Annotated in this window: 53 protein-coding genes (1 of these 53 running past the window's edge); 31 read left to right on the top strand and 22 right to left on the bottom strand. The window is 62.1% G+C overall.

What is annotated here, in order from left to right; all coding sequences use genetic code 11:
• Both lipA and ABFY71_RS00260 read left to right on the top strand, forming a co-directional pair.
• Positions 1-270, top strand: partial view of a lipoyl synthase gene (lipA, locus tag ABFY71_RS00265; protein ID WP_305579764.1) — the final stretch only. 684 nt of this gene lie to the left of the window's left edge; only the last 270 of its 954 coding nucleotides appear in the window; its start codon lies off the left edge, out of view; its stop codon occupies positions 268-270.
• Positions 270-713, top strand: coding sequence for a type II toxin-antitoxin system RatA family toxin (locus tag ABFY71_RS00260; protein ID WP_347944181.1), 444 nt, complete (start codon positions 270-272; stop codon positions 711-713). Before lipA ends, ABFY71_RS00260 begins: the two co-directional genes overlap by 1 nt.
• Before the next feature lie 6 nt (positions 714-719).
• On the opposite strand, the gene ABFY71_RS00255 is transcribed toward ABFY71_RS00260, so the two are convergent.
• On the bottom strand, positions 720-1,238 hold the full coding sequence (locus tag ABFY71_RS00255; protein ID WP_347944180.1) for a CinA family protein: 519 nt from the start codon (positions 1,236-1,238) through the stop codon (positions 720-722).
• Positions 1,238-2,449: a bifunctional 2-C-methyl-D-erythritol 4-phosphate cytidylyltransferase/2-C-methyl-D-erythritol 2,4-cyclodiphosphate synthase gene (locus ABFY71_RS00250; RefSeq protein ID WP_347944179.1), complete on the bottom strand. Its 1,212-nt coding sequence runs from the start codon at positions 2,447-2,449 to the stop codon at positions 1,238-1,240. The genes ABFY71_RS00255 and ABFY71_RS00250 overlap by 1 nt, the downstream gene beginning before the upstream one ends.
• 154 nt (positions 2,450-2,603) lie before the next feature.
• On the opposite strand from ABFY71_RS00250, the gene dusB reads away from it, so the two are divergent.
• The 7 genes from dusB to hflX all read left to right on the top strand — a co-directional run bounded on the left by dusB (position 2,604) and on the right by hflX (position 11,948).
• Positions 2,604-3,602: a tRNA dihydrouridine synthase DusB gene (dusB, locus tag ABFY71_RS00245; protein WP_347944178.1), complete on the top strand. Its 999-nt coding sequence runs from the start codon at positions 2,604-2,606 to the stop codon at positions 3,600-3,602.
• Complete coding sequence (locus ABFY71_RS00240; protein ID WP_305579775.1) at positions 3,602-4,735, top strand: two-component system sensor histidine kinase NtrB; 1,134 nt, start codon at positions 3,602-3,604, stop codon at positions 4,733-4,735. The genes dusB and ABFY71_RS00240 overlap by 1 nt, the downstream gene beginning before the upstream one ends.
• Entirely contained in the window at positions 4,732-6,180 is a 1,449-nt protein-coding gene (gene ntrC / locus ABFY71_RS00235) for a nitrogen regulation protein NR(I) (protein ID WP_305579769.1), read from the top strand. The genes ABFY71_RS00240 and ntrC overlap by 4 nt, the downstream gene beginning before the upstream one ends.
• A 229-nt stretch (positions 6,181-6,409) precedes the next feature.
• Positions 6,410-8,746, top strand: coding sequence for a sensor histidine kinase NtrY-like (locus ABFY71_RS00230; protein ID WP_347944177.1), 2,337 nt, complete (start codon positions 6,410-6,412; stop codon positions 8,744-8,746).
• Positions 8,746-10,128, top strand: a complete 1,383-nt coding sequence (gene ntrX / locus ABFY71_RS00225; protein ID WP_305579771.1) for a nitrogen assimilation response regulator NtrX — start codon at positions 8,746-8,748, stop codon at positions 10,126-10,128. The genes ABFY71_RS00230 and ntrX overlap by 1 nt, the downstream gene beginning before the upstream one ends.
• A gap of 182 nt (positions 10,129-10,310) precedes the next feature.
• Complete coding sequence (hfq, locus tag ABFY71_RS00220) at positions 10,311-10,562, top strand: RNA chaperone Hfq (protein ID WP_305579772.1); 252 nt, start codon at positions 10,311-10,313, stop codon at positions 10,560-10,562.
• 9 nt (positions 10,563-10,571) lie between these two features.
• Positions 10,572-11,948 (top strand): GTPase HflX, encoded by a 1,377-nt coding sequence (gene hflX, locus ABFY71_RS00215; protein ID WP_347944176.1) that lies wholly within the window; start codon positions 10,572-10,574, stop codon positions 11,946-11,948.
• 98 nt (positions 11,949-12,046) lie between these two features.
• On the opposite strand, the gene mazG is transcribed toward hflX, so the two are convergent.
• Positions 12,047-12,856, bottom strand: coding sequence for a nucleoside triphosphate pyrophosphohydrolase (gene mazG, locus ABFY71_RS00210; protein WP_347944175.1), 810 nt, complete (start codon positions 12,854-12,856; stop codon positions 12,047-12,049).
• Positions 12,857-13,068: 212 nt separating this feature from the next.
• Here mazG and ABFY71_RS00205 point away from each other — a divergent pair, with 212 nt between their 5' ends.
• The 7 genes from ABFY71_RS00205 (at position 13,069) to ABFY71_RS00175 (ending at position 19,791) form a co-directional block, all read left to right on the top strand.
• Positions 13,069-13,842, top strand: coding sequence for a hypothetical protein (locus tag ABFY71_RS00205; protein ID WP_347944174.1), 774 nt, complete (start codon positions 13,069-13,071; stop codon positions 13,840-13,842).
• Between the two features lie 222 nt (positions 13,843-14,064).
• On the top strand, positions 14,065-15,075 hold the full coding sequence (gene fgd / locus ABFY71_RS00200; protein ID WP_347944173.1) for a glucose-6-phosphate dehydrogenase (coenzyme-F420): 1,011 nt from the start codon (positions 14,065-14,067) through the stop codon (positions 15,073-15,075).
• A 29-nt stretch (positions 15,076-15,104) separates the two neighbouring features.
• Positions 15,105-15,941, top strand: a complete 837-nt coding sequence (gene cofE / locus ABFY71_RS00195) for a coenzyme F420-0:L-glutamate ligase (RefSeq protein WP_347944172.1) — start codon at positions 15,105-15,107, stop codon at positions 15,939-15,941.
• Between the two features lie 3 nt (positions 15,942-15,944).
• The gene (locus tag ABFY71_RS00190) at positions 15,945-16,892 is read left to right on the top strand and encodes a putative F420-0 ABC transporter substrate-binding protein (protein WP_347944171.1); all 948 of its coding nucleotides are present in this window, start codon (positions 15,945-15,947) and stop codon (positions 16,890-16,892) included.
• Complete coding sequence (locus tag ABFY71_RS00185; protein WP_347944170.1) at positions 16,889-17,908, top strand: putative F420-0 ABC transporter permease subunit; 1,020 nt, start codon at positions 16,889-16,891, stop codon at positions 17,906-17,908. Before ABFY71_RS00190 ends, ABFY71_RS00185 begins: the two co-directional genes overlap by 4 nt.
• A complete protein-coding gene (locus ABFY71_RS00180; RefSeq protein ID WP_347944169.1) occupies positions 17,905-18,693 on the top strand; it encodes an ABC transporter ATP-binding protein in 789 nt (262 codons plus the stop codon). Before ABFY71_RS00185 ends, ABFY71_RS00180 begins: the two co-directional genes overlap by 4 nt.
• A 96-nt stretch (positions 18,694-18,789) precedes the next feature.
• A complete protein-coding gene (locus tag ABFY71_RS00175; RefSeq protein WP_347944168.1) occupies positions 18,790-19,791 on the top strand; it encodes a TIGR03842 family LLM class F420-dependent oxidoreductase in 1,002 nt (333 codons plus the stop codon).
• A 12-nt stretch (positions 19,792-19,803) separates the two neighbouring features.
• Here the strand turns inward: ABFY71_RS00175 and ABFY71_RS00170 are convergent, their stop codons facing one another.
• From ABFY71_RS00170 to ABFY71_RS00140, 7 genes are read right to left on the bottom strand one after another with little or no spacing between them, the layout of a single operon-like run.
• The gene (locus tag ABFY71_RS00170) at positions 19,804-20,640 is read right to left on the bottom strand and encodes an MBL fold metallo-hydrolase (RefSeq protein ID WP_347944167.1); all 837 of its coding nucleotides are present in this window, start codon (positions 20,638-20,640) and stop codon (positions 19,804-19,806) included.
• Positions 20,641-20,643: 3 nt separating this feature from the next.
• Positions 20,644-21,423: a TatD family hydrolase gene (locus ABFY71_RS00165; RefSeq protein ID WP_347944166.1), complete on the bottom strand. Its 780-nt coding sequence runs from the start codon at positions 21,421-21,423 to the stop codon at positions 20,644-20,646.
• Between the two features lie 3 nt (positions 21,424-21,426).
• A complete protein-coding gene (metG, locus tag ABFY71_RS00160; protein ID WP_347944165.1) occupies positions 21,427-22,977 on the bottom strand; it encodes a methionine--tRNA ligase in 1,551 nt (516 codons plus the stop codon).
• The gene (locus tag ABFY71_RS00155) at positions 22,974-24,002 is read right to left on the bottom strand and encodes an AAA family ATPase (protein ID WP_347944164.1); all 1,029 of its coding nucleotides are present in this window, start codon (positions 24,000-24,002) and stop codon (positions 22,974-22,976) included. Before ABFY71_RS00155 ends, metG begins: the two co-directional genes overlap by 4 nt.
• Positions 23,999-24,685 carry a dTMP kinase gene (tmk, locus tag ABFY71_RS00150; protein WP_305580957.1) on the bottom strand — a complete coding sequence of 229 codons (687 nt, stop codon included), beginning with the start codon at positions 24,683-24,685 and terminating at the stop codon, positions 23,999-24,001. Before tmk ends, ABFY71_RS00155 begins: the two co-directional genes overlap by 4 nt.
• Before the next feature lie 21 nt (positions 24,686-24,706).
• Complete coding sequence (locus ABFY71_RS00145) at positions 24,707-25,852, bottom strand: D-alanyl-D-alanine carboxypeptidase family protein (protein ID WP_347944163.1); 1,146 nt, start codon at positions 25,850-25,852, stop codon at positions 24,707-24,709.
• A gap of 44 nt (positions 25,853-25,896) precedes the next feature.
• A complete protein-coding gene (locus ABFY71_RS00140) occupies positions 25,897-26,958 on the bottom strand; it encodes a septal ring lytic transglycosylase RlpA family protein (RefSeq protein WP_347944162.1) in 1,062 nt (353 codons plus the stop codon).
• Positions 26,959-27,199: 241 nt separating this feature from the next.
• Between ABFY71_RS00140 and metH the strand changes: the two genes are divergently transcribed.
• The 3 genes from metH (at position 27,200) to ABFY71_RS00125 (ending at position 32,317) form a co-directional block, all read left to right on the top strand.
• The gene (metH, locus tag ABFY71_RS00135) at positions 27,200-30,955 is read left to right on the top strand and encodes a methionine synthase (RefSeq protein ID WP_347944161.1); all 3,756 of its coding nucleotides are present in this window, start codon (positions 27,200-27,202) and stop codon (positions 30,953-30,955) included.
• Positions 30,956-30,958: 3 nt separating this feature from the next.
• Complete coding sequence (locus ABFY71_RS00130) at positions 30,959-31,309, top strand: hypothetical protein (RefSeq protein WP_347944160.1); 351 nt, start codon at positions 30,959-30,961, stop codon at positions 31,307-31,309.
• A 63-nt stretch (positions 31,310-31,372) separates the two neighbouring features.
• On the top strand, positions 31,373-32,317 hold the full coding sequence (locus ABFY71_RS00125) for a patatin-like phospholipase family protein (RefSeq protein ID WP_347944159.1): 945 nt from the start codon (positions 31,373-31,375) through the stop codon (positions 32,315-32,317).
• A 98-nt stretch (positions 32,318-32,415) separates the two neighbouring features.
• Here ABFY71_RS00125 and ABFY71_RS00120 read toward each other — a convergent pair whose 3' ends face one another.
• The gene (locus tag ABFY71_RS00120) at positions 32,416-32,979 is read right to left on the bottom strand and encodes a DUF1643 domain-containing protein (protein WP_347944158.1); all 564 of its coding nucleotides are present in this window, start codon (positions 32,977-32,979) and stop codon (positions 32,416-32,418) included.
• Positions 32,976-33,878 (bottom strand): bifunctional methylenetetrahydrofolate dehydrogenase/methenyltetrahydrofolate cyclohydrolase FolD, encoded by a 903-nt coding sequence (gene folD / locus ABFY71_RS00115; RefSeq protein ID WP_347944157.1) that lies wholly within the window; start codon positions 33,876-33,878, stop codon positions 32,976-32,978. The genes ABFY71_RS00120 and folD overlap by 4 nt, the downstream gene beginning before the upstream one ends.
• 489 nt (positions 33,879-34,367) lie before the next feature.
• Here folD and ABFY71_RS00110 point away from each other — a divergent pair, with 489 nt between their 5' ends.
• Positions 34,368-35,843, top strand: a complete 1,476-nt coding sequence (locus ABFY71_RS00110) for an AMP nucleosidase (protein ID WP_305580942.1) — start codon at positions 34,368-34,370, stop codon at positions 35,841-35,843.
• A 139-nt stretch (positions 35,844-35,982) separates the two neighbouring features.
• On the opposite strand, the gene eno is transcribed toward ABFY71_RS00110, so the two are convergent.
• Entirely contained in the window at positions 35,983-37,260 is a 1,278-nt protein-coding gene (gene eno, locus ABFY71_RS00105; protein ID WP_347944156.1) for a phosphopyruvate hydratase, read from the bottom strand.
• A gap of 188 nt (positions 37,261-37,448) precedes the next feature.
• Here eno and ABFY71_RS00100 point away from each other — a divergent pair, with 188 nt between their 5' ends.
• The gene (locus ABFY71_RS00100; protein ID WP_347944155.1) at positions 37,449-37,880 is read left to right on the top strand and encodes a VOC family protein; all 432 of its coding nucleotides are present in this window, start codon (positions 37,449-37,451) and stop codon (positions 37,878-37,880) included.
• 24 nt (positions 37,881-37,904) lie between these two features.
• On the opposite strand, the gene ABFY71_RS00095 is transcribed toward ABFY71_RS00100, so the two are convergent.
• From ABFY71_RS00095 to tpiA, 5 genes are all read right to left on the bottom strand, one after another.
• Positions 37,905-38,081, bottom strand: a complete 177-nt coding sequence (locus ABFY71_RS00095) for a DUF4169 family protein (protein ID WP_347944154.1) — start codon at positions 38,079-38,081, stop codon at positions 37,905-37,907.
• Between the two features lie 62 nt (positions 38,082-38,143).
• Positions 38,144-38,638, bottom strand: a complete 495-nt coding sequence (locus ABFY71_RS00090; RefSeq protein ID WP_347944153.1) for a GNAT family N-acetyltransferase — start codon at positions 38,636-38,638, stop codon at positions 38,144-38,146.
• Positions 38,638-40,266, bottom strand: coding sequence for a CTP synthase (gene pyrG / locus ABFY71_RS00085; RefSeq protein WP_305580932.1), 1,629 nt, complete (start codon positions 40,264-40,266; stop codon positions 38,638-38,640). The genes ABFY71_RS00090 and pyrG overlap by 1 nt, the downstream gene beginning before the upstream one ends.
• A 111-nt stretch (positions 40,267-40,377) precedes the next feature.
• The gene (gene secG, locus ABFY71_RS00080) at positions 40,378-40,833 is read right to left on the bottom strand and encodes a preprotein translocase subunit SecG (protein ID WP_347944152.1); all 456 of its coding nucleotides are present in this window, start codon (positions 40,831-40,833) and stop codon (positions 40,378-40,380) included.
• Between the two features lie 108 nt (positions 40,834-40,941).
• Entirely contained in the window at positions 40,942-41,697 is a 756-nt protein-coding gene (gene tpiA, locus ABFY71_RS00075; RefSeq protein ID WP_347944151.1) for a triose-phosphate isomerase, read from the bottom strand.
• A 123-nt stretch (positions 41,698-41,820) separates the two neighbouring features.
• Between tpiA and ABFY71_RS00070 the strand changes: the two genes are divergently transcribed.
• The 8 genes from ABFY71_RS00070 to lexA all read left to right on the top strand — a co-directional run bounded on the left by ABFY71_RS00070 (position 41,821) and on the right by lexA (position 50,262).
• Complete coding sequence (locus ABFY71_RS00070) at positions 41,821-43,692, top strand: peptidylprolyl isomerase (protein ID WP_347944150.1); 1,872 nt, start codon at positions 41,821-41,823, stop codon at positions 43,690-43,692.
• A 29-nt stretch (positions 43,693-43,721) separates the two neighbouring features.
• Entirely contained in the window at positions 43,722-45,236 is a 1,515-nt protein-coding gene (gene trpE / locus ABFY71_RS00065; protein WP_431021485.1) for an anthranilate synthase component I, read from the top strand.
• Between the two features lie 101 nt (positions 45,237-45,337).
• The gene (locus ABFY71_RS00060; protein WP_347944148.1) at positions 45,338-45,937 is read left to right on the top strand and encodes an anthranilate synthase component II; all 600 of its coding nucleotides are present in this window, start codon (positions 45,338-45,340) and stop codon (positions 45,935-45,937) included.
• Positions 45,934-46,953 carry an anthranilate phosphoribosyltransferase gene (trpD, locus tag ABFY71_RS00055; protein WP_431021484.1) on the top strand — a complete coding sequence of 340 codons (1,020 nt, stop codon included), beginning with the start codon at positions 45,934-45,936 and terminating at the stop codon, positions 46,951-46,953. Before ABFY71_RS00060 ends, trpD begins: the two co-directional genes overlap by 4 nt.
• Positions 46,953-47,765: an indole-3-glycerol phosphate synthase TrpC gene (trpC, locus tag ABFY71_RS00050; RefSeq protein WP_347944147.1), complete on the top strand. Its 813-nt coding sequence runs from the start codon at positions 46,953-46,955 to the stop codon at positions 47,763-47,765. Before trpD ends, trpC begins: the two co-directional genes overlap by 1 nt.
• On the top strand, positions 47,765-48,241 hold the full coding sequence (gene moaC / locus ABFY71_RS00045; protein WP_347944146.1) for a cyclic pyranopterin monophosphate synthase MoaC: 477 nt from the start codon (positions 47,765-47,767) through the stop codon (positions 48,239-48,241). Before trpC ends, moaC begins: the two co-directional genes overlap by 1 nt.
• Positions 48,238-49,440 (top strand): molybdopterin molybdotransferase MoeA, encoded by a 1,203-nt coding sequence (locus ABFY71_RS00040; RefSeq protein ID WP_347944145.1) that lies wholly within the window; start codon positions 48,238-48,240, stop codon positions 49,438-49,440. Before moaC ends, ABFY71_RS00040 begins: the two co-directional genes overlap by 4 nt.
• 108 nt (positions 49,441-49,548) lie before the next feature.
• Positions 49,549-50,262 (top strand): transcriptional repressor LexA, encoded by a 714-nt coding sequence (gene lexA, locus ABFY71_RS00035; protein ID WP_305580916.1) that lies wholly within the window; start codon positions 49,549-49,551, stop codon positions 50,260-50,262.
• Between the two features lie 63 nt (positions 50,263-50,325).
• On the opposite strand, the gene ABFY71_RS00030 is transcribed toward lexA, so the two are convergent.
• The 3 genes from ABFY71_RS00030 to ABFY71_RS00020 all read right to left on the bottom strand — a co-directional run bounded on the left by ABFY71_RS00030 (position 50,326) and on the right by ABFY71_RS00020 (position 51,800).
• Complete coding sequence (locus tag ABFY71_RS00030; RefSeq protein WP_347944144.1) at positions 50,326-50,823, bottom strand: GyrI-like domain-containing protein; 498 nt, start codon at positions 50,821-50,823, stop codon at positions 50,326-50,328.
• 136 nt (positions 50,824-50,959) lie between these two features.
• Positions 50,960-51,391, bottom strand: coding sequence for a DUF2155 domain-containing protein (locus ABFY71_RS00025; RefSeq protein ID WP_371136222.1), 432 nt, complete (start codon positions 51,389-51,391; stop codon positions 50,960-50,962).
• Positions 51,392-51,401: 10 nt separating this feature from the next.
• Positions 51,402-51,800, bottom strand: coding sequence for an NADH:ubiquinone oxidoreductase subunit NDUFA12 (locus tag ABFY71_RS00020; RefSeq protein ID WP_305580912.1), 399 nt, complete (start codon positions 51,798-51,800; stop codon positions 51,402-51,404).
• Between the two features lie 755 nt (positions 51,801-52,555).
• On the opposite strand from ABFY71_RS00020, the gene ABFY71_RS00015 reads away from it, so the two are divergent.
• Complete coding sequence (locus ABFY71_RS00015) at positions 52,556-56,269, top strand: vitamin B12-dependent ribonucleotide reductase (RefSeq protein WP_347944143.1); 3,714 nt, start codon at positions 52,556-52,558, stop codon at positions 56,267-56,269.
• Positions 56,270-56,600: 331 nt separating this feature from the next.
• The gene (locus ABFY71_RS00010) at positions 56,601-56,993 is read left to right on the top strand and encodes an SbtR family transcriptional regulator (RefSeq protein WP_347944142.1); all 393 of its coding nucleotides are present in this window, start codon (positions 56,601-56,603) and stop codon (positions 56,991-56,993) included.
• Between the two features lie 142 nt (positions 56,994-57,135).
• Here the strand turns inward: ABFY71_RS00010 and ABFY71_RS00005 are convergent, their stop codons facing one another.
• Positions 57,136-57,408, bottom strand: a complete 273-nt coding sequence (locus ABFY71_RS00005; protein ID WP_347944141.1) for a hypothetical protein — start codon at positions 57,406-57,408, stop codon at positions 57,136-57,138.
• Positions 57,409-57,671 lie beyond the last annotated feature (263 nt).

Raw genomic sequence — 57,671 nt, 5'->3', positions numbered from 1 at the left:
GAAGAGCGGAATGAAGTGCTGCAATTGATGGACGACTTGCGTTCGGCCGAGGTGGATTTTCTGACGATCGGGCAATATTTGCAGCCCACCAAAAAGCACACACCGCTGATCCGCTTCGTGACGCCCGATGAGTTCAAGTCGTTCGCAACGGTAGCAACGGCCAAGGGCTTTTCATTGGTGTCCTCCAGCCCGCTGACCCGCTCGTCTCACCATGCCGGCGAGGATTTTGCCGCGCTCAAGGCAGCCCGGATGGCTAAGCTCGGTCACTGATGAAGCGATACTTTGAACGGCATGTGCCCCATTTGCCGCAGCGCATGTTCGAGATCGTCGCCGATCTCGGCGACTATCCCCGCTTCATCCCCAACTGCAGGGCGATGGAGGTGCGTCAGGCCCCAGGAGCGGGTGCGGCAGACATCAGACTGGCAAAAATGACCTTGGCTTTCGGCCCCATCACCCAGGCCTATACCAGCCGGGTCACGGCCGATCGGGAGGCGCTGACCATTCGGGCCACAGCAGTTGACGGTCCCTTTGCCTATCTCGACAGCGTCTGGCGGTTTGAGCCGGAAGGGATGGGGACGCGGGTGCGCTTCGAGATCGACTTCAAGATCTCCAATCCCTTTGTCGCTGCGGTCGCCGAGCCCGCCTTCGCGGCCAAGCAGGAACAGATCATGCAGGCATTTGTCGAAGAGGCAGACCGGCGCTTCGGCGCTTAGCGGCAGTCAGTCATTCGTGCTGGTGAGCACCTCGATCACCAGCTCAAGTGCCGCGGCGACGCTGGCCTTGCGGATCTCGGCGCGACCAAGATCACCAAACGTGTGCTCGATGACCACCGTCGCCAATTCGGTTGAGACCGCGATATAGACCAGACCCACCGGCTTTTTCTCGGAGCCGCCGTCGGGCCCGGCAATGCCGGTCACCGCCACGGCGTAATCGCAGTGCGCCGTGTTGCGGGCGCCGTCGGCCATGGCGCGGGCGACCTGATTGCTGACGGCGCCATAATCGCGGATCAGCCGGGCCTGCACATGGATCATGCGCGACTTGGCCTCATTGGCATAGGTGACGTAGCCACCGAAAAACGCCTCGGAGGCGCCCGGAATATCGGTCAGCGCGGCGGCAAGCATGCCGCCGGTGCAGCTTTCGGCGGTGACCATGGTCCGGTTGGCGTCGGTCAGCAGTTCGATGACACGGCGGGCCGCATCAGTGGCCGTGGTGGCAGCAGAAGCAGGTTTGCCTACCATCAATCGACCCTCGGCACTTCGATGCTGGCACTGGCCATGGCCACGATCCCCTCCTGGCGCCCGACGAAGCCGAGCTTCTCGCTTGTTGTTGCCTTGATGGCGACGCGCGCGGGCGCAATCCCCAGGGTCTCGGCGATCACAGCCCGCATGGCGGGTGCGTGTGGAGCGATCTTCGGCTCTTCGCAGACGATTGTCACGTCGAGATTGATGATCCGACCCTGCGCCTTGGTGACCAGTCCGCCGGCGTGCTTGAGGAAGATGGTGGAGGCAGCGCCTTTCCACTGCATGTCGGAAGGGGGAAAGTGCACGCCAATGTCGCCTGCACCAATGGCGCCATAGATGGCGTCGGTCAGGGCATGCAGTGCAACATCGGAATCGGAATGCCCGTTCAAACGGGCCTTGTGGGCAATACGGACGCCGCCAAGCCAGATATGGTCGCCAGGCTCGAACGAGTGCACGTCATAGCCGGTGCCAATGCGCGTTTCCATGACGTGATCTCCAGACAAGATGCGTTCGGCCCGCGCGAAATCGCCGGGATAGGTCAATTTGAGGTTGTTGGGATCGCCCTTGACCATGGCCACCCCGAGCCCGGCCCATTCGGCAATCTCCGCATCATCGGTGAATTGTCGCCGGATGGTGGCGGCGCGCATATGCGCCGAAAAAATCTGTCCGAAGCGGAAGCCTTGCGGCGTCTGAGCCGCGAATAATTGCTGGCGGTCCTCGGTGGCGACGATCTGGGTGCCATCAGATGACCGCTTGATAGTATCGGTGACGGCAAGAGCGGGCAGGGCGCCGTCATACCGGGCCAGTGCGGCGATGACGTCGCTGATGAGCTTTGGGGTGGCGAAGGGGCGTGCAGCGTCCTGAATGAGCACCAGGTCGGGCCGAGCGGGTGCCAGCGCCTTGAGACCGGCCAATACCGAGGCCTGGCGATTGTCGCCGCCGATAATGGGCGGCAGCAGCCGATCATCAACCAGCTTGAGCGCCGCGTAACGGTCGGCATGATCGGGGTGGATCACCGCCACCACGCTGGTGATCTCGGGCACCGCGAGAAAGGCGCCAACCGTTCGGGTGAGCGTGGGAACGCCGCCAAGCGGGCGGTACTGTTTCGGATCGGGAGCAGTATGAGCATTGGCGCGCTCGCCTCTGCCGGCGGCGACGATGATAACGGCAATGGATTTTGAGCGCATGGCAGCCAGGAACTCGGACAAGAAACAGTCACATTGAGATGGTCTAGCGTCGGCTCTCCCATGCGGCAAGTGCAGGGCTGCCGAACGGCTCGGGAGTGAGAAAGCTATTGCGCCAGGATGGTGCTTGACTATTATACAGGCATATTTCCGCCTTTGACCATTTATGGGGCAGTTCGTGTCTGAAAATGCCTCCACATTGCGCATCGGGAACCATTCGGTCCACAACAATGCCTTCTTGGCGCCAATGGCCGGCATTACCGATCTGGCATTCCGCAAGATGGCGGAGCGCTACGGCGCAGGCATGGTGGTTTCCGAGATGATCGCCAGCACCGCGCTGGCTACCGGCAACAAGGATATGGCGCGCCGGCTGGGCAAGCCCCACCACTTGCCGCACATGGTGCAACTGGCTGGCTGCGAGGCTGAGTGGATGACCCGCGGCGCCAAGCTGGCCCATGATGCCGGCGCCGACATTATCGATATTAATTTCGGCTGCCCTTCCAAGCGGGTGACCAATGGCTTTGCCGGGTCAGCGCTGATGCGGGTGCCCGACCACGCCATGACGCTGGTGGATGCCGTCGTGGCGGCGACGCCGCTGCCGGTGACCATCAAGATGCGACTGGGCTGGGACGATGACAGCCTCAATGCCGCCGAGATGGCGCGGCGGGCCGTCGACGCAGGGGTGCAGATGATCTCGGTGCATGGCCGCACCCGGCAGCAATTCTACAAGGGCAGTGCGCGCTGGGAACTGGTGCGTGCCGTGGTTGAGGCCGTTGACGTGCCTGTGGTGGTCAATGGCGACATTGTGGACCTCGATGCGGCGCGCGAGGCCTTACAGTTATCGGGGGCAGCGGCTGTGATGCTGGGGCGCGGGGCGCAGGGGCAACCTTGGCGGGTCGGCCAGATTGGCGCGGCACTGGGTGGCAAGGTGCCCCTGGAGCAGCCGGGCGGCGCGGCGCTGGTGGCGCTGATCTGCGAGCAATATGAGGACATGCTGGTCGAATACGGCGTGGCCGTCGGCCTGCGGGCGGCGCGCAAGCATCTGGGTTGGTATCTGGCGGCAGCGGGTATCGATCTGGACAAGCCAACCCGCGCTGCGCTTCTCAATAACGACACCCCCGCCGCGGTACTCACCATGATCGGCGACATTTTTTCAGACGACCGGAAGGCTGCATGATGAGCGCAATTGAGGCCAAAGACGCTGCCATCTCGGTTTCTGCCGCAGCGGTCATTCAAGCCTTGCCCCAGCCGATCATCGTGTGCGGCGACGATCGGCAGATCGTCTTCGTCAACTATGCGGCTGAAGCGTTTTTTGGCGCCTCCCAGAGTGTGCTGATCCGCCATCGACTCGACGATCTGATCGCCTTTGGTTCACCCATTATCAGCCTGGTGGAGACCGTCGCGCTGCGGCGGTCCCCGATGACTGAGTATCGGGTGCTGGTGGGGTCGTCGCGGTTTGGCGATGAACGCATCGCCGACGTATTCGCCAGCCCGCTGACCGACAATGACGGGGGAGTGGCGCTGCTGATCCAGGAACGGACCATGGCCGACAAGATCGACCGGCAGATGGTGTCGCGTGGCGCTGCACGGTCGGTGACGGGGCTCGCCTCGATGCTGGCGCATGAGATCAAGAACCCACTCTCGGGCATTCGTGGTGCGGCCCAATTGCTGGAGCAGACCGTGACCAGCGAGGAAATCCCGCTGGCCCGCCTGATCCGCGAGGAAACCGACCGAATCGTGCATCTGATCGATCGGGTGGAAGTGTTTGGCGATGAACGGCCGATGGAGCGCGAACCCATTAATATCCACGTCGTGCTGGACAGGGTGAAACTGCTGGCGCGCAATGGCGTGGCGCGCGGCATTGCCTTCTCGGAAGACTATGATCCATCGCTACCACCGGTGCATGGCAACCGCGATCAGTTGATCCAGGTCTTCCTGAACCTGGTGAAGAACGCCTCGGAATCCCTTGATCGGACACAGAATCCCGAGATCAAGTTCTCAACGGCGTTCCGGCCCGGCATTCGCATTGCGGTAACCGGCGTCTCCGAGCGTATCTCGCTGCCGCTCGAAATCACCATCGAGGATAATGGTCCGGGTGTGCCGGCCGATATCCTGCCCTTCCTGTTTGACCCCTTTGTCACCACCAAGCAGAACGGCTCCGGCCTGGGGCTGGCGCTGGTCGCCAAGATTGTCGGCGATCATGGCGGGGTGATTGATTGTGACAGCCGGCCCGGCCGCACCAAATTCCGCATTCTACTACCCGTGGCGAGCGGTCCCGCCCAGAATTCACAAAAAGAGGGAATGGCATGAGCCACGTTGTCCTGCTCGCCGATGACGATGCCGCCATCCGCATGGTACTCAATCAGGCGCTGACCCGCGCCGGCTATGAAGTCCGACCGACCGGCAATATCTCCACCATGTGGAACTGGGTGAGCCGGGGCGAGGGCGACATTCTGATCACCGACGTGGCGATGCCCGATGGCAACGCCTTTGAGGTGATGCCCAAGATCAAGAAGCTGCGGCCCGATCTGCCGATGATCGTGATGAGTGCGCAAAACACCTTCATGACGGCCATCCGTGCATCCGAAGTGGGGGCCTATGAATATCTGCCCAAGCCCTTCGACATCACCGAAGTGCTCTCGGTGGTGGCGCGGGCACTGGCGGATGCCAAAAAGCCAACCAAAGCCGAGCGCGATGCCGAAGAGCCCGGTGAAACCATGCCGCTAGTGGGCCGCTCAACCGCGATGCAGGACATCTATCGTGCCTTGGCGCGGCTGATGCAGACCGATCTGACGGTGATGATTACCGGGGAAAGCGGTACCGGCAAGGAGCTGGTGGCGCGGGCGCTGCATGACTTCGGCAAGCGCCGCAACGGCCCCTTCGTGGCCATCAACATGGCGGCCATTCCGCGCGATCTGATTGAGGCCGAACTGTTCGGCCACGAGAAGGGTGCCTTCACCGGCGCCAATACGCGCTCTTCTGGCCGGTTCGAGCAGGCCGAGGGGGGCACGCTGTTTCTCGACGAAATCGGTGATATGCCGATGGATGCTCAGACCCGATTGCTGCGCGTGCTGCAGGAGGGCGAATACACCATGGTTGGCGGTCGCAGCGCGATCAAGACCAATGTGCGCATCGTGGCGGCAACCCATCGCGATCTCAGCCAGATGATCCGGCAGGGACTGTTCCGCGAGGATCTGTACTATCGGCTCAATGTGGTGCCGATCCGCCTGCCGCCCTTGCGCGAGCGAGTTGATGATGTCGGTGATCTGGCGCTGCACTTTCTCAAGGTGGCGCAGCGCGAGGGTGAGCCGGTAAAGTCGATCTCACCGGAAGCCATCAAGCTGATGCAGAACTATTCCTGGCCGGGCAATGTGCGCGAGCTGGAGAACCTGGTGCGGCGGTTGTCGGCGCTTTATGCCGATGAGAGCATTTCGGCCGAAATCGTGCAGAACGAGCTTAACATCGTCGAGCACAACTCGCCGTCCGGTCCGGCAGGGCCAATCGATGTGTCCATGGCGGTAGAAACCCATGTCGGCCAGGTGCTGCGCGAGTATGAACCGGAGCTGCCGCCGCCCGGGCTCTACCAGCGCGTGATCGACCGGGTTGAGGCACCGCTGATTGCCATGGCGCTCAATGCCTGCGGCGGCAATCAGATCAAGGCAGCGGACCTGCTGGGGCTCAACCGCAACACGCTGCGCAAGAAGATCCGCACGCATAGCATTGAGATCGTCAAGCACAGCCGGCGGAACGGTTAGAGACCCCAGGTCCTGGCACCAGAGTCCACCAGTTCGGTTTTGTGGTACAATCTGGCCCTGCGAGCGTAGCGCTTCGCGCCCGGTCGCCTGAAAACACGCCACCGGTGTGTTTTGCCGCCATCGGCGACGGCGATCGGTGTCACATTTTGGCAACAATTGTCTTGAAGGGTCCGGCGAATTGCGTCAGGCTCGCCGCTTGCGGTCGGAAATGGAGTGCCATTCGGCATTTATGAGTGATCTAACCACCAGCGAAGACGAGCCAAGGCGGGCTTCGGGAGATGACGCCGGCAAGCCTGCACGCGCGCCACTATTCGGCATGCGCAGCAATGCGCCGCTCCGCGTCCTGGGCTTTGTGGTCGTCGTTGCCTCGGTGATGATGTCCTCAATCTCGTTCCTGATTCTGACGGGCGCGACCAATATTGAACCATCGGCCACGGTGTGGACCGTGATCTGGATTGTCACGGGTGTGCTGGTCCTGCTGGTGATTGCCCTGGTGGTGACCGAGGCGGCGCTGCTGTTTCAGGCCCGCATACGCAAACAGGCCGGCGCCGGGTTGCAGATCCGCATGGTCACGATGTTTGCCCTGGTAGCGGCGATCCCCGCGGCCATTGTGGCGGTTGTGGCGACGATTGCGCTCAATCAGGGGCTTGATCAGTGGTTCAGCGAACGGACACGCGCCATGGTGGAGAGTTCGCGGCTGGTGGCGCGCTCCTACATGCTCGAACACGCGCAGGTGCTGCGCGATGACATTATCTGGACCGCCACTGAACTCGAGCAGGCCAAGCCGACCTATGACAGCGATCCGCAACGGTTTCAGGGCATTCTGACGGCCCTGGCCGTAACGCGTTCATTGCCGTTTACCTCACTGGTCAACAGCCAAGGCGAGACTCTGATGCGGGCGCAAATTGCGGTGCAGGGCGCCTATCCAAAATTGCCCGACGGGATTACGACCGGGCTGGTTGAAGGCGTTCCGGCGGCCATTGCCCCGGGGCGGGTCAATCTGGTCGGCTCGGTGATCAAGCTGCGCGGATATGACGACACCTTTCTGTTCGTGGCCCGACCGGTGGAAGCCGAAGTGCTCGAATACATGCGGCTGACCGAAGAGAACATTACCGAATATCGGCAATATGCCTCCAATCGGCTGGTGTTCCAGATCACCTTCACCATCATGTATGTCGGCCTGGCCGTGGTGCTGCTGCTGGCGGCACTGTGGATTGGCATTGCCCTGGCCAACCGTTTCGTGGACCCGATCCGCAACCTGATGATCGCTTCGACACGCGTGCGCGGCGGTGACCTGGACGTCCAGGTTCCGGTGCAAGAAGGCCGAGGTGACTTGCGTGATTTGTCCAGCGGTTTCAACCGCATGACGCAGCAACTTAAACACCAGCGCGAAGCTCTGTTGGCTGCCAATGAAATGAACGAGAAGCGTCGTCAGTTTACCGAGGCGGTAGTGGAGGGCGTGTCGGCCGGGATTATCGGGCTCGATCCTTTCGGCACCGTGACGCTGGTCAATGCGCGGGCCTGCGAGATGCTGGGACGCGACGAAATTGGGCTGATGGGTGAGCGCATCGAGGTGGCCATGCCGCAACTGGCCCCCATTCTGGAGCGGGCACGTTCGGCGCGGCGTGGCCAGGTTCGCGATCAGATCCAGCTGGGCAATGAAGCCGATCGGCGGACCTATCAGGTGCAGTTGACGCGGGAAGGGTCCATCACTGAATCCAAGGGCTATGTGCTGACATTTGACGACATCACCGACCTTGAATCGGCGCAGCGCATCAGCGCCTGGGCCGACGTGGCCCGCCGGATTGCCCATGAAATCAAGAATCCGCTGACCCCGATCCAGTTGTCCGCCGAACGCTTGCGCCGCCGCTATGGCTCCAAGCTTGAGGGTGACCGCGAAATTTTCGACAAGTGCATCAATACCATTGTGCGGCAGGTGGGCGATATTGGCCGCATGGTCGATGAGTTTTCGGCCTTTGCGCGCATGCCCGAAGCGGCGCCCGAACTTGCGGACCTCTCTGACACCGTGCGGCAGGCAGTGTTTCTTGAGAGCGTGCGGTTGCCGGAAATCTCCATCGTCACCACATTGCCCGATGAGCCAATCGTGGCATGGTGTGACGTCCGGCTGATCTCCCAGACGCTGACCAATCTGATCAAGAACGCTGTGGAATCGTTCGAATTGGTCGATCGCAGTGAAGATCTGCAACCCGTCATTACCGTGGAGGGTCACATTGAGGGTAACCATGCGCGAATTTCAGTATCGGACAATGGCAAGGGTTGGCCCAAAGAAAACCGGCAGCGCCTGCTTGAGCCCTATATGACGACAAGAGAAAAGGGCACCGGCCTTGGTCTTGCCATCGTGGCCAAGATCATCGAGCAGCACGGGGGTATCGTTGAACTGGTCGACGCTGAGCCAGACGCTACCGGTAGGGTCGGGGCCTGCGTGACTTTCACACTGCCTTTGCAATCTCCCATCAAGACGTTTGCGGCAGATGAGGGGGCAGATTTGTCCGCTCCGACCGCTCCACAGGAGGAGTCGCTTCAATCAGCGGCGGTTCACAAATAATGGCACTCGATATCCTGATCATCGATGACGAAGACGATATCCGCGACCTGATCGCCGGCATTCTGGAGGATGAGGGCTATGAGGCCCGGCAGGCCCATGATGCTGATAGCGGTCTCAACGAAATCGCCCGGCGGCGGCCCAGCCTGGTGTTCCTCGATATCTGGATGCAGGGATCACGGCTGGACGGGCTGCAATTGCTTGATGTGTTCCAGAGCCAGCATCCGGACATGCCGGTGGTGATGATCTCGGGGCATGGCAATGTCGAAACCGCCGTCTCGGCCATTCGCCGCGGTGCCTATGACTATATCGAAAAGCCCTTCAAGATTGATCGTTTGCTGCACATTACCCAGCGGGCAATGGAGGCAACGCGGCTGCGCAATGAGGTGGCAGAGCTCAAGGAACGCTCAGCCAGCAAGAATATCGACATGGTCGGTACCTCAGGGGCATTGCAGGCGATCCGGGCGACCATCGAGAAGTCGGCGCCGACCAATTCGCGCATCTTCATTTCCGGCCCGTCGGGGGCCGGCAAAGGTCTGGTAGCGCGGATGATCCATCAGCGCAGCCCGCGCGCCGATTCGCCCTTTGTCGAGATCAATGCATCGCTCTATGCTCCCGAGGAAGTCCCCGTTGTGCTGTTCGGACGCGAAATGCGCGAGAAGAGCGGCATTCTCAAAGTGGAGGTCGGGGCACTCGAGAAGGCCCATGGGGGCACACTTTATCTGTCCGAGGTGACCACGCTGCCGGCCCAGACCCAGGCACTGCTGCTGCGCACCCTGGTGGAAAACCGCTTCAACCGGGTCGGTGGCACCCAGGCGGTACCCATCGACGTCCGGATCATCGCCTCGAGTTCACAGAATGTGGCTTCCCAGGTCGAGAGTGGCGAGTTCCGCTCGGACCTGTTCCACCGGCTCTCGATCGTGCCGCTGCCCCTGATCCCGCTGAAGGAACGTCGCGAGGACGTGCCGCCACTGGTTCAGGTGTTCATTGAGCAGGTGGCGCGGATGCACAATCTGCAGCGCCTAACCGTAGGCGACGACGCCATGGCCGTACTGCAGGCGCAGGAATGGCCGGGCAATGCACGGCAATTGCGTAACTCCATCGAGCGGCTATTGATTCTGATGAAAGACCAGCAGCCTGAGGATGGCTTGATCACCGCAGCCATGCTGCCGTCTGATATTGGTGAAGTGCTGCCGACCGTTGGCGATACCGATGCCTCCGCCCATCTGATGAGCCTGCCGCTGCGCGATGCGCGCGAAGTGTTCGAACGGCAGTATCTGTTGGCGCAGATTGAACGGTTTGGCGGAAATATTTCCAAGACGGCAGAATTTGTCGGCATGGAACGTAGCGCGCTGCACCGCAAGATCAAGTCATTGGGGTTGTAGCGAAGGTGATTTTTCGTACCCTGCCATGCATTTAGTCCGGGTAGGCATGAAATTGTAACTGTGCCATAGTACTGGGTGTGTGATAAATGCACAGCGGGCGGACTGGGCGGCAGTCCGTTGCCGGCAGGCGGGCAAGCGCAACGACAACAGCGACAAGCAATGCCGCGAAACTAGAGGCCTCCATGGGCAGCGAAAAGCAGCAAAACCTACAAGATACCTTCCTCAATCACGTTCGCAAGCAGAAGGTGCCAGTCACCATTTTTCTGGTGAATGGCGTCAAGCTGCAGGGGGTGATCACCTGGTTTGACAATTTCTGTCTGCTACTGCGCCGCGACGCGCAGTCGCAGCTTGTCTACAAGCACGCCATCTCGACAATCATGCCAGGCGCGCCAATCCAGCTGTTCGATCCCGAGCAGCCTCAAGACAGTGACTAACGAGTTTACATGAACGAATTTGATGACGACGACGAGGCCGTCCAAAAGGGCGGCCCAAAGGCGTTTATTGACCAGCGCGACCGGCCGTTCCGCGTCGGCGTTGTGGTGCCTGATGTGCGGGGGCACTTCTCGCAGCATTCCATCGAGGCGCGTCAGGCCGAATTCGAGGGGCTGGCCGAGGCCATCGGGCTCGACATCATCTTTTCCGAGGTCATCAAGGTCCGCGAAATCAAGCCAGCGACCTTTATCGGCGGCGGCCATACCGAGACCCTGGCGGCGCGCGTCAAGGACGAGACAATTGATCTGCTGCTGGTTGATGCACAACTGACGCCGATCCAGCAGCGCAATCTCGAAACGGAAACCGGCGCCAAGGTGCTGGACCGGACCGGACTGATCCTGGAGATATTTGGCGACCGGGCCGCAACGCGTGAAGGCGTGCTGCAGGTCGAACTGGCCCATCTGAACTATCAGAAGGGCCGTCTCGTTCGCTCCTGGACGCACCTTGAACGCCAGCGCGGCAGCGGTGGCAGCGGCTTCATGGGTGGCCCGGGCGAGACGCAGATCGAAAGTGATCGGCGCCAGATCATGGACCGCATCGTGTTTCTTGAGGATCGGCTGGAGAAGGTCAAGAAGACCCGTATGCAGCAGCGTTCGCAACGCGAAGGTACGCCCATTGTCGCGCTGGTCGGCTATACCAATGCCGGAAAATCGAGCTTGTTCAATGCGTTGACGCGATCGGACGTGTTCGCCAAGGATTTGCTATTTGCCACGCTGGACACCACGGTGCGCAAGCTGGAACTGCCGCATGGCCGCGACGTCATGCTGAGCGATACGGTTGGCTTTGTCGCCGATTTGCCGACCGATCTGGTCGCAGCGTTCCGCGCCACGCTTGAGGAGGTGATCGACGCCGATGTGATCCTGCATGCCCGTGATGTCGCCAATCCGGACCATCTGGCACAGGCACTGGATGTTATCGGTGTGCTGGCCGATCTGGGTGTTTCGGCCGAAACCACGCCGATCATTGAGGTCTGGAACAAGATTGACCTGTTGGGACGGGACGATCTACCGCTTGAGGGCGCACTTGCCGGCATTACGCCGGTGGGCAAGGTTGCCGCCGTGGTGCCCGTATCAGCAGTGACGGGGCAGGGGATCGATGCCCTGTTGCTGGCCATTGAGACGGCATTGGGGGAGAAAAGCCGAACCTATCACGTGCAGGTGCCGCACAGCGCGGGTGGCGACATTGGCTGGCTGCACTCGCATACCGAGGTGATTTCGCGCGATGAACCCACCGAGGCCGGTACCGGTTTTGTGGTACGGGTGGAGCCGCGCCACAAGACGGCGTTTTTGGAGCGCTTCAACGGCCGGATCGATAGTTCAGACGCCTAGAGTATTTTGCCGCTGCGCTGAATCGCCAAATCGCTCCAGGCTCTTATTGGTCGCTTTTCCGAACCGGAAAAGTAGAGCTAGTTCTTGCTGAAAATGCTCTAAACCTTGTCGGCGGCCCGGATTTCGTTCCAGTAGCTGTCAAGGCGCGCCAGACCGGCATCTCTGGGTTCGATCCCATCTTCGCGGCACCGCGCCTCGACATGGTGAAAGCGCCGGTTGAACTTGAAGTTGGCGTCGCGCAGCGCCCCTTCGGCATCGACGCCTGCCTGCCGGGCCAGATTGGCGACAGCAAACAACAGGTCGCCAATCTCCTCGTGCAGCGCGGCCTGATCGCCACTGGTCTTGGCTTTGGCCACTTCGGCCAGTTCTTCGGCCACCTTGGCCTGTACCGAAGCGAAATCAGGCCAGTCAAAGCCAACCTTGGCCGCGCGTTTGGTGAGCTTTTCAGCCCGGGCCAGGGCCGGCAGGACGTGGGGCACGTCATCGAGCAGGGAAGGGGTCGCGTCGCCCTTGCGTGCGGCCTTGGCCGCCCGTTCTTCAACCTTGATGGCCTCCCAGCGTCCCTTGGCCATGGCTGCGCCCTGGGCCGCGTCTTGGCCAAACACGTGCGGATGGCGGCGGATCAGTTTCTCGGTAATGCCATAGATCACATCGCCAATATCGAAGTGGCCGGCCTCGCTTGCCATCTGGGCGTGGTAGATCGGCTGCAGCAGCAGATCGCCCAGTTCCTCGCGCAGATCGCCAAAATCCTGCCGTTCAATGGCGTCGGCAACTTCATAGGCTTCCTCGATGGTGTAGTGGCGAATACTGGAAAAATCCTGTTCCAGATCCCAGGGGCAGCCGCCATCCGGATCGCGCAGTGCGGCCATGATCTCGATCAGGCGGGAAATGTCGCGGGAGGGTTGCATGAGCGGGCTTTCGGACAAGGAGGATTCGGCGCTGGCAATGTAACCTGTTTCCCGCTGGCACAACGACAAACTTGCCGGGTTGAACGGGCAAAAACTGCCGCGCTGACGCGCTAAGCTGCTCATGGTGCTGGTTTAATGCCGGTTTTGCGGGCTTCTGAGTTGGCCCGGCGCTTGCATGGTGACGCACATTGCTGGCCATGGGAGCGATGGGCATGACAAGTGTAGGATCTGGCGGCGCCGTTGGGGCAGGGTTGCTGAACCGGCTTTTTCAGCTGGTGGACAAGGACAAGAGCAGCACGGTTTCAGGTGACGAATTGTCTGCCGTGCTGGATTCGATCGGCCAGGGGCAGAAGTCGTCCGCCATTCTGGCCACGCATGACAGTGGCGGCGACGGCGCGCTGTCGGCGACGGAATGGCCCGACAAACTGGTCTCCGACGAGAATTTGGGGCAGTTGCTGAGCCTGCAGGATCTGCGGGACATGAAACTCCTGAGTCCGGCCGAACGTCAGCAGCAGGCCGATACCCTCAAGCAGGAGTATTTCAGCCGCGTCGACGCCGATGATAATGGGGTGCTGAGTGGCGACGAGGTCGAGGCCGACCGCGTGCTGAACCTGGCCAGGGTGCTCGATGGCGGTGCGCTGCCCAATAGCTTGGTGATGTTCCGGCCCGGTGCCGACCGCAATGCGCTGACGTTGGACGACATCACGGTGGGCCAGCGGATCGACCCGACGATGCTCAAGGTCACCGAACCCAGCGCTGAGCTCAAAGCCAGAATTGCCACCATGCGCGCCAGGATGGCGCAGATGCAGGATGGCGCAGACACGGCGACTGAAACAGCGGCGGCGGACAACCAGCCGCTGACGGCGGAAGGGCAGACCGAGAAGGTCAAGACGGCGAGTCTGTCGCACGCGCTGATCACGCGGCTCATCGCCCAGTTCGGCACCCAGGGCATGGCAGGGACAGCCAGCACTGATTTCTCGGCCTGACAGGGGCGACAGCGGCAAAGTTGGCAGGCAGTTTTGCTATCTCCGTCATTCGCATAATATATATTATGGAACTTTTTGATGTATCAAACTGGCCAAAGCGCAGGGATTTTGCATCAGTTGTAGCGCGGGCCCGGTAAATGTACGAATCCGATGGACAGTTTTGACCGTTTGGTCAAAACTCTTCGATAGCAAGATATTGCGTCGCTGACTGAGGAGGAAGATGTGCGCTTCGGATACAAGGCTTCGGCCGAACAATTCGCGCCCAACGCTTTGCTCAAATTCGCCATCGAAGCCGAACAGGCCGGGTTCGACTCGGTATTTGTCAGCGACCATTTCCAGCCGTGGAAACACACGGACGGTCATGCCCCGTTTGCGCCCGCCTGGATCGCTGCCGTACTGGCCAAGACAGAGCGTATCGTTGTTGGTACCTCGGTGCTGACGCCGACCTTCCGGCTGCATCCCTCCGTCGTCGCGCACGCCTTTGGCACATTGGGCTCGATGTTTCCCGGTCGGGTCATTCTGGGTGTGGGTACCGGCGAGTCGCTCAATGAGGTGCCATCCACCGGCATGGTCTGGCCAGAACTCAAGGAGCGTTCGGCGCGGCTGCGCGAAGCTGTAACCTTGATCCGCCGACTCTGGAGTGAAGATCGGGTGACGTTCGAGGGCGAATTCTACAAGACGCAAAACGCCACGATCTACGACAAGCCCGACGAAATGGTGCCGATCTATCTGGCGGCCGGCGGCCCACTCAATGCCAAATATGCCGGTCGCGCCGGCGACGGCTTCATCTGCACCTCCGGCAAAGGGGCCGAGCTCTATGTCGACCAGCTGCTTCCCAATGTGCTGGCCGGTCGGGCAGAATCAGCCTTAGCGGACAAGCCGTTCGAGCGGATGATTGAGGTGAAGGTCTCGTTCGATACCGATGCGGAGGCAGCGCTGAACAATACGCGCGGCTGGGCCGCGTTGTCGCTGACCGCCGAGGAAAAGCACTCGATCGACGATCCGGCGGAAATGGAGCGTCTGGCCGCGGAATTGCCAATCGAGCGCATTGCCAAGCGCTGGATCGTCTCGAGCGATCCCGACGAGCATGTGCGGGCAATCAAGAGCTATATGGATTACGGGTTCGACCATCTGGTATTTCACGCGCCCGGTGATGACCAAAGTCGGTTCCTGGCCCTGTACGCCAAGGAAATTCTGCCGCGACTGCGGGCCCTGGCTGCGGCCGGGCAGTAGCCCCCTACTCCCAGATATGGACGGAAGCGATGAGAGTGCCGCGATATTCGGTGTGGGGTATCACCGGGATCCCCGAAATTGACGCAGGCGACGACCTGGTGGCGCTGATCGCCGACGCAGTTGCGGCGCAGGCCGTCGATGATGCCAGTGCAGCGATTGAGGATGGCGATATTCTGGTGGTGACCAGCAAGATTGTCTCCAAGGCCGAAGGTTGCCAGTTTTCTGCTGCGGACCGTGACAAGGCGATTGCTGCGGAGACTGTGCGCGTCGTGGCGGAGCGCGTGCATCCGGGCGGTGTGACGCAGATCGTGGAGACCCGGCATGGCTTGATCATGGCGGCAGCGGGCATCGATACCTCCAATGTGCCCGATGGTATCGCGCTGCGACTGCCCGATGATCCCGACGCGTCGGCGCGGCGCCTGTGCACTGGCCTGCGCGAGCGGTTCGGCGTTCGGCTTGGCATCGTCATCACCGACACGTTCGGCCGGCCATGGCGGGTTGGACAGACAGATGTGGCCATTGGGGCCGCCGGGGTCATCGTCACCGACGACATGCGTGGCGGGGTTGATGCCAATGGGCGGCCTTTGCAGGTCACGATAACGGTGCTGGCCGATGAACTGGCGGGGGCTGCCGATCTGGTCAAGGGCAAGGCCAGCGGCATTCCGGTGGCCGTGGTGCGCGGCCTCGGTCGGCTGGTAGCGGGCCCCGATGCGCCCGGTGCGCGCACACTGGTCCGCTCCGTCGATGACGACATGTTCCGCTTTGGCTCGGCTGAAGCCTATCGATTGGGCTATGACGCCGCGCTCGCCGAGATGCGCGATGGCGGTCAGACTCCATCCCCCCGCGTCAAGCAGAAGCAGGATTGATCCATGCGTGTCTCTTCCATTCTCGCCGTGCTTGCTGGCCTGGGGCTGTCGGCGTCGCCCGTATCGGCGCAAACCAGCTATCCCTTGCGCATCGATAATTGCGGGGTTCCGCTGGTGTTCGACGCAGCGCCGGCCCGCGTGGTGGCGATCAAGTCGACAGCCGCGGAAATGCTGCTGGCGCTGGGCCTGGGCGACAGAATCGTTGGCGTCGGCTTTCAGGATGGCCCCGTGCCGGAGCCGTGGGCGGCGGCAGGCGCCAGTCTGCCAGTGCTCGCCGAAAAACTGCCATCCCAGGAAGTGGTGCTCGAAGTGGAGCCCGACTTTGTCTATGGCGGCTGGGAAAGCAATTTCGCGGCCGATGGCGCCGGCGAACGCGCCGGTCTGGCGGCCCTGGGCGTGGCCAGCTATGTCTCGCCGCCGGCCTGCCGCTCGGTCGCACCGGAGCCGCTGGATTTTGAGGACCTGTTTGCCGATATCGCCGAGATGGGCATGATTTTCGATGTCTCGACTTCTGCCGATCTGCTGATTGCCGAACAGCAAGCGGCGCTGGACGCCATTGTGCCCGATGGCCGTGGGCTGACGGCGCTGTGGTACTCGTCGGGGACCAAGACACCCTATGTCGGAGCCGGCAGCAATGGACCGGCGATGATGATGGACGCGCTGGGGCTCGACAACATCATGGGCGCTGTAGACGACGGCTGGGTTTCGGCCAGTTGGGAAGCCATAGTCGACGCCAACCCGGACGTGATCATTCTGGTTGATGCGGCCTGGAACTCGGTGGCGCAAAAAAAGCAGTTGCTGGCGGAGAACCCGATCACCAGCCAGCTTGATGCCGTGATCAACCAGCGTTTTCTGGTGGTGCCGTTCCCGGCATCAGAAGCCGGTGTGCGCAATGTGGGCGCCACGGCTGACATGGCGGCCCAATTGGCGGCGCTGGCCTTCGATAAATGACGCCGGGCCGCGGCCCACAATTTGTGCTTGGCCTCGGCTTGTGGGCCTTGCTGCTGGGCAGTGTCATTGTGGCGGTGACCTTTGGTCCCGCCGACATTGCGCCCACCGAAGTGTGGCTGACCATCGCGCATCACCTTGGCTTGCCGTTTGAGACGTCAGTAACGCGGTTGCGCGATGCCATTATCTGGGAACTGCGCCTGCCCCGCGTTCTGGTGGCGGCCGGCATTGGCGCCGGATTGGCGCTGTGTGGCGCCATCATGCAGGCGCTGACGCGCAATCCACTGGCCGATCCCTATCTGCTGGGTCTGTCGTCGGGCGCCTCATTTGGCGCCGTGGCGTTTCTGCTCGCCGGTGCGGCCCTGTTGATGCCCATCGGGGCGTTTTTCGGTGCCGGTGTGGCGATGGCGCTGACGCTGCTGGTGACGCGGCTGCTGGGCGGCGCAACGCCGTCACGCGCCATTCTGGCCGGCATTGCGGTGTCGGCACTGGCGGCGGCGGCCACCTCTTTCCTGATCTTCTGGTCGGCAACCGGCGACTCCTATCGTGAAATCCTGAGCTGGCTGATGGGTTCGCTGAGCGGCACCGGCTGGGCTGATGCAGGCATCGTGCTGAGCGCGGTGCTGCTGCTGGGGGTGCCGATGCTGTTGGCCGGTCGCGCGCTGGATGCTTTTGCATTTGGCGACGCGGCGGCGGCGACACTGGGGATTGATGTCGCAAAACTGCGCTGGGCGCTGCTGGGTGCAACAGCGCTGCTGACCGGGGCGCTGGTGGCAGTTGGCGGCGCGATTGGCTTTGTGGGCCTGATCATTCCGCATGTGGTGCGGTTGGGGACCGGATCGCGCCATCGCCTGCTGCTGCCGGTGGCGATGTTGGTGGGCGCCTGTTTCATGGTGTGGACCGATACGGCGGCACGCAGCCTGTTTTCGCCCCGCGAACTGCCGGTGGGGATTATCACTGCCCTGCTGGGGGCGCCGATCTTCCTGCTGGTGCTGTTGCGCTATCGGCGGGTGACATGAGCACTGGTCTGCGGTTTGACGCCGTGCGGGTCTGCGCCGGCCAGAGCACGCTGCTCGACGGGGTCAGCTGCCGCGCCCATGCCGGCCGCTTGACCGGCCTGATTGGCCCCAATGGTGCGGGAAAATCGACGCTGATGCGGGCTGCGCTTGGCCTGGTGCCGCTGGCCGATGGCCGCATCAGCTTTGACGGACAGGATTTGCCCGGCATGCCGCGACGGGCGCGAGCGCAGATGAGCGCCTTTGTTGAACAGAGTGGCAGCGCCGAGGTGCATTTGGGCGCCCGCGAAGTGGTGGCGCTGGGCCGCATTCCATTTCAGTCGGTCTGGCAATCGGTGCCGTCGCCCGATGACGATGCCGCGGTCGACACGGCGCTTGCCGCTGTGGGCATGAGCGGCTTTGCAGAACGGCACTACCATACGCTGTCGGGCGGCGAGCAGCAGCGGCTGCAGGTGGCGCGGGCGCTGGCCCAGCAACCTAGGTTGCTGATTCTGGATGAGCCGACCAATCATCTGGATGTGCACGCGCAATTGAGCATTCTGGGTCTATTGCGGCGGCTGGCGCAATCGGGCGCCACGGTGTTGCTGGCGCTGCATGATCTGAACCTGGCGGCGGCGTTTTGCGATGATCTGGTGGTGTTGCACCACGGCCGCCTCGTCGCAGAGGGTGCGCCGGAGGCCGTGTTGACCCCTGCCCTGCTGCGCGATGTCTATGCGGTCGAGGCCAGTCTACTGCGCCATCCGGGCACCGGCCGGCCGATGATTGCCTATGATGTGCCGCCCGAATGAGGGACAGGACGCAAAGATGATTGACATTAAGTCCGGGCCCGACCAAATTTTGATCAGCTGGTCAAATATCTGACCGGACGGCAGGCGGAGGGCTTTATGGAATTCGGCATCACTTTCAAGGGTTTCATTGAGCCTGAGCGCGCGCGGTATCTGGTCCGGGCTGCAGAATACGCCGGTTTCACCTATTGCTGGTTCTACGACTCCCACATTCTCTGGCGCGATTGCTACGCCGCCATTGCCATGTGCATGGAACACACCACCGATATGCGGTTTGGCCCGCTGGTAACCAATCCGGACGTGCGCGACTGGTCGGTGGCGGCCTCGCTCTTCGGTTCGCTGTCCAAGCAGAGCGGCGGCCGCTTTGATCTGGCCGTCGGGCGTGGCGACAGTTCACGCCGCGTGATGGGCAAGAAGCCGGCAACGCTGGCGCGCGTTGCCGAGTTCATCGACAAGACTCGCGCCATGGTGCGCGGCGAGGCCGTCACCTATGACGACATCGCCGAGCCCGTAAAATTCCCTTGGGCCGTTGGGCATGACATGCCCAGCTGGATTGCCGCCTATGGCCCGCTGGCGCTGAAGACTGCCGGGCAGAGCGCCGACGGCGTGGTGTTGCAACTGGCCGACCCGGGCCTGTGCAAATGGTTCACCGATCAGTGCCTTGACGCTGGCAAGGCAGCTGGTCGCGACATGAGCAATTATCGTTCCATGGCCGCGGCGCCGGCCTATTTCGGCGACAAGGCGCGCGCCATTGAAGCCACCAAGTGGTTCCCGGCCATGGTGGGCAATCATGTCGCTGATATTGTTGAGAAATACGGTGCAGACAGCGATCAGGTGCCGGAAAGCCTGACCAGCTATATCGAAAAACGCCGCGGTTACGACTACTCCAAGCATGGCCAGGCCGATAACCCGTTCCTCGATTTCATCACGCCCGAGGTGGTAGAGAATTTCTGCGTGCTGGGCGAGCCCGATGAGCACATCGCCAAGATGCACGCGCTCAAGGCAGCTGGCATCACCCAGTTCAACATCTATCTCGATAGTGGTGACGAGGAAGAGATCATTGCCGGTTACGGTCGGCATGTGATCCCGGCATTCCGTTAAGCGGCGAAAGCCTCAGCGATTGAGGATGGTGCCGGTCACCACATCTATCCTCATGCCATCAAACGCCGGCGTTATGTGCGCCGGCGTTTCTGCGTCGAGCCGGGCATAATCAAGATCGATATGCAGATCGGTCAGCACGGCCTGGCGGGGGGCGAAGCGGTCGATCCAGTCCAGCGTTTCTGGCAGGCTGAGATGGCTCGGGTGCGGCGTGCGGCGCAGGGCATCGATGATCCACAGGTCCAGCCCGGAAATGGCGGCGAAAGACGCTGGGGGGAAGCCGGAGAGATCGCAGCAATAGGCAAGATTGCCGACACGGAAGCCCAGCGAGGTGATGTCGCCGTGCTCCTGCTCAAATACGGTAACCTCCAACTGCCCGCCTGGACCGTTGATGCTGAGTATCTCGCCTGCTGCGATGATGTGGGCATTCAGGATCGGTGGATAGCTGCTCCCTGCCGGGCTTTCAAAACAGTATCCGAACGCCGCCCGGAGCCGATCGCCGGTGAAGGCGTCGGAATAGACGTCGACCCGCTGGCGATTGTGCAGCGCCAGCACCCGCAAATCATCAATGCCATGCGTGTGGTCGGCGTGTTCGTGCGTGTAGAGCACGGCATCGACGCGGTCGACCTGGGCATCGAGCAATTGCTCGCGCAGGTCACAGCCGGTGTCGATCAGGATGCGTGTCGGTTCCGGGCTGCCATCGGACCATGCTTCGATCAGCAACGAACAGCGGCGGCGGCGATTGCGCGGTTCGGCGGAGTCGCAGTCGCCCCAGTCATTGCCGATGCGTGGCACCCCGCCCGACGAGCCGCAGCCCAAAATGGTGGCGATAATTCTCTGGGCGGCCGGCATGGGTCAGGCCAGCCCGGTCTTGGCAAACAGCCGGGCGAAATTGGCCGTGGTCTCGGCGCCGAGCTGTTCGAGGCTGATGCCGCGCACTTCGGCCAGTTTCTCGGCCGTATGGCGCACGAAGCTGGGTTCGTTGGACTGGCCGCGATGCGGGATCGGCGCCAGATAAGGCGCGTCAGTTTCAACCAGATATCGGTCGGCGGGGACGAATTTGGCGACGTCGCGGATCTCTTCGGCGTTCTTGAAGGTAATGATGCCGGAAAACGAGATGGACCCGCCCAGATCAAGCGCGGTGCGGGCCAGCACCGTGCCGGCGGTGAAGCAGTGCAGCAGAAAGGGGAAGGCCCCCTGCCCGGCTTCTTCGGTGAGGATCGCGGCCATGTCATCATCGCAAGAGCGGCTGTGGATAACCAGTGGAAGACCGGTGATGCGGGCGGCAGCAATGTGGCGGCGCAGACCCGTTGCCTGCGCCTCGCGTGGCGCGTTGTCGTAGAAATAGTCCAGCCCGGCTTCGCCAATGGCAACGCAGCGCGGATGGGCACTTAGCCGGACAAGTTCATCCGTCGTGATATGCAGTTCTTCATCGGCATGGTGCGGATGGGTGCCCACCGAACACCACACATTGTCGAAGCGCTCGGCAATGGCGGTGTATGTGGAGAACTTTTCCACATGTGTGGATATCGTCACCATGCCGGTGACCCCGGCAGCAGCGGCGCGGGACATCACCCCGTCAATATCATTGGCCAGCGCTTCAAAATCGAGGTGGCAATGGCTGTCGATCAGCATTGGTTATTCCACCTTGCGCTCGATGCGGGCAAACACCCCCTGCGGCACCGGCAGCTCGGCACCAGGCTGCAGGCCTGCCGGAATTTTGCTGTCCGCAAGCAGGCGGCTCTCTGCGGCAATGCCGAGCTGGTCAAGCAGGCGCGCCGCTGACTCTGGCACAAAGGCCAGCATGGGAATGGCCAGGCGACGGACCGTATCCGCCGTGACGTAGAGGACGGTCGCCATCCGCGCGGGATCGGTCTTTTTGAGCGCCCAGGGTTCCTGAGCGGCGAAATAGGTATTAGCAGAGGCGAGTGCGGCGATGATGACGCCGCTGGCCTCATGCACAAGTTGCTGATCCATCGCCTGTTGAGCGGCGGCGATCGCCTCGCCAACTTCGGCGATGATGGCGTCGTCCGCTTCGGTCAGCGGGCCCGGTGTGGGCACCTTGCCGTCGCAATTCTTGTTGATCATCGACAGCGAGCGCTGTGCCAGATTGCCCAGATTGTTGGCGAGGTCGGCGTTGACCCGGTTGACCAGCTTGTCGCGGCTGTAGTCGCCGTCATTGCCGAACGAGACTTCGCGCAGCAGGAAATAGCGCAGCGCATCGGCGCCGAACTCCTCGATCAGCGTGAACGGGTCGATGACATTGCCCAGCGACTTGCTCATCTTGTGGCCATCCACGGTCAAAAAACCATGGGCGAAGACGCGATGGGGCACCTCGATGCCGGCGCTCATCAGGAAGGCGGGCCAATAGACGGTGTGGAAGCGGATGATGTCCTTGCCGATGACATGCAGATCGGCGGGCCAGAACTTCTTGAACAGGTCCGCAGCTTCATCGGGATAGCCCAGTCCGCTGATGTAATTGGTCAGCGCATCGACCCAGACATACATCACATGACCGGGCGCATCCGGCACCGGAATGCCCCAATCGAAGGTGGTGCGCGAGATCGACAGGTCGTTCAGCCCGCCCTTGACGAAGGAAATCACCTCATTGCGGCGTTCCTTGGGGGCGATGAAGTCGGGATTGGACTCGTAGAGCGCGAGCAACTTGTCCTGATAGGCCGAGAGGCGGAAGAAATAGGTTGGCTCTTCCACCCACTCAACCTCGGCCCCCGAAGGGGCGAAGCGCTTGCCGTCCTTTTCGGTCAGCTCGTCTTCGTCGAAATAGGCCTCATCGCGCACCGAGTACCAGCCCTTGTAGGTGGACTGGAAGATATCGCCATTGTGGTTGGCGGCCATCTTCTTCCAGATGCCCTGGCTGGATTCGTGGTGGCGCTGTTCGGTGGTGCGGATGAAATCGTCATTGGAGATGTTGAGTGCTGCCGCCAGCTTCTTGAACTCGGCCGCATTGCGATCGGCCAGTTCGCGCGGGGTGATGCCCTGCGCCATGGCGGTCTGCACCATCTTGATGCCGTGCTCGTCCGTCCCGGTGAGGAAATACACCTCACGCCCCTCGAGCCGCTTAAAGCGGGCAATCGCATCGGTGGCGATCATCTCGTAGGCGTGGCCGATATGGGGCGCGCCATTGGGATAGGAAATCGCGGTCGTGACGTAGAAGGGCTTGGAGGTCATAGGGTCTCGGCGGAAACGGGGATGGTCGTCGATACGTGCTTGCGGATCGCGTCGAAGATGACGATCAGGGTCTGTTTCATGTCCAGATTGATGGCATCAGCATCGGCAAATAGGCTGTGCGCCTTGTCCCATAGCTCATTGGCCGAGGCAAGGCGCATCCGCGCCCCGGGCTGCAGGGCGGCATTGCGGGCCTCATCGGCGATCCAGTCGTCGAGCATTTCACGGGCAAAGGACAACTCGGGGCTCTGGCTGTCCGAACCGAGCGCTTCGGCGAGCTTGATTGCGACCCCGGCGGCGTGTTGGCCGGGACTGGCGAGCCAGGTCTGGAGCGCGCCGAGCGCGGAGTCCGGTTCGAGCGCCAACGTCTCAAACGCCCGGCGCGGGCGTCCACCGGCCAGGGCAATGGCGCGGTCGAGCGCGGCGGCGCCAAGGCCGGGATCATGCTCGGTCAGCACGGCACGGACGTCATCTCCCGCAATCGGGCGCAGCGCCAGATTGTGGCAGCGCGACTTGATGGTGGGCAGCAATTGGCCGGGCCGGTGCGAAATCAACAGGAAGGTGGTATCGGCCGGCGGCTCTTCGAGCGTCTTGAGCAGGGCATTGGCGGCCGATGGATTGCAGTCATCAATACTGTCGATGATGGCGACGCGGTGCCCTGCCCGGCCCCGTGTGTGGTGCAGCCCGTCGCGCAACTGGCGCACATCCTCGACACGGATGACGGTATAATAGCTCTTGGCGTCCTTGGGACGGCGGCGCAGCAACGAGACATTGGGATGGGACAGCGCGGCGATCTGTTCCTCGACGCGATGGGCGTCCTCATCGCCGGTGGCCGTCAGAATGGCAGCGGTCATTTCGAAGGCGAAGGTGGCCTTGCCGATGCCCATCGGGCCGTGCAGCAGAATGGCGCCGGGTAGCCGGCGGCTGGCGATCTGGCTGGCGATCCCTGCACGGGCGGCCGCGTGCCCCCGGGCCTGCTGGCGGCGCTCGGGTGGGGCCAGGCCTTCAAGTGCATTGGGGTCGGTCACGCTTGAGATCCGCGAAGCAACTCGGGAAAGCGCTGGCGGACCACCTCCCAGATCGCGGCTTCCAGCGCGTCTTCATGCTGGGCCGCCGAAATCACGACGCAGCGCTCGGGATTATTACGGGCAATGGCCAGGAAGCCATCGCGCAACCTTATGTGCCAGTCGAGTTCCTCTTTCTCAAAGCGATCGCCGGTCAGAGCCAGCCCGTCTTCGACGGCCCGGTCAGCGACGCGCTTGAACGCGGCCACCGGGTCCATATCCAGCATAATCGTCAGATCGGGGGCGTGACCATCAAGGGCCAGGCTCTCCAGCGCATCGATCAGCTTGTCGTCGACACCACCGGTCAGCCCCTGATAGGCACGTGTGGAGTCATGGAAACGGTCGGACAGCACCCAGGTGCCGTTCGCCAGATTTGGCGCGATGAGCTGATTGACGTGATCGAGGCGCGCGGCGGCAAACAACACCGCCTCGGCCCCTGCCCCCCAGCTTTCCGAGCGTCCCTGCAGGATGAAGGAGCGGATGGCTTCGGCCTTTGGCGTACCGCCGGGCTCGCGCGTGCGCACCACCTCAATGGCGTGCCGCTGCAGGTTTTGCAGCAGCCGTTTGACCTGGGTGGATTTGCCGACGCCTTCACCACCTTCGAAGGTGATGAAGCGGGCACGATTGGCTTTGGGCGCTTCGAGCATGATGAGCGTTGTATCCGAGTCTCAGAGCCAGCCAAGGGCCAGTTGTCGCAAAGCGTCTGCAGCCTTGCGGGTAATACCCCCTTCGCCGACGGTTTCAGCGGCATAGAGCGGCGCCACTTGTACCAGTCGATCGTCGCAGAAGACACGCAGTTCGGCGATCTGGTCACCGGCATTGACCGGTGGCAGCAGCGGCGCGTCATAGCGCACTTCGGCGCTGAGGCACTTGCGCGAGCCACGCGGCAGATAAAGCGCAACTTCGCCATTACCGATCAGCCCGACGCTGCCCGATTCACCGCCATAGACATTGGCGTAGGCGACAATGGCGCCATCGGCATAGGCCGCCACACGTTCAAAGGCCCGGGCACCCCAGGTGATCAGCTTGCGCCCTTCTTCGGTGCGTTCCGACATGGAGGTCAGGCCATGGATGACGGCGATCAGGCGGCGGCCACCCTCCTTGGTCGAGATCACCGAGCCATAACCCGCGGCTTCGGTGTGTCCGGTCTTGAGACCATCCACGCCGATACCCAGCTCAACCAGCGAGTTGCGGTTGGATTGCTTGATGCCATTCCACTCCATCTCGGGTTCGGAGAAGTAGTGGTAGTATTGCGGGAATTCACGGATCAGATAGCGCGCCAGATCCGCCAGGTCGCGCGCGGTGACCCGCATTTCCAGGTCAGGCAGACCAGCGGGATTGGTGAAGTGTGAGCCGGTCAGGCCAATATCCTCACCCAGTTCATTCATCATGGCGGCAAAGCTGGCTTCCGAGCCGGCAATGCCTTCAGCCAGAATGATGGAGGCGTCATTGCCCGACTGGATGATGACCGAGCGGACCAGGTCTTCGACCGAGATCTTGGAGTTGAGTTCGGCGAACATGGTCGAGCCGCCCGACGCAGCGCCGCCCGTGCGCCAGGCATGTTCGGAGACAAAGAACTCATCGCTGAGGCTGACGCGACCGAGACGGATTTCGTTGAAGACCACGGCAATGGTCATCAGTTTGGCCATGCTGGCCGGCTCCATGGGGAGGTCCGCGTCCTTCTGGAAGATGACCGTGCCGGTCTCCTGATCCATCAGAATGGCGAATTTGGCCTTGGTATCGAAATTGGCCTGCGCCCAGGCAGGCGCAGCCAGCGCCAGCACTATTGCCAGAATGTACCCGAGCCGTTTCACGCGCACTACCTCTCGTTTGCCGGCACAAATGCCGACAAAGAGAACTAATAGAGAATTATGTCGGTAAGGCCAAGTTGCCGCGCCATATCAAGGGCATCGACCCGGGCCACGCCAGGCTTGAGCTGGGTCAGGGTCAGGCGGGTAGCGGCCCGGCCATTGACGGTGACAGCTTCCTCGTCGACGGCGCCGAGCATGGCGAACTGTTGGGCCAGTGCAATGGCGTTGTCGCGATCGGCGAAGACGCCGAGCCCCAGCTTGATGGCGCGGGCGTCGACATCGACCGACTGCACCCATTCGTCAAGCGCGGTGGAGCGGGTCGCCATGGCGGTGACGGCAGCGTGTGCCGTACCGATGGCGATCTCCTGTTCTTGCGGCGTGGTGTCAGCGTAGGAGAACAGGCCACCAAAGAAATTGCCGGCAATGTCAGCCAGGCTATTGGTGTTGTCGGCATAGGCATAGCGGGTATTGCTGCTGCCGCCCCCGATATCGGCCGGGCCGGAATAGCTGGCGAGCAGCATGCGGGTATCGTCGCCTTCCAGCGGTGCCGGACCGACATATTCGGCCCGGATCTGGGCGTGGCCATTGTTGACGTAACCGAGCATTTCGGCCGCACGATGCGACAGGTCCATGATGCGACCAGGCATGTAAGGCCCGCGGTCATTGACCCGCACCACGACTGAACGGCCATTTTCCTGATTGGTCACCCGAACATAGCTGGGCAGCGGCAGGGTCGGATGGGCGCCGGTGATGGCGTTGGCCGAGAAGATCTCGCCATTGGCGGTGCGGCGGCCATGGAAGTCGGAGCCATACCAGGAGGCCTCGCCGCTATCGGCGTAGTTCGGGTTCTCCTGCGGCACATAGACCTTGCCGCGCACCGTATAGGGCTTGCCGACCTGATAGCGGCCGCCACCCTTGGGCGGATTGGGGTTGGTGGTGACGCGGGGCGAGGAGTTAACGCCATATTCTTTGGAGCTGAAGGCCGAGCGTTTGACGGTGGCGCCGAGGTCGCCCATGCCGCAGGCGGCAAGGATCGGGGCGATCAGGGTCGCCAATGCGACCAGGCGGATGGCATGGCGCCAGGGTGTCATCACAGTACTCATACTCATAGGCCAACCTTGCTGCGAACGCCGAGTGTAACGCGATTGAACGGCGACTGCCCCCTCAGAACAGTTTTCTGGTTTAGGGGAGGTTAAGGACAACAGAATGTTAGCAGCGAGCTTGGCATTTGGAACGAATGCGCGACAGTTTGCGGACAACCGGGTTCGGGCCGTTCCCTGCTTGCGTTTTTGATGATATAAAGATATCTTTATGTCAAATCCGACGATCGTTGAACCGAGGTGAATGGCGATGAGCCTTTCCGAGCAGCAGCCCCCTATTCCCGACTGGACCGAAGTGCGGACCGCCCTGGCGCAAGCTGCCAGCGAACGCATTCTGATTCTGGACGGCGCCATGGGGACCATGCTGCAGCGGCTGAAGTTCACCGAGGAGAACTTCCGTGGCGAGCGCTTCAAGGACTGGAAGTTGCCGTTGCAGGGCAATAACGACCTGCTGGTGCTCACCGAGCCAAAGGCGGTCGAAGATATCCATTTCGATTACTACATGGCCGGCGCCGATATCGCCGAGACCAACACCTTCTCGGCAACCTCGGTGGCGCAGGCCGACTATGGCTGCGAAGACGCGGTCTATGAGATCAATTTCCAGGGCGTTGCTGTGGCACGCCGGGCGGCGTTGCGGGCCGAGGCCGCGGACGGGCGCCGCCGGTTTGTTGCCGGGGCGTTGGGGCCGACCAACAAGACGTCGTCCATGTCGACCGATGTGAACAGCCCAGGCCATCGCTCGATTACCTTTGATCAACTGGTGGTCGCCTATGGCGAGGCCATTCGCGGGCTGGTCGATGCCGGCGCCGACCTGCTGCTGTTTGAAACCATTACCGATACGCTCAACACCAAAGCCGGCATTTTTGCGGCCCAACGCCTGTTCGAGGAGCGCGGCATTGACGTGCCGATCATGCTGTCGGGCACGATTACCGATCGCTCGGGTCGCACGCTGTCAGGGCAAACGCCAACCGCGTTCTGGTATTCCCTGCGCCACGGCAAGCCGTTCACCGTCGGCTTGAACTGCGCGCTGGGTGCCGATCTGATGCGCGAGCATATTGCCGAACTGTCGGCGGTGGCCGATACGCTGATCTGCGCCTATCCCAATGCCGGCCTGCCCAATGAATTTGGCGGCTATGACGAGACGCCCGAACTGATGACGTCGCAGCTGGAGCAATTTGCCAGCGATGGCCTGCTCAATATCGTGGGCGGTTGCTGCGGTTCGACGCCCGACCATATTCGCGCCATCGCGCAAATGGCCAGCAAATACGCGCCACGCGTGGTGCCGGAGATCAAGCGTCAGCTGCGATTGTCGGGCCTTGAGGCGTTCACGCTGACCCCGGAAATTCCATTCGTAAATGTTGGGGAACGCACCAATGTCACCGGCTCGGCGCGCTTTCGCAAGCTGATCACCGCCGGCGACTATCATGCCGCGCTCGAAGTGGCGCGTGATCAGGTGGCCAATGGCGCCCAGATCATCGACATCAACATGGATGAAGGGCTGATCGACTCCAAACAGGTGATGATCGACTATCTCAACCTGCTGGCGGCCGAACCCGATATCGCCAAAGTGCCGCTGATGATCGACAGCTCCAAATGGGATGTCATCGAGGCGGGCCTGAAATGCGTGCAGGGCAAGGCGCTGGTCAATTCCATTTCCATGAAGGAGGGCGAAGAAGCCTTCCTGCATTACGCCCGGCTGGTACGCGCCTATGGCGCCGCGGTGGTGGTGATGGCGTTTGACGAGCAGGGCCAGGCCGATACCATCGAGCGCAAGGTCGCCATCTGCACGCGTGCCTACCAGTTGCTCACCGAAGAGGTCGGTTTTCCGCCCGAAGACATCGTGTTTGATCCCAATGTGTTCGCCGTGGCGACCGGCATTGAGGAGCACAATGGCTATGGCGTTGCCTTCATCGAGGCGACCAAGCAGATCACCGACACCCTGCCCCATGTGCATATTTCGGGCGGCATCTCGAATCTGAGCTTCTCGTTCCGCGGCAATGAACCGGTCCGCGAGGCCATGCACGCGGTGTTTTTGTACTATGCCATCCAGAACGGCATGGACATGGGCATCGTCAATGCCGGGCAATTGGCGGTCTATGAGTCGATCGACCCCGATCTGCGCGATGCCTGTGAGGACGTGATCCTTAACCGGCGCGACGACGCCACCGATCGCCTGCTGGAAATTGCCGAGCGCTATCGGGGCGTAGCCGGCAAGGAAGCCGCAGACAAGGATCTGAGCTGGCGCGAGAAACCCGTCGAGGACCGGATTGCCCACGCCCTGATCAATGGTATCACCGAATATATCGATGCCGATACCGAAGAGGCGCGGCAGAAGGCCGAGCGGCCGCTTCATGTCATCGAAGGCCCGCTCATGGCCGGCATGGGCATTGTTGGTGACCTGTTCGGCTCGGGCAAGATGTTCCTGCCCCAGGTGGTCAAATCGGCGCGGGTGATGAAGCAGGCGGTGGCGCTGCTGCTGCCCTATATGGAAGCCGAGAAGAATGCCGACGGCAATGCCACCGGCCGCAGGAGCGCCGGCAAGATTCTGATGGCGACGGTGAAGGGCGATGTGCATGACATCGGCAAGAACATCGTCGGCGTCGTGCTCAGCTGCAACAATTACGAGATCATCGATCTGGGCGTCATGGTGCCAGTGGCCAAGATATTGCAGACGGCCAAGGATGAGAATGTCGACATTATCGGGCTGTCGGGGCTGATCACCCCGTCGCTGGACGAAATGGTGCATGTGGCAGCCGAGATGGAGCGTGAAGGCTTTGACATTCCGCTGCTGATCGGCGGCGCCACCACCAGCCGCGTGCACACGGCGGTCAAGATCCATCCGCGCTATGATCGCGGCCAGGCCGTGCATGTCAATGACGCCAGCCGGGCCGTGGGCGTGGTGGGCAATCTGCTGTCGCCCGAGACCAAGGTCAGCTTCATCGCCGACATCAAGGAGCAATATGCCAAGGCAGCAGCGGCGCACGAGCGGGCCGAGAGCGAGAAAAAGCGGGTGCCGCTGGCGACCGCCCGCGCCAACGCCTTCACGCCTGACTGGAGCGGATACACCCCACCCAAGCCGAGTTTTCTCGGCACCAGGGTGCTGAATGACTTCAAGCTGGAAGCGTTGGCGGAATATATCGACTGGACTCCCTTCTTCCAGACCTGGGAGCTCAAGGGTCGCTATCCGGCGATCCTGCAGGATGAACGACAGGGCGAGGCAGCGCGGCAATTGTTCGACGATGCCCAGGCCATGCTCAAGCAGATCATCGAGGAAAAGTGGTTCGTGCCGCGCGCCGTGGCCGGTTTCTGGCCGGCCAATGCCGTCGGTGACGACATTCGCCTGTACAAGGATGAGGGCCGCGCCGACGAGTTGGCGACCCTGTTCACCCTGCGCCAGCAGTTGAGCAAGCGCGATGGCAAGGCCCATATGGCGCTGGCTGATTTCGTCGGTCCTGCCGGCGTACCGGACTATATCGGCGCCTTCGTGGTGACGGCCGGCATCGAGGAAGTAGCGATTGCCGAGCGCTTCGAGCGGGCCAATGACGATTACTCGTCCATTCTGGTCAAAGCGCTGGCCGACCGTTTCGCCGAGGCGCTGGCCGAGGCGCTGCACGAGCGCGTGCGCAAGGAATTCTGGAGCTATGGGGCCGACGAGGCCTTCACGCCCGAAGAACTGGCTGCCGAGCCCTATCGGGGCATCCGCCCGGCGCCCGGCTATCCGGCGCAGCCTGACCATACCGAAAAGACCACGCTGTTCCGCTTGCTCGATGCCGAACAGACGGTGGGCGTGACGCTGACCGAAAGCTACGCCATGTGGCCCGGATCGTCGGTCTCGGGGATCTATATGAGCCATCCTGAGGCCTATTATTTCGGCGTTGCCAAGGTGGAGCGGGATCAGGTGCTCGACTATGCCGCGCGCAAGGGCATGAAGCTGGAAGATGTCGAGCGTTGGCTGGGCCCGATCCTGAACTACATTCCCGGCCCGGCGATTGTGGCAGCGGAGTAGCGCGTGGCCAAGGTCGACCCCATACCCGTGGTTATGGTCACGCAAGCCGGGCAATTGCTGGCGCTTGGCCCCGATACCGCCCTGCTCCGCCTGCCCGCCAATAGCGGGCATGGCCATGCCGATGGTCAGCACTGCGTGGCCTGCGCAGCGCACACCGACGTCAGGGCCCGGCTGTTTGATATGCTCGAAGATGTCAAGCGCGGCACGCGACCTGCATTCACGCAGGTGATCGTCGATGCCAGCGCGGTGGGAGATCCGACCGCGGTGGTGGCGGCGCTGACCGGCAAATTGCCGGCGCAGGCACTGCGTGACCACACGGTAGCCCGGCTGTTCTATCTGGCGGATGTGGCCTGAAGATCACTTCCCCCGACCTGGGTCGTCGCCTATCGTGCGCCAAACCGTGTCGGGAGATCAATCATGGCCAAACCATCCATTGCCTTGGCGCTGGGCAGCGGCGCAGCGCGGGGCTGGGCCCATATCGGCGTGATCGATGCCCTGCTGGAAGCCGGCATCAAACCTGACATTGTTTGTGGCACCTCGATGGGCGCCCTGGTCGGGTCGGTCTATGCCAGTGGACGGCTGGAGGCCTTGCGCGACTGGGCCATGGGCGCTGACTGGCGGTCAGTGGCGGCCATGGTCGATGTCGGCCTGCTGGGCGGCGGCCTGGTGGACGGCGTGCACATCGTCAAATGGCTCACCAGCATGGGTCTGCCCGAAAATATCGAAGACCTCAAACTGCCGTTCACCGCGGTGGCGACCGATATCAGCACGGGGCGTGAGATCTGGCTGCAGTCGGGTCCGCTGGCCACGGCTGTGCGGGCCTCAATCGGCATGCCAGGCGTGTTCAGCCCCACAAAGATCGACGGGCGCTGGCTGTCGGATGGTGGTCTGGTCAACCCGGTGCCTGTCTCGGTGTGCCGGGCGATGGGCGCCGATTTCATCATTGCGGTCAATTTGAATGAGGACCTGCTGGGACGCCGGCTGGTCATTGAGCCCAATGTACGGCCCGATGAGGCTGAGCAAGCCGGCGAAGCCGCCAAGCCCGAAGGCATTTTGGCCTTGATTGCGTCCATTCCGGCGTCGGTGCGGGAGCAGATGTCGTCGCTGAACTTTTTCGGCGCCGGCAGCAGCGCGCCGGGCTATTTCGACGTGCTGACCAATGCCATCGACATCATGCAGGATCACATCACCCGCTCGCGGCTGGCCGGCGAGCCACCGCATGCCATGGTGGCGCCACGGGTGGCCGAAATCGGCCTGATGGATTTTCACCGGGCAGCCGAGTCGATTGCCGCGGGGCGCGCGGCGGTCGAGCAGATACTCCCGGTCATCGAAGTCAAGCTCAACGGGCGCAGCCGGCTCTAGAGCGTTTTCAGCAAAAGTGACGCTACTCTTGCGGATCGGTAACGTGACCAATCAGAGCTCTGGAGCATTTCGCCGTTTCAGCGCAACGGTGAATTGCTCTAGCGGGCGGCGTCTACGGACGGAAATGGCACCAGTTGCGTGTCAGCGCGCAGATAGAGTGGGTGTTTGGGGGAGCCGTCGGCATTGGTGCCAAAGCACCACAGCTTGATCCCGTCATTGCGCAGGGTTTGCACCAGTTCCGCCCCGGCGGCCGCCAAAGCCCTGTTGAGCTTGCCGTGGCACAATACGACGCGATCAGCGCCCGCCGCGGTCGCCCGCAGGGAGGGCAGGTTCGCTTCCGAGACAGCGACAATGCCGGGCATCAGCAGCATTTTGGGATGGGTGGCGCGATAGTCGCCCACATTGCCTTTCGCCATGCCCGTATAGCCCTCGCGCCGGGCGAAACTCCATTCACGGGCACAGGTCGGGTCGTTGACCGTGGCGTCGGCCGTCGACGGGTTCATACCGATAAACAGAATGTAGCGGTCAGGGAAGCTGTCCCCCAGCCAGCGGCGCATGATCTGCCGGTGGCGCCCATCGGCGCTGAACGCGGCATCGCCCTTGACGCCCGGCATCAGCGCCAGGCGCACCTTGCCGCCGGGGTCGTGAGCGGCAGCATTCATGCCGTCAAATCGCTCGGGGGCACGAGGCCATTGATCAACGAGGCCGTGGTGACGGTGTTGGCCAGCAGGCAGGCGATGGTCATCGGCCCAACGCCGCCCGGGACCGGGGTGATGGCGCCAGCGATCTCTGCAGCTTCGGCAAAGGCCACGTCGCCCAGCAGGCGCGTCTTGCCTTCGCCCCGCTCGGGGGCATCGATGCGATTGATGCCGACATCGATGACGGTGGCGCCCGGCTTGATCCAGTCACCCTTGATCATTTCCGGCCGGCCCACGGCGGCGATGACGATATCGGCCTGACGTACGATGGACGGCAGATCGCGCGTGCGGGAATGAGCGATGGTGACGGTGCAGTTCTCGCGCAGCAGCAATTGGGCGATCGGCTTGCCGACCAGATTGGAGCGGCCGACGACCACGGCGTGCAGGCCCGACAGGTCGCCCAACTGGTCGCGCAGCAGCATCAGGCAACCCAGCGGCGTACAGGACACCGGGCCCGGCAGGCCGATGGCCAGCTTGCCGACGCTGGCCGGGGTGAAGCAATCGACATCCTTGGCCGGGTCGATGGTCTGGATGATCTTTTGCGGATCGATATGATCAGGCACCGGCAGTTGGACGAGAATGCCGTGGATGGCCGGGTCGGCATTGAGCTTTTCGATCAGCGCCAGCACTTCGGCCTCGCTGACCGTCTCGGCCAGTTCGTATTTTTCCGAGTGCATGCCGACGGCGACAGTCTGCTTGGCCTTTTGCGCCACATACACCTGGCTGCCTGGATCATGACCGACAATCACCACGGCAAGGCCGGGGGTGATGCCGTGCTCGCTCTTGAGACGCTCCACATGGCCGGCAATGCGACCGCGCAGACCCTCGGCGAAGCTCTTACCTTCGATGATGCTGGCCGTCATGTGTCGCCTCATTTTGGGAGCAGAATTGGAGTTGGCCGCAGCAATAGGAAATGCCGAAGCGCTCGTCTATGGTTTTGCTCTTAAAATGGGGGGTGAGATCGCCGTGCCCGGACAAAAACCCAACCGGAGAGTAGCGTTCGGGCCTGGCAGACGAAAAAAGGCCACCAAAACATCTCTGTTCTGGTGGCCCTGGGGAATGCCGGTCTACCGCACTGTTGAGGGCTTGGGGGACAAGCGGCCAACACAACACTCCTCGCTCACCGGTTGCATGGGTCGTTTGCGATGCCAGTGAACTGGGTATCAAGATGGTGGCCAATTGCGGCGATAAAAGTGCTGGTCACTCCGATGTGAAGGGCTGCCGGAAAGGCGCCCGCAGTTGAAGCGGCGCCGAGAAGCTGTCATCACAAAAGACTAGACGTTGCACACGATGCGGCGCGATTCCGCCCAAGCGGGTTCAATCCGGAACCCGCGAGATGAAAGAGCAAGAAAATGACCACGATCAGCCCGCCACGCGCCGAGACGCAATCCTTTACCGACCCCGAGAAGGCGTGGGCCTATCTTGCCGAAATCTATCACCGCAATACCGGTTTCATCCGCAGCCATCTGGCATCGCTGGCCAAGGGCATCGTGCCACCGGGCCAGGTGCGGGCCTGCTATCCACAGATCGAAGTACGTTCGACCAGCTATAGCCGCAGCGAAAGCACCCTGCCCTATGGGTTCCTGCATACCCCGGGCATCTATCGCACGACGGTGACGGCGCCCGATCTGTTTCGCAACTATTTCCAGGACCAGTTTGCGGTGATCCTGAAGAATCACGGCGGCACCATCGACATCGGGGAATCCGACACCCCCATCCCGCTGCATTTCGCCGTGCCGGCCAATGAGCGAATCGATGGGGAAGCGCTCAATGCGCTCAATATCCCGCTGCGCGATGTGTTCGACGCGCCCGACCTGGGCAATACCGATGACGAAATCGCCAATGGCACTTTTGTGCCGCCGCGCGGCGGGCCCTATCCGCTGGCCGCGTTCACGGCGCCGCGGGTGGATTATTCGCTGTTTCGGCTGAGCCACTATACCGGCACCGACGCCAGCCATTTCCAGAACTTTGTCATCTTCACCAACTACGCCTTCTACATCGACGAGTTCTGCCGCGTTGCCAAGCAGTACCTGGCCGATGGCCATACCCATTACGAAAGCTTCATCGAGCCGGGCAATGTGGTGACCGACAATGCCCTGGCCGGTGGCAAGGTGGCGGGCACCTCGCCTGCCCGCGCGCCGCAGATGCCGGCCTATCACCTGACCGCCCCCAATGGCCGTGGCATCACCATGGTCAATATCGGCGTCGGCCCGTCCAACGCCAAGACCATCACCGACCATATCGCCGTGCTGCGCCCGCATGCCTGGATCATGCTGGGGCACTGCGCAGGCCTGCGCAATTCCCAGGAGCTGGGCGATTATGTGCTCGCCCACGCCTATGTGCGCGAGGACCATGTGCTCGACGCCGATCTGCCGCTGTCGGTGCCGATTCCGGCACTGGCCGAAGTGCAGGTGGCGCTCGAGCAGGCGGTGCACGAGATCACCCAGACCGAGGGGCTCGAAACCAAAAAGATCATGCGTACTGGCACGGTGGCGACGTTTGACAATCGCAACTGGGAACTGCGTGATCAGACCGAGATCACCCAGCGACTGAGCCAGTCGCGCGCCGTGGCTCTGGACATGGAGAGCGCCACCATTGCCGCCAATGGTTTCCGCTTCCGCGTGCCCTATGGCACCCTGCTGTGTGTGTCGGACAAGCCGCTGCATGGCGAGCTCAAGCTGCCCGGCATGGCCTCGGATTTCTATCGCACCCAGATCAACCGGCATCTTCTGATTGGCCTGCGCGCCATGGAAATCCTGCGCGACCAGCCGGCAGAGCGGCTGCACTCCCGCAAGCTGCGCAGCTTTGCCGAGACGGCGTTCCAGTAGGGAGTCATCTACCCCACCCACCGTACGGCACCGGCCCCTTCACGGGGAGGTTCGGGCGGGGGTGTTGACTGCGAGTGAAGCTTTCACCAGACGAAAGCCCGGCATCACTGCCGGGCTTTGTCATTCAGTCTTGCGACAATCAGCGGCCCTTGACCACCGAATAGCCGGCATATTTGGCCGAGGAGCCGAGCTGCTCTTCGATGCGGATCAGTTGGTTGTACTTGGCCAGACGATCCGAGCGGGAGAGCGAGCCGGTCTTGATCTGACCGCAGTTGAGCGCGACCGCGAGGTCGGCAATGGTCGAATCTTCGGTTTCGCCCGAGCGATGCGACATCACCGAGGTGTAGCCGGCGCGGTGCGCGGTATCGACGGCGTTCAGCGTCTCCGAAAGCGAACCGATCTGGTTGACCTTGACCAGAATGGAGTTGGCCACGCCCATCTTGATGCCCGAGACGAGGCGCTCGGTATTGGTGACAAACAGATCGTCGCCGACCAGTTGCACCTTGTCGCCAATCGCTTCGGTCAGGGCCTTCCAGCCCTCCCAATCGTCTTCGCCCATGCCATCTTCAATGGTGATGATCGGGAAGCGGGCGGCCAGATCGGCCAGGAAGCGGACGTTTTCTTCCGAGGTGAGCGACTTGCCCTCACCGACCATCTCGTATTTGCCGTCCTTGTGATATTCAGTGGCAGCGCAGTCGAGGCCGAGGAACACGTCCTCGCCAGGCTTGTAGCCGGCCTTTTCGATCGAGCGCATGATGAAGCCGAGCGCTTCGTCGGCTGATTTCAGATTGGGCGCGAAGCCGCCCTCGTCGCCCACCGAAGTGTTGAAGCCTTCGGCCGAGAGATTCTTCTTCAGCGTATGGAAGATTTCCGAACCGATGCGGACGGCGTCGGCCAGGTTTTCCGCGCCGGCCGGCAGGATCATGAATTCCTGCATGTCGATGGGATTGTCGGCATGCTCGCCGCCATTGATGATGTTCATCATCGGCACCGGCAGGACATGGGCGTTGGGGCCGCCGATATAGCGATAGAATGGGAGTTCGCTCGACTCGGCGGCGGCCTTGGCGACAGCCAGCGACACGCCAAGAATGGCGTTGGCGCCGAGGCGCGACTTGTTGGGAGTGCCATCGAGGTCGATCATGGCCTGATCGACGCCGATCTGGTCGAGTGCATCCATGCCCTGGACCTCGTCGAAGATCACCGAATTGACGTTCTCGACCGCCTGGGTGACACCCTTGCCCGAGTATTTCTTGCCGCCATCGCGCAGCTCAACGGCTTCATGCGCGCCCGTGGAAGCGCCCGAGGGCACGGCGGCGCGACCGAAGCTGCCATCGTCGAGCACCACATCAACTTCGACCGTGGGATTGCCGCGGCTGTCATAGATCTGGCGGCCGTTGACGTGGATGATTGAAGACATGGAAAGCCCTTCCGGTGTGGGTTATCTCGATTACTGGCCCTGTGTTAGCCGCCCCCCATGACAGTGAAAAGAGGGCAGCAGCACAAAATGCCAGTTTAATTGATGGTTCGGGCACATATCGCGGTTTTTGATCTGTTTCGGTCGGTTAGGCTGGCGGCACTACAGCAAGAGATTCGCGGAGCCATTGCATGACCAAAGCCCTGATCAAACAGCTCGCCCATACCTGCATTTTCGCGCACGATCTGGACGCTACCGAGGCGTTTTACCGCGACGTGTTCGGCATCCCGACCGCCTTCACCTTCATGCGGGGCGATGACCGGATCGGCTACTATCTCGATCTGGGTGGCCGCACCTTTATCGAGGTGTTCAGCAAGGCCAGTGCCAAATTCGACGAGACCAACCAGATCAATCATATCTGCCTCGAAACCGAGGATCTCGATGGCTTGCTCGCCCATGTGCGGGGTCAGGGCGTCGAGATCACCGACAAGAAGCTGGGCGTGGACGGGACCTGGCAGGCCTGGACCAGCGATCCCAATGGGGTGAAGCTGGAAATCTTTGAGTACACAGCGAGCAGTCTGCAGTTCAAGCCGCATGGCGGCGTTTGTCAGGTGAACTGGTAACCGATCGCCGACCGGATCGCCTGACTACTCGTCGCGCTTGTGGCCATCGATACGCTTGTCGGCCAGCGCCTGTTCGGCGGCCGACAACTGCTTTTCGGCCTTGCTGCGGCCGAATTTGATGCGGTTCTGTTCGGCGGCGGTGGCCTTGTCGGCCCGGGCCTTCTGCTTGCGGACATTGCGCAGATTGATGATCTCGGCCATGGGCGGCTCCGGCGGTTTTCTGCCCATGGCTAGCATGACCCAGTCGGGTCAGCCAACACCCATCAGCGACGCGGCAAGGTCAGATAGACGCTGTCGCACCACTGCTCGCCCAACAGGAAGGTATTGGCAGCGCGTCCGGTCTCGACAAAGCCCAGCTTGGCCAGCGTGTTGAGCGATCCCAGATTGCGCGGGTCCACGTCGGCCCTGAGTTCGGTGGTGTCCGTCACGGCAAAGATGTGGGCAATGGCGGCGAGCGACGCTTCGGTAGCGTAACCCTGTCCCCAATGGTCAGGATGGATGATGAAGCCGAAATCGGGCAGGCGCCCTGCCCCGACTTCGCCGATCAGTTGGCCATCGCGTTCAATGACGAAGTGTTCGCCCCCGCTCTGCTCGCGCGCCACCATCCGCGCCAGCCAGGCCTCGGTGACGCCCAGATCGGCATGCGGCAGCGTCGACCAGTAGCGCATGGCTGTCGGATTTGAGGTAATCCCGAAGAAGGCCTCAAGATCGGTCATGGCGGGCCGGCGCAGCGTGAGACGCGCCGTCCGCAGCAGCATCAGACCAGTCGGCTCTGATCCATCGCCGCAGCGATGAAGCTGGCAAACAGGGGATGAGGCTCGAACGGCTTGGACTTCAGCTCGGGGTGGAACTGCACGCCGATGAACCATGGGTGGTCGGTCCGCTCAACGATTTCGGGCAGCGTGCCATCGGGCGAGACGCCGGAGAACAGCAGGCCGTTCTTTTCGAGCAGCTTGCGATAATCCATGTTCACCTCATAGCGGTGACGGTGGCGCTCGGAAATACGGGTGGTGCCATAGATGTCGGCGACGCGGCTGCCCCGGGTGAGCTGGGCCGGATAGGCGCCAAGGCGCATCGTGCCGCCCAGATCGCCTTCGGTGGCGCGCTTTTCGGTATCATTGCCCTTCACCCACTCGGTCATGATGCCGACAATGGGCTCCTTGGTGGGGCCAAATTCGGTGGACGAGGCGTTCCTGATGCCAGCGGTATTGCGGGCCGCCTCGATGCAGGCCATCTGCATGCCAAAGCAGATGCCGAAATACGGCACATCCTTGACGCGCGCAAACCGGGCTGCCTCGATCTTGCCGGCCGAACCGCGCTCACCAAAGCCGCCGGGCACCAGAATGCCGTGCACATGTTCCAGATAGGGCGCCGGGTCGTCGCGCTCGAACACTTCGGAATCGATCCACTGCAGATTGACCTTCACCTTGTTGGCAATGCCACCATGGGTGAGCGCTTCCGAGAGCGATTTATAGGCGTCCTTGAGGCCGGTATATTTGCCGACGATGGCGATATTGACTTCGCCTTCGGGGCTATGCAGGCGGGTAGACACCTCCTGCCAGGCCTTGAGATCGGGTTCGGGCGCGTCGGTAATGCCAAAGGTGGCCAGCACTTCGCGGTCCAGACCCTCATGGTGATAGGCCAGCGGCACATCGTAGATCGAACTGACGTCCAGCCCCTGGATAACGGCAGATTCGCGCACGTTGCAGAACAGCGACAGCTTCTTCTTCTCGCCCTCCGGAATCGGGCGATCGCAGCGCACCAGCAGCACGTCGGGCGCAATGCCGATGGAGCGCAGCTCCTTGACCGAATGCTGGGTCGGCTTGGTCTTGAGCTCGCCGGCCGACGCAATATAGGGCATCAGCGTCAGATGCAGATAGCAGGCGTCGCCCCGGGGCAGATCATTGCCGAGCTGACGAATGGCCTCAAAGAACGGCAGGCCTTCAATATCGCCGACAGTGCCGCCGATCTCCACCAGCACGAAATCGAATTCGTCATTGCCTTCGAGCACGAAGTCCTTGATGGCGTCGGTAACGTGGGGAATGACCTGAACGGTGGCGCCGAGATACTCGCCCCGGCGCTCCTTGGCCAGAATGTCGGAATAGATGCGACCGGTGGTGATATTGTCGCGCTTGTTGGCCGCACGGCCGGTAAAGCGCTCATAATGGCCCAGATCGAGATCGGTCTCGGCACCATCATCGGTAACGAAGACTTCGCCGTGCTGGGTGGGCGACATCGTGCCCGGATCGATGTTGAGATAGGGGTCAAGCTTGCGCAGGCGCACCTTGTAGCCGCGCGCTTGCAGGACTGCGCCAAGCGCCGCCGATGCAAGACCTTTACCCAATGAGGAGACCACGCCTCCGGTGATGAATACGTACCGAGCCATGGGCGCTCACCTTAATCTCATCAGCATCGATTCGTAGAGTGCTTCTGCAGCCCTACACAAAAAGAAGAAGGGGATGTTGCCATCCCCCTCAATCGTCGTGCCTTGCGGCAGTTAGTTGCTTGCCGGAGCAGCCGGCGTCTCTGCGGGTGCCTCGGGCACCGGCAGAGCATCGCTCTGGCCCGCCCCAGCATCAGCAGCCGGTGCGGCAGGCGTGGTCAGAGCCGGTACGGGCAGATCACTTGGGGTATCGCCCTGCAGCGAATTGAGCGCATCAAGCACGCTGGCCGGGGCGGCTTCGCCGTCGGTGGTCGTCGCCCGATCGAGAATGCCCGAACTGCCACGATCGAGTTCGTTGATAACCGTCAGGCCAATAGCGGTGGCAAAGAACAGCGCCGCCAGAACAGCGGTCGTACGCGTCAGCAGGTTCGACGAACTGCGTGCCGTCATCAGGCCGCCGCCGCCACCACCACCAATGCCCAGCGCGCCACCCTCGGACCGCTGCAGCAGAATTACTGCAATCAGCGCCAGGACGATCAGCAGATAGGCCACAATCAGGACGTTCGCCATCGTGTCTCAGTCTATTGGTCTGTCAAAAGTTGGCGCGTCATACACGCCCCATGCCGAAAATGCCAGAGGCCGGGCGGATTTTCCGACCAGCCTTTGGCGCTCGCGGCGCTATACGGCGGAGATAATGGTGTAGAAGTCTTTTGCCAAGAGGCTGGCGCCACCAACCAGGCCACCATTGACGTTTTCCACTGCCAGAATCTCGCGCGCATTCTGCGGCTTGAGCGAGCCACCATAGAGAATGCGCATTGTCGGGCCCTGCTCGGGGAAACGCGCACTCAATTGCTGGCGGATCGCTCCATGCATGCGGGCAATATCCTCATTGGTGGGCGTGCGGCCCGTCCCAATGGCCCAGATGGGCTCGTAGGCCACAATGACGTCATGAAAATTGGCCGCCTCGGGAACGGAAGCCGCCAACTGGGCCGCAACGACGGCCTCGGCCTCGCCACTGTCGCGCTGGGCCTCGGTTTCGCCAACGCAGATAATCGGTTTGAGACCGGCGCCAATGGCCGCTTCGGCCTTGGCGCGCACCTGATCGTCGGTTTCACCATGATCGGCGCGGCGCTCGGAATGACCAACTATGACATATTGCGCACCGGCATCGGCCAGCATGCTGGCCGAAATATCGCCGGTATGGGCGCCCTGCGCCTGGGTGTGACAATCCTGTCCACCGGCCTGGATGCCGGCTGTGGCCCCGAGCTGGGCGACTTCGGACAGGATAGTGGCAGGCGGGCAGATCACGACAATGGCGCGCGGGTTTTCGCCGGAGATGAGCATGTGGGCCAGGCTCGCCAACTCGTCCAGCGAGCCCCGCAAACCGTTCATTTTCCAGTTGCCGGCGATCAGCGGCGAAATTGTCGTGGTCACTGTTTGCTACTCCTACCTCTTGCACCGGAACGGGGATTGCCCTAACCCCGGCTGTCAACATGGATTACTACTGCCCACCCGCCATTGCGGTAAAGGCCCAAGTCTCTGAACGGAACGTCCGATATGCTCGATAGTTTGCGTGGTTTTGCTAAATCCTGGGCCGGCAAGATCTTGGGGGCGTTCCTTCTGGTTGGCTTGGCCGGGTTCGGCATCAACAATGTGATTACCGATTTGGGCACCAATACCGTGGCCCGCGTCGGCGATGCCGAGATCGACTCGCGCACCTTCCTGCGTGCCTACGAGCGTCAGCTCAATCAGGTTGCCCAGCAATTGGGATCGGTGCCGACTGCCGAGCAGGCGATGAGCCTGGGCATTCCCTCAATGGTTCTGCAGAACCTGGCCCAGGATGCGGCGCTCGACCAGCTGGCCGACGATTTCGGCGTCGGCGCTTCCGAAGCCAAGCTCAGCGAATTGCTGCGGGCCGATCCATCGTTCCAGGGCACGCTGGGGGCATTTGATCCACAGGCCTTTACCCAGGTGTTGCGCCAGAACGGCTTGACCGAAGCACAGTACTTCGAGGACCAGAGCAATGTGGCCCGCCGCGAGCAAGTGGTTCTGAGCCTGTTCGCCGACACCGGCCTGCCACAGACCGCCTCAAGCCTGATCAACCGCTATGTCGCCGATCAGCGGACAGTCGATTTCTTTGTGCTGGGCGACACCAATGTCGACACTCCCGCAGTGCCGACCGAGGACGAACTGGCGGCTTATCTCAGCGAGCATCAAGGCGAGTTCCGGACCGTCGAGAGCCGGACCGTGCAAATGCTGCGCCTGTCGCCAGCCGATCTGGCCGCGACCAAGACCATTGGCGATGACGCCATTGCCGCCGAATATGAGCGCACCAAGGCCGGGCTGACCAAGGCGGAGCGCCGCACCATTCAGCAGGTTGTGCTCAACGACGCGCAGGTGGCAGCGTTTGAAGCCGGTCTTGCCGCGGGCACGCCGTTTGAAACACTGGTGAGCGACAACGCTCTGACGGCAACCGATCTGGGGATCCTCGCTGAGGCCGACATCAGCGATGCCAATCTGGCCACGGCGGCCTTTGGCCTCGCCGACGGCGAGTTTGCCATCATCGACGGGGTGACCGGCAAGCGCGCGGTGCATGTTTCGGCCATTGAGGCCGGTGGGGTGCCGAGCCTGGCCGAAGCACGCGAGCAGATCGCCCAGAATTTGGCGCGCAGCCAGGCGCGCGATGAAGTTGCCGACGTGCAGGATCAGGTCGAGGAACTGCGCGCCGCTTTCCGCCCGCTGAGCGAAATCGCCGAGCGTTTTGGTCTGGACATCTATGAGGCCGATGTAACCGCCAGCGGCGCAGAACTGAACGTCTTGCCCGAGCTGGATCCTGCTGACGCCAGCCGGATCAGCCAGGCCATTTTCAAGGCCGAAAAGGGTCAGTTGACCGCGGCCATTCCACTGGCTGGCAGCGGCAACCTCTATTTTGACCTCATCGCCGTCGAACCTGCGCGCGACCAGACCCTGGATGAAGTGCGCGAGGACGTGGTGGCCGCGCTGACTGCCGAACGCACCAATGCCGCCCTGCTGGCGGCCAGTGCGGACGCTGTGGCCAGGCTTGATGCCGGCACGCCGATTGCCGATGTGGCCGCGAGCTACAATGTGTTTCCACAGTTGAGCACGCCGTTCTCGCGCTTTGGTGCTGCCGATGGCAGCATCGATGGCGTGGTGGCCGGTGCAGCCTTTGCCGGTGGCAGCGACCATCATGGTTCCGCGCTCAACGAGTCAGGCGAGTACGTCGTATTCCAGGTGGTCGATGTGATTGCGGGCGAAGGGCCTCTCGATCCAGCCGCCCAGGCCAATCTGGAAAGCGAAGCGCGCGTCGGTCTTTATGGTGAGTTCGTCACGGCCATTCGCGACGATGCCGGCCTGCGCGTCAACCAGCAGGCCCTGCAGCAGACGCTGGCGATCAATACCGGCCTGTAACCCAGGCCGGCCCAACTCGAGACTGGACGATGACGATGGCCGACGACGATTTTGAGCGCTTCTCTGAGCAGTACAATGCCGGGAAATCGCAGATCGTCTGGCGGCGCATCGTGGCCGATCTGGAAACCCCGATCGGCACCTATCTCAAGCTGGCCGCTGGCCGCAAGAACACTTTCCTGCTGGAATCGGTGCAGGACGCTGCGGTGCGCGGACGCTATTCGATCATCGGCACGCAGCCTGATGTGATTCTGAAGGTTGAGGACGGGACCGCCGCGATCAATCGCACAGCCCAGATCGATGACACCAGCTTCGTGCCGGTTTCCGCCCTGCCGCTTGATGCGCTGCGCGAACTGGTGGCAGACAGCAGGATTGAGATGCCCGACGGGCTGCCGCCGCAATCGGCGGGGGTCTATGGCTATCTCGGCTATGACATGGTGCGCTACATGGAAGTGCTGCCCCGCAGCAATCCGGATCATTTGCAGACCCCCGAAGCGGTGTTGATGCGGCCCTCGCTGCTGGCAATTTTCGACACCCTCAAGGATGAGCTGTATCTGACCGCACCGGTCTATGTGCGCGACGGCGTATCGGCGCGGCAGGCCCATGAGGCCGCGCAGGGCCGCATTGATGACGCGATAACCCGGCTGGGCCGCGCCATGCCGGCAACCCCTGCCCTGCCTGACCTCGAGAGCATCGAGGTGAGCAGCAATACCAGCCCGGACGCCTATTTCGCCATGGTCGCCAAGGCCAAGCAGTACATCACCGCCGGTGACATCTTCCAGGTGGTGCTGAGCCAGCGCTTCTCGGCGGACTTCAATCTGCCGCCCACGGCGCTCTATCGGGCGCTGCGCCGCACCAACCCCAGTCCTTATATGTATTTCCTCGATTTTGGCGGCTTTGCCGTGGCCGGGTCGAGCCCGGAAATCCTGGTGCGGGTGCAGGATGGCGAAGTGACAATCCGGCCGATTGCCGGCACGCGAAAGCGCGGCGCAACGCCGACCAGGGACGCGGAATTGGCCGCCGAACTGATGAGCGATCCCAAGGAACTGGCCGAGCATCTGATGCTGCTCGATCTGGGCCGCAACGATGTCGGTCGCGTCGCCAAAATCGGCACCGTCAAGGTCACCGACAAGTTCTTCCTCGAATACTATTCGCACGTCATGCACATCGTCTCCAATGTGGTGGGTGTGCTCGATCCGAAATATGACTTTGTCGACGCGCTGTCGGCCGGGTTTCCGGCCGGAACAGTGTCCGGCGCCCCCAAGGTGCGGGCGATGGAAATCATCGACGAGCTGGAAAGCTCTCGGCGCGGGATCTATGGCGGCTGCGTCGGCTATTTCGGCGCCGATGGCACCATGGATACCTGCATCGTGCTGCGCACTGCGATCCTCAAGGACGGCAAGCTCTATGTTCAGGCCGGGGCCGGCATCGTCGCCGACAGCCAGCCCGAACTCGAACAGATGGAATGCGAAAACAAGGCGCGTGCCCTTTTCAGCGCCGCCGAGGAAGCGCTACGCTATGCTGGCGAGGCGAGGATCGGGCAATGAGGGCACAGGCTTTGGCAATGCAGCGATGGCGGGGCAGCTTCTGAACGCGGCGCCCGCAAGGGCCGCTCAATGTTTGAACTGCCTGCCAGGAACCACACAACATGACCCGCACGCTCGTCATCGATAATTACGACAGTTTTACCTACAATCTCGTCCATTTCCTGGGCGAGCTGGGCGCCGACATCACCGTCGTCCGCAACGACAAGATCACCCTCGATGAAATCGCCGCCATGGCGCCGGAGGCCATTGTGCTGTCGCCCGGCCCCTGCACTCCCAATGAAGCGGGGATCTGTCTGGCGCTGATCGACCGCTTCAAGGCGGAAATCCCAATTCTGGGCGTGTGCCTGGGCCATCAGGCGATCGGCCAGGCGATGGGGGGCGAAGTGATACGTGCGCCCCATCTGGTGCACGGCAAGACCTCAAAGATCAATCACACCGGCAAGGGCCTGTTCCGTGGTCTCAATGCCGGGTTCGAGGCGACGCGCTATCACTCGCTGACAGTGCGGCCCGATACCCTGCCCGCTACCCTTGAAGTCACCGCCACCACCGATGACGGGTTGATCATGGGCATGCAGCACACCAGCCTGCCGGTCCACGGCGTGCAATTTCACCCCGAGAGCATCGCCTCCGAGAATGGGCACGCCCTGCTGCAGAATTTCCTGAACATTGCCCGCGATTTCAACCAGAAGAGGGCCGCGTGATGGATATCAAGCAGGCACTGCACAGAATTGGCGAAGGCAAGGATCTGACCGGCGAAGAAATGCGCGGCGCCATGCGCATCATCATGGCCGGCGAGGCGACGCCCAGCCAGATTGGCGCCTTCCTGATGGGCATGCGGATCAAGGGCGAAACGGTCGGCGAGATTGCCGCCGCCGTCTCCATTCTGCGCGAACAGATGGTGCCGGTGGAGGCACCTGCCGATGCGGTGGATATTGTCGGCACCGGGGGCGATGGCGGCGGCACGCTCAACATTTCCACGGCCAGCGCCATTGTCGTGGCGGCGGCCGGTGTGCCGGTAGCCAAGCATGGCAACCGGGCGCTGTCGTCCAAGTCGGGGGCATCGCAGGTGCTCGAGGCGCTCGGCGTCAATCTGGAGCTGACGCCCGCCGATATTTCCCGCTGCATTCGGGAGGCCGGCATCGGCTTCATGTTTGCGCCCAGCCATCACCCCGCCATGCGCCATGTCGGACCGTCGCGGGCCGAAATGGGCATGCGCACCATGTTCAACCTGCTCGGACCACAGGCCAATCCGGCCGGGGTGCGGCGCTATATGCTGGGGGTCTATGCCCAGGAATGGGTGGAGCCGGTGGCCGCCGCGCTGCTCGCCAACCGGGCCATCAAGGCCTGGGTGGTGCATGGCAGCGACGGGCTCGACGAGATCACCGTCACCGGGCCCAGCTTTGTCGCCCAGATTGCCAATGGCGATCTGCGCAGCTTTGAAGTAACACCTGAAGAGGCCGGGCTAAAACGGCACGCAGCCGAGGATTTGCTGGGTGCTGATCCCGAATACAATGCCCGGGCCATGCATGCGCTGTTCGATGGGGCACCGGGCGCCTATCGCGATATCGTGCTGCTCAATGCCGGCGCGGCGCTGATCGTGGCCGACAAGGTGGCCGATCTGCGCGAAGGGGCCGAAGCCGCCGCCAGCCTGATCGACAGCGGCAAGGCCAAAGACACTCTCGCCCGCCTGGTAGCGGTATCGAATGGACGCGACTGATGACCGATATTCTCAAGCAGATCGAAGCCTATAAGCGCGACGAGATCGCTGCTGCCAAGTCGCTGCGGCCCTGGGCCGAAGTGGTGGCGCAAGCCCATGACCAGCCTCCCCCGCGCGGCTTCGTCAAGGCCCTCAAGGCCAAGCGGGCCAATGATCAGTATGCGCTGATTGCCGAGGTGAAGAAGGCCAGCCCGTCCAAGGGCTTGATCCGGGCCGATTTCAATCCGGCTGCGATTGCCCGCGCTTATGAAGCGGGCGGCGCCGCGTGCCTGTCCGTGCTGACCGACCAGCCCAGCTTTCAGGGTTCGCCGCAGTTTCTGATCGAGGCGCGGGCGGCGGTGAACCTGCCCGTCCTGCGCAAGGACTTCCTGTTCGAGACCTATCAGGTCGCCGAAGCGCGGGCCTGGGGCGCCGACTGCATTCTGATCATCATGGCCGCCGTCAATGACGAGGTGGCGCGCTATCTGCTGGACGCCGCCGCGGAGTGGCAGATGGACGCGCTGGTGGAAGTGCATGATCAGCTTGAACTGGATCGGGCCGTGGCGCTGGGTGCCAGGTTCATCGGCATCAATAACCGCAATCTGCGCACGTTTGAGACCACGCTGGAGACTTCGGTCAATCTTGCGGGTGGCGTGCCGCAGGGCACCCTGCTGGTCAGCGAGAGCGGCATTGTCGACCACGAGCACCTGCTCAAACTCGACCGGGAGGCCGGTATCGGCACTTTCCTCGTGGGCGAGAGCCTGATGCGTCAGGATGACGTGGCTGCGGCCACCCGGGCGCTGCTGCTGGGGTCAGTGCAGGCGGCCCACTGATGGCGCAGGGACTGACCCACCTCAATGCCAGGGGCGAGGCCCATATCGTCGATATTGCCGACAAGGCGGTGACGCGTCGCCGTGCCGTGGCGCAGGCGCGCCTTGTGGGCCAGCCTGAAACCATCGCCACCATCATGGCGGGCGGTCTCAAAAAGGGTGATGCCCTGGCGGTGGCGCGCATTGCCGGCATCATGGCCGCCAAAAAGACTGCCGATCTGATCCCGCTCTGCCATCCCATTGCCCTGACCAAGGTCAGCGTGGAGATTGCCGAGCATGGCGAAGATGCCATTGTGATCATCGCGACCGCGGAAACCACCGGGCAGACCGGGGTGGAAATGGAAGCCCTGGTGGCCGCCTCGACCGCCGCGCTGACGCTCTACGACATGGCCAAGGCGATCGACCGGGGCATGCTGATCACCGACATATGCCTGATGGAAAAGTCCGGCGGCAAATCCGGGGCGTTTGTGCGGTCATGAGCCTGCTCCCGGTTGAGAACGCCATCGCTGCCATATTGCGCCGGGTGCCTGCGCCAGTGGGCGAAAGCCTGCCACTCGGCGAGGCGGCAGGCCGGGTCCTGCTTGCCCCCGTGCTGGCCCGGCACGATCAACCGCCCTTCAATGCCAGCGCCATGGATGGCTATGCCGTGCGCGCCGAAGATATTGCGCCGGGCCACAGTCTGGCGATCATCGGCACGGCGCAAGCCGGGGCCGGGTTTGCCGGAACCCTCGGCGCCGGCGAGGCGGTGCGGATTTTCACCGGCGCTCCCGTGCCCGATGGCGCCGATGCGGTGATCATGCAGGAAGATGCCACGCTCGACGGCGACCGCGTATCGTTTTCGAGCCAGCCCCAGCCGGGCCGCAATGTGCGGGCCAGGGGCAATGATTTTGCCGTTGGCCAGGCCCTGATCGCCGCAGGTGTCCGCTTGACGCCGATGCAGCTGGCCGTCGCTGCTGCTGCCAATGCCCCCGCCCTGAGCGTATCCAAGCGCCCGCGCATCGCCCTGCTGGCAACCGGCGACGAGCTGGAACTGCCAGGCGCGGTCCTTGGGCCCGATCAGATCATCGCGTCAAACAGCTTTGGCCTCGCGCCCCTGTTGGCCCCCTATGCCCAAACCGTCACCGACCATGGTATTGCGCGCGACCAGCGGGACCAGTTGCGCGCCAGGCTGGTGGCGATCCTCGCCGATGAGCCCGATGTGCTGATCACCACGGGCGGCGCCAGTGTCGGTGATCATGACTTCGTGCAGGAAATCCTGCTCGAACTCGGGGTCACCCTGGATTTCTGGAAGATCAATATGCGGCCGGGCAAGCCGCTGATGTTCGGCACCGTTGGGAAGACCCTGGTGTTCGGGCTGCCGGGCAATCCGGTTTCCGCCATGGTCACCGCCATTGTCTTCATCAAGCCGGCCCTGCGCGCCTGGCTGGGCCTGGCGCCGCAGATTCACTGGCACCTGCCATTGGCGGCGCCGACCCCGCCCAATACGGCACGCCGCCATTTCATGCGGGCGCAGTTGCTGCAGACTCCAACCGGCCCCCAGGCCCTGCCGATCAGCCAGACCGATAGCGGCCACACCTCGTCCATGGCCAGGGCGGACCTGCTGATCGTGCAACCCGAACACGACCCGGGCCAGCCCGCCGGCGCGATGGTCGAGACGATCGTGGTCGACGCATTCTGACGCCGTCGAGTCTGGGCGCAGCACAAAATTGCACGGGATATTGCAGAACATAACTGGAACACTTATAGTCGTTCTGTCTATGTTCCGATTCTCACCCCGAGGGGCCCCATGCTGACCCGCAAACAACACGAGCTGTTGATGTTCATCCACGAGCGGATGAAGGAAAGCGGCATCCCGCCATCGTTTGATGAGATGAAGGATGCACTCGATCTGGCGTCCAAGTCCGGCATTCACAGGCTGATTACCGCGCTTGAAGAGCGCGGGTTCATTCGCCGCCTGCCCAATCGGGCGCGGGCACTCGAAGTGATCAAACTCCCCGATTCGATGAACCCGTCACTGGGTGGCCGCAAGGCGCGCTTCGAGCCGTCGGTGATCGAGGGCAATCTGGGCAAGGTCGCCAGCCCGCCCTCGCGGATGGCCGCTGATGATGACGGCGTGCGCTCGATTTCCATCCCGGTCATGGGCCGCATTGCAGCCGGCACACCGATCGAGGCAATTCAGTCTCATTCACACACCATCATGGTGCCACCCGAAATGCTGGGCAGTGGCGAACATTTCGCGCTCGAAGTGCGCGGCGATTCGATGATCGATGCCGGCATTTTTGATGGCGACACCGTGCTGATCCGCAAGCAGGACGCCGCCAGCACCGGGGAAATCATCGTGGCTCTGGTGGACGATGAAGAGGCCACCCTCAAGCGCCTGCGCCGCAAGGGTAATACCATTGCGCTCGAAGCGGCCAACCCGGCCTATGAGACCCGCATTTTCCCGCCCGACCGCGTCAAGGTTCAGGGCCGGCTGGTCGGATTGCTGCGCAAGTACTGATTGCCTGCCCGCCGTGATGAGCGGCGCGATGGATGGCCCCGCCGCCCCGCCCCTTTATGCCGGTCAGCCGGTTGTCTTGAATGACAGCCGGGTGAGCCATTTGGCGGGGTCGGGTTCCTCGCGGGGATCAGTCTCGTAGATTTCCAACCGGCAGGCGAAGTGATCGCCGTCTGCGGCGGCGCGCATGTCCCAGGCAATGTTGTTGTCTTGCGCCCAGCCGATGAATTGCGCGGTGGCGTCCAGCAAGCCGTCATAGTGGCCGGTATGGCTGGCGCTGAGATATTGCCCCGCTGGCAGGGTGCCGAACTTGACCGGACTGTCCCCGGCCATAGCGCGCTCAACCATCACGCCGGCTTCGACATCGAGTGTCCTGGCCATGTCGATCCGTCGGTAATTGTAGAATGGCGCCCCAATGGGGGTAAGGCCGTGGCTGGCGAGCCAGGCGAACAACGCCGGAAACCCCTCGTCGGCCGGCTTTTGCATCTCTGCCATGGTGACGGTGAAGGGGATATAGGCATAGGTTTGGGCGGTGCGGTCTTCAAGCACGGGACTGGTCAGCACAATATGTCTCCTCTGGCGGCCCCCCTGGGGGCAAGGCAGCACGCCGGCGCAGCAGAACCAGCGGCGAACGGGTACTGCACGCTAGACGATTGAACTTTGGACAGTTCGACAGCGTTGTGCGTTTTTCGGAAGAGAATCAGTCGCGCGCGTCGGGCGCCGGCACATCGGTGCTGGTGTCGCACTCGATCAGCCACACATCATAGACCGCATGGTCGATGGCGTTGAGCGCCGGGCTGTCGGCAAACATCCAGCCGGTGAAGATGCGCTTGGAGGTGCCGGTCAGGCTGCGCTGGTCGACCTCAAGAAAGGCCGAGGTGCGCTGGGTTTCGGTGGCCGGACGGTTATAGCAGGCGCGCGGCGTGATCTCGAGCGCACCAAACAGCACGGTCTCGTCGATATAGACATCAAAGCGGGTAATGCGGCCGGTAATCTTGTCGAGGCCGGAAAAGGTGGCAACCGGGTTGGCGGTGGGTTGGGCCCATGCCGGGCCCGTAATGCCCAAAACCCCCAGCGCCGCGATTGGCGCCAGGACGGTCAACAGATGGGGCAAGGCAGTGCGGTGGCGCAAGGCGCCGGCCTTACTCAGGCGACCAGGCGTCGTAGTCGCCGGTGACGCGGGGGCGTTCGCCCTTGTTGAGCAGGCTGCCATCGGGCCGATAGGCTGCCGCGGTGCCGGTCAGGTTTTTCTGATGCGGCAATTCCCAGTCGCGGGCCGCGTAATTGGCCTTGGTGGGGACGATATCGGTACGGTGATGCATCCAGCCATGCCAGCCCTGGCCAATGGTGGAAGCGTCGGCGGGACCGGCATAGGTCACATAGCGTCGGTCGGCCTTGCGATCCTGGTAGTATTGATTGCCGAATTCGTCGCTGCCGACATAGTCGCCGAAGCGCCAGATCCATAGACGGGTGCCCCAGGTCTGACCGCCCCACCAGGAGAAGATTTCGCTCAGGAACTGCTTGATACCGGATTTAGCCAATTGTCGATTCCGCCGTCGAGAGGTGCGAGTGCGCCGGGTGTATCATGGTGCAGTGTTGCAGCCTAGTGTTTGGCGGGCGTTTCGTTGCGACAATTGGGCATTGCGCGTCGCGATCGCGGAGCGGCCCGGCTGCCCGGCGCGCATGCCATGCCCCTGCTACTGCATCTGGTAGGCCATGGGGGGCACACCACCACCGGCTCTGGTAGAGGGCATGCAGCGATTTTTGCGCAATCTTTCTGTGCTTGACAGCGTTGTGGTCGATTGATTCGAGACATTCCGGACATGGTTACCGACATTTTAACGCGCCGGCAGCAAAGGCGTTTAGCCTTGGTATTTCGGCGCTTTAGCGGCGATCTTTCGGCTCACTTATCGCGACTTCATGTGACGGAATCGGGTGTCTGAATAGCGGCAGCCAAGTGCCGGTTTTGCTTGAAGTTTGTCCCCGTAATCCACATATTGAGCCTACTAGTGGTTGTCTCGGAGCTGCCCTCAACCACTAGACCTTGTGATTTGTGACGTTGACGCGTCGTCTGAATCGGCAGATGTTTTGAGCAGGCCGACAGCACACCATGTCGTTGGCTCAAGTCCCCTGGTCAAGCACTGGCATCAGACCAGAGCGATACGGGGGCACAGGCAAGTTTTTCGGGCCCGGCCACGGGCTCGGTTGGTGACGCGTCAAAACAGATTTGGGTAAGAAGCCGGGTTTTCGGCTCGCGGGACTTTGTGTGCCCGTTACATTGGGGACTAAGACGACCATGCGCATTGAACACCGCTTCACGACAGCCAATCAGGACCGCTATGCCGGCCTCGAATTCCGTTCGGCCACCAGTGAGATTCGCAATCCGGATGGCTCGGTCGTCTTCAAGCTCGAAGATATCGCCGTTCCGTCGACCTGGAGCCAGGTGGCAGCCGATATCATCGCCCAGAAATATTTCCGCAAGGCCGGCGTCGCCAAGGTGCTCAAGAAGGTCGAGGAAAATTCGGTGCCGTCCTGGCTGTGGCGCTCGGTCCCCGACCACGCTGCGCTCGCCAAGCTTCCCGAAAATGAACGCTATGGTTCGGAAATGGACAGCCGTCAGGTGTTTGATCGCCTGGCCGGCACCTGGACCTATTGGGGCTGGAAGGGCGGCTATTTTGACTCTGAGGAAGATGCGCAGGCATTTTTCGACGAGCTCGCCTATATGCTGGCCAGCCAGCGCGTGGCGCCCAACAGCCCGCAATGGTTCAATACCGGCCTGTTCTGGGCCTATGGCATTGATGGCCCCGGTCAGGGTCATTTCTATGTCGACCCGTTCACCCACAAGCTCGTCAGCTCCAAGAGCTCCTACGAGCATCCCCAGCCCCATGCCTGCTTCATCCAGTCGGTCAGCGATGATCTGGTCAATGAAAACGGCATCATGGACCTGTGGGTGCGTGAAGCCCGCCTGTTCAAATATGGGTCGGGCACCGGCACCAATTTTTCGGCGTTGCGCGGTTCGGGCGAAAAGCTCTCGGGTGGCGGCAAGTCAAGCGGGTTGATGAGCTTCCTCAAGATCGGCGACCGCGCTGCCGGCGCCATCAAGTCGGGCGGCACCACCCGTCGTGCTGCCAAGATGGTGGTGCTCGATATCGATCACCCCGATGTGGAAGAATATATCAACTGGAAGGTCAAGGAGGAGCAGAAGGTTGCCGCGCTGGTGACCGGCTCCAAGGTGGTTTCCAAGCACCTCAAGGCCATCATGAAGGCTGCCGTCAACTGCGAAGGCAGCGGTGACGATTGCTTTGACGTGGCGATGAACCCGGCGCTCAAGCGCGAAGTGCGCGCCGCCAAGAAGGCACTGGTGCCCGAGAACTACATCTTCCGCGTCATCCAGTTCGCCAAGCAGGGCTATAAGGAGATCGAATTTCCGGTCTATGACACCGATTGGGACAGCGAAGCCTATCTCACCGTGTCCGGCCAGAATTCCAACAATTCGGTGCGCGTCACCGATGATTTCCTGCGCGCCGTGGAAGGCGATGGCGACTGGGATCTGAAGGCCCGCCAGACCGGTGTTGTCACCAAGACGCTGAAGGCCCGCGATCTGTGGGAACAGGTGGGCTATGCCGCCTGGGCCTCGGCCGATCCCGGCATCCAGTATCACACCACCATCAATGAGTGGCACACCAGCCCCGAAGCCGGTCCGATCAATGCGTCGAACCCCTGCTCGGAATACATGTTCCTCGACGACACCGCCTGCAATCTGGCTTCGGTGAACCTGCTGCCCTATCGCAATGCCGATGGCTCGTTCAACACCGCTGCCTATGAGCACACCGTGCGCCTGTGGACCGTGGTGCTGGAAATCTCGGTGATGATGGCCCAGTTCCCCTCCAAGGCGATTGCCGAGCGCTCCTTCGAATACCGCACGCTGGGCATCGGCTACGCCAATATTGGCGGCTTCCTGATGACCTCGGGCATTCCCTATGACAGCAAGGAAGGCCGCGCCATTGCCGGCGCCGTCACCGCCATCATGACCGGCGTTTCCTATGCCACCTCGGCCGAAATGGCCAAGGAGCTCGGCCCGTTCAAGGATTACAAGCGCAATGCCAAGCACATGCTGCGCGTCATCCGCAATCACCGCAACGCGGCGCACGGCAATGCCGAGGGCTACGAAAACCTCTCGATCACCCCGGTGCCGCTCGACCATGCATCGCTGATCGACGCCGAGCTGAGCGAACGCGCCAAGCTGGCCTGGGACAATGCCCTGGCGCTGGGCGAGAAGCACGGCTTCCGCAACGCCCAGGTGTCGGTTATCGCCCCCACCGGCACCATTGGTCTGGTGATGGATTGCGACACCACCGGCATCGAGCCCGATTTTGCCCTGGTCAAGTTCAAGAAGCTGGCCGGCGGCGGCTACTTCAAGATCATCAACCGCGCCGTGCCCCCGGCCCTGCGCACCCTGGGCTATTCGGAATCCGACATTGCGGAAATGGAGGCCTATGCGGTCGGCCACGGCAATCTCAACCAGGCGCCGGGCGTCAATCCGTCGACGCTCAAGACCAAGGGCTTTACCGACGAAAAGATCGCCGCGCTGAATGCCGCGACCGCTTCGGCCTTTGACATCAAGTTCATCTTCAACCAGTGGACCCTGGGCGCCGATTTCCTCAAGACGCTGGGCGTCACCGATGAGCAGCTCAACGATTTCAGCTTCGAGCTGCTGCCTTTCCTGGGCTTTTCCAGAAAGGACATCGAGGCGGCCAATATCCACGTCTGTGGCGCCATGACGCTGGAAGGCGCCCCGCACCTCAAGCCCGAGCATCTGCCGGTGTTTGATTGTGCTGCCCCCTGCGGCAAGATCGGCAAGCGCTCGCTGTCGATTGAAAGCCACATCCTGATGATGGCGGCGGCGCAGCCCTTCATTTCGGGCGCCATCTCCAAGACCATCAACATGCCCAATGACGCCACGGTGGAAGACGCCAAGCAGGCCTATATGCTGAGCTGGCGCCTGGCGCTCAAGGCCAATGCGCTCTATCGCGACGGCTCCAAGCTGAGCCAGCCGCTGAACTCATCGGTCCTGGCGGCGGCTGACGAGGATGAAGACGAGGATAACCTCGAGGAACTGGCTGCCATGCCGGCAGCTGCCCGCGTGCCCCATGTCGCCGAAAGGATCGTCGAGCGCATCGTCGAAACGGTCGTTCGCGACCGCGAAAAGATGCCAGACCGCCGCAAGGGCTATACCCAGAAGGCCGTCGTGGGAGGCCACAAGGTCTATCTCCATACCGGCGAATATGCCGATGGGCGCCTGGGCGAAATCTTCATCGACATGCACAAGGAAGGCGCTGCCTTCCGCGCCATGATGAATAATTTCGCGATTTCCATCTCGATCGGCCTGCAATATGGCGTGCCGCTCGACGAGTTCGTGGAAGCGTTCACCTTCACCCGCTTTGAGCCCGCCGGCATGGTGATGGGCAATGACCGGATCAAGAACGCCACTTCGATCCTGGACTATGTGTTCCGCGAGCTGGCCGTCAGCTATCTCGACCGCGACGACCTGGCCCACGTCAATCCCGAAAGCCCGACGTCGCTGGGCAAGGGTGCCGACGAGGCCAAGGGTGGCCGGACTGCGCCAGCGCCTGCTGCCCCCATGCCCGCCGACCGCTTTGTGTCGCGCGGCATGACCCGCGGCCGCGTCACCAATAAGAGCCTGATGATCGTCTCGGGCGATCAGTACATCAATCCGGTGCAGGCGATGCAGACCTCAACCGTGACGGCCCTGAACGCCGCCACTGCCCTCAAGCACGACAACCAGCTGGCCCCGGCAGCCTTCCCGGCCGCCGAACTGCGCCCGATCCCCAGCCCACCCCCGAGCAAGGATTCCGGCCTGCTGCGCGCCGAAGCCCAGATGAAGGGCTACACCGGCGACCAGTGCACCGAGTGCCACAACTTCACCATGGTGCGGAACGGCACGTGTTTGAAGTGCGACACGTGCGGGACGACGACGGGGTGTAGTTGAGGATAGACAACTGCCGACTACCCGGTGTCGCTGCCCATGAGGTTTGACCAGATTCCTGGCATCAGACGCAGAAAAGTGAGGCAAAGTTTGCCTCACTTCTTCAAGTTGAGGACAACGAGCGGGCACTGGGCCAAATCGGGACGTGTTTGGAATGCCAGAGTTGAGGGACGACGACTGCTAAATACGTCTGTCTGAGGAGACTGTTGTTAAGACGCTCCCATAGAGTTTCCATTATTGGGGGGAGCGTTTCCATTCATGAACGGATAGCTTTTCCATCGACTCACGAAAGGCCCGGAACTCCGGGCCTTTGCCTTTTCTAGGGATAGGGATCGTGCTGACGAGGTTGGCCGGAACAATTACTCGGTGGGTGAGCTTTCAACAAAACGAGGGAGATACCCAAAGCCATAAGGGCGTTGTTGCCCTGATGGCTGCCGCCCACACCAATCCGGACTCCGCTCTTTACGCCTCCTGCGCAGCGGTTCACTCAGCCAACGCGAGACTGCTGCTCCGCGCTCAGGCCGAAGGTACAGCCCGAACAGATATGAATGGAGACGACCTGTTCGGCCTGATGTCGGCGCTCGGCTGGCTTGTCGACCTGCCCGCATTCGCGCCACGGGCAGGTCATCTTTTGCACATTGTGGCGGGCGCCATCGTGACAGATCGGCTTGGCAACGATGACAAGAAGGCAGCGGCAAGTCAGTTATCCCGTGAGGGCGGGCTGTGACTCGATGAATGGCAGCTACTAGGATTTCGATCTCGGCCCGCAGATGGCCGCAATGGGGTCGGATTCGACCACTTTGGGGTGAGAATGGGACAGGCAGGTTTTGACAAACCAGCGGCAAAAGCAGCCACTGATGCGAAGCCGTTTACTGCAGGAACTTGCGTTGGCGAAAAAACTGCTCCTCAGCTGCCTTTTCCTTGCGCCGCAACCAGAACAAAAAGACCGAAATTCCGGACATAAGCACTCCAAAAGCAACATAAGCTAGTATCGTGAAGCCGAACCAGAACGGCTGCTCAGCGCGGAGAATGAGCTCCCGCGAATGACGCTGAAAAGGGAATACGCCATCCGAAAGTAAGCCATGTCCGGCAAATCCGAATAGCAGGATGGCCATGCACAAAAACAACAATCCGCCACGCATAGTGTTTTTCCCCGCTCGCTCTATCGAACAATGGTTGAACTGGAACCCTATCGCAACGACCCGCGAGCGATTGCGTTAATGTCCGCTTTCAGCGTCTTGCCATCAGGAGGTGAGCGTCTGAATTGGGGTGGAGGCCGTGTGAGAACTCGGCGAAGCTGATCGCTTAGGTTGTTTTGCATTGGCGGGCGTCAGCTCCGTTCAGCCGGTTATCGCCTTGAGGGTTGAGGCAACGCCGGCGACGGCGATGGCGCGCTTGAGGTTGT

This window comes from Devosia alba (genome assembly GCF_039938915.1).
GTDB lineage: Bacteria > Pseudomonadota > Alphaproteobacteria > Rhizobiales > Devosiaceae > Devosia > Devosia alba.
This window is presented reverse-complemented; position numbering and strand designations above follow the sequence as displayed.

Bases quoted from the DNA above. Each gene is read 5' to 3' on its own strand.
- secG (WP_347944152.1), bottom strand. From the start codon at position 40,833: ATGGCGAACGTCCTGATTGTGGCCTATCTGCTGATCGTCCTGGCGCTG.
- moaC (WP_347944146.1), top strand. From the start codon at position 47,765: ATGGCGCAGGGACTGACCCACCTCAATGCCAGGGGCGAGGCCCATATC.
- ABFY71_RS00230 (WP_347944177.1), top strand. From the start codon at position 6,410: ATGAGTGATCTAACCACCAGCGAAGACGAGCCAAGGCGGGCTTCGGGA.
- trpC (WP_347944147.1), top strand. From the start codon at position 46,953: ATGACCGATATTCTCAAGCAGATCGAAGCCTATAAGCGCGACGAGATC.
- ABFY71_RS00095 (WP_347944154.1), bottom strand. From the start codon at position 38,081: ATGGCCGAGATCATCAATCTGCGCAATGTCCGCAAGCAGAAGGCCCGG.
- ABFY71_RS00170 (WP_347944167.1), bottom strand. From the start codon at position 20,640: ATGCCGGCCGCCCAGAGAATTATCGCCACCATTTTGGGCTGCGGCTCG.
- cofE (WP_347944172.1), top strand. From the start codon at position 15,105: ATGAGAGTGCCGCGATATTCGGTGTGGGGTATCACCGGGATCCCCGAA.
- ABFY71_RS00120 (WP_347944158.1), bottom strand. From the start codon at position 32,979: ATGAATGCTGCCGCTCACGACCCCGGCGGCAAGGTGCGCCTGGCGCTG.
- mazG (WP_347944175.1), bottom strand. From the start codon at position 12,856: ATGCAACCCTCCCGCGACATTTCCCGCCTGATCGAGATCATGGCCGCA.
- ABFY71_RS00015 (WP_347944143.1), top strand. From the start codon at position 52,556: ATGCGCATTGAACACCGCTTCACGACAGCCAATCAGGACCGCTATGCC.
- ABFY71_RS00165 (WP_347944166.1), bottom strand. From the start codon at position 21,423: ATGCTGATCGACAGCCATTGCCACCTCGATTTTGAAGCGCTGGCCAAT.
- metH (WP_347944161.1), top strand. From the start codon at position 27,200: ATGAGCCTTTCCGAGCAGCAGCCCCCTATTCCCGACTGGACCGAAGTG.
- ABFY71_RS00110 (WP_305580942.1), top strand. From the start codon at position 34,368: ATGACCACGATCAGCCCGCCACGCGCCGAGACGCAATCCTTTACCGAC.
- eno (WP_347944156.1), bottom strand. From the start codon at position 37,260: ATGTCTTCAATCATCCACGTCAACGGCCGCCAGATCTATGACAGCCGC.
- ABFY71_RS00070 (WP_347944150.1), top strand. From the start codon at position 41,821: ATGCTCGATAGTTTGCGTGGTTTTGCTAAATCCTGGGCCGGCAAGATC.
- ABFY71_RS00090 (WP_347944153.1), bottom strand. From the start codon at position 38,638: ATGCTGCTGCGGACGGCGCGTCTCACGCTGCGCCGGCCCGCCATGACC.
- hflX (WP_347944176.1), top strand. From the start codon at position 10,572: ATGAACGAATTTGATGACGACGACGAGGCCGTCCAAAAGGGCGGCCCA.
- ntrC (WP_305579769.1), top strand. From the start codon at position 4,732: ATGAGCCACGTTGTCCTGCTCGCCGATGACGATGCCGCCATCCGCATG.
- lexA (WP_305580916.1), top strand. From the start codon at position 49,549: ATGCTGACCCGCAAACAACACGAGCTGTTGATGTTCATCCACGAGCGG.
- ABFY71_RS00255 (WP_347944180.1), bottom strand. From the start codon at position 1,238: ATGGTAGGCAAACCTGCTTCTGCTGCCACCACGGCCACTGATGCGGCC.
- metG (WP_347944165.1), bottom strand. From the start codon at position 22,977: ATGACCTCCAAGCCCTTCTACGTCACGACCGCGATTTCCTATCCCAAT.
- pyrG (WP_305580932.1), bottom strand. From the start codon at position 40,266: ATGGCTCGGTACGTATTCATCACCGGAGGCGTGGTCTCCTCATTGGGT.
- ABFY71_RS00240 (WP_305579775.1), top strand. From the start codon at position 3,602: ATGAGCGCAATTGAGGCCAAAGACGCTGCCATCTCGGTTTCTGCCGCA.
- ABFY71_RS00180 (WP_347944169.1), top strand. From the start codon at position 17,905: ATGAGCACTGGTCTGCGGTTTGACGCCGTGCGGGTCTGCGCCGGCCAG.
- ABFY71_RS00100 (WP_347944155.1), top strand. From the start codon at position 37,449: ATGACCAAAGCCCTGATCAAACAGCTCGCCCATACCTGCATTTTCGCG.
- ABFY71_RS00125 (WP_347944159.1), top strand. From the start codon at position 31,373: ATGGCCAAACCATCCATTGCCTTGGCGCTGGGCAGCGGCGCAGCGCGG.
- ABFY71_RS00185 (WP_347944170.1), top strand. From the start codon at position 16,889: ATGACGCCGGGCCGCGGCCCACAATTTGTGCTTGGCCTCGGCTTGTGG.
- trpE (WP_431021485.1), top strand. From the start codon at position 43,722: ATGACGATGGCCGACGACGATTTTGAGCGCTTCTCTGAGCAGTACAAT.
- ABFY71_RS00190 (WP_347944171.1), top strand. From the start codon at position 15,945: ATGCGTGTCTCTTCCATTCTCGCCGTGCTTGCTGGCCTGGGGCTGTCG.
- ABFY71_RS00060 (WP_347944148.1), top strand. From the start codon at position 45,338: ATGACCCGCACGCTCGTCATCGATAATTACGACAGTTTTACCTACAAT.
- ABFY71_RS00005 (WP_347944141.1), bottom strand. From the start codon at position 57,408: ATGCGTGGCGGATTGTTGTTTTTGTGCATGGCCATCCTGCTATTCGGA.
- tmk (WP_305580957.1), bottom strand. From the start codon at position 24,685: ATGCTCGAAGCGCCCAAAGCCAATCGTGCCCGCTTCATCACCTTCGAA.
- hfq (WP_305579772.1), top strand. From the start codon at position 10,311: ATGGGCAGCGAAAAGCAGCAAAACCTACAAGATACCTTCCTCAATCAC.
- ABFY71_RS00260 (WP_347944181.1), top strand. From the start codon at position 270: ATGAAGCGATACTTTGAACGGCATGTGCCCCATTTGCCGCAGCGCATG.
- ABFY71_RS00140 (WP_347944162.1), bottom strand. From the start codon at position 26,958: ATGAGTATGAGTACTGTGATGACACCCTGGCGCCATGCCATCCGCCTG.
- ABFY71_RS00175 (WP_347944168.1), top strand. From the start codon at position 18,790: ATGGAATTCGGCATCACTTTCAAGGGTTTCATTGAGCCTGAGCGCGCG.
- ntrX (WP_305579771.1), top strand. From the start codon at position 8,746: ATGGCACTCGATATCCTGATCATCGATGACGAAGACGATATCCGCGAC.
- ABFY71_RS00040 (WP_347944145.1), top strand. From the start codon at position 48,238: ATGAGCCTGCTCCCGGTTGAGAACGCCATCGCTGCCATATTGCGCCGG.
- folD (WP_347944157.1), bottom strand. From the start codon at position 33,878: ATGACGGCCAGCATCATCGAAGGTAAGAGCTTCGCCGAGGGTCTGCGC.
- ABFY71_RS00205 (WP_347944174.1), top strand. From the start codon at position 13,069: ATGACAAGTGTAGGATCTGGCGGCGCCGTTGGGGCAGGGTTGCTGAAC.